Source organism: Acinetobacter sp. LipI_23 (assembly GCF_058243045.1).
Genome location: NZ_JBZAYJ010000001.1, coordinates 1613622 through 1671292, shown reverse-complemented (window position 1 = coordinate 1671292; position 57671 = coordinate 1613622). Strand labels below are relative to the sequence as shown.

The window sequence follows — 57671 nt, the reverse complement described above, 5'->3', positions numbered from 1 at the left end:
TAATGACTTAAGCGATGTCACATACTTAGGAGGAAATCGTAAAGTAAGTTATATAAATATTAGCAACAAAATCCGCTCTTTTTTGAAATTTTATACTTTTCTTATGGATGACTATCTGACTGTAAGGAAACACCCTCATCTAGATAGAAAAGAAATAGAAAAAATTAAATCAAATATTCAAAAACATATCCAGATTAAGAAAAAGATTATTAAGAAATCCACTAAAACCATACATGGTGAAAAAAAGTATCTGTTTAAAAGTATGACAAATGAAATGGTTAAAGTTCTTTATGAAACTATATCACCTAGCAGTTCTAACAATACTAATGCTTTTAATCCATTTAAAAATAGACCAACTCAATTTAGGAATTTCCTAATCATTCACTTAATGCTCAATTATGGACTTCGAGTTGGTGAGCTGATGTTGTTGACCGTAAATTCGATTAAAAAGTCTGTATTGAATGACTCTTATAGTTTAATTATTACCAATACTGATGATGAACATGATGACAGACGTAGAAAACCTAAAATTAAAAATGAATTTTCATATCGAGTAATAACATTACAAGAAAGAGATTATCGATTTATAAATATTTATATAAAAGAAATTCGCAGTGATATTAATTCAGATATCTTGTTTACTTCATTAAAACCACCCTACTCTTCTTTGAGTTATTCTAGTATTAATAAAATTTTTAAAATTATAGATAAAAATATTAAATATAGAATACCGCATCACTTTAATAATAAAGCATTTGACTCAATAAATAGCATTACACCTCATGTTTGTAGGCATACATGGGCGTATTTAATGTTAAATCATTCATATAAAAAATATGAAAACATGGATAAACTAGGGAATTCGATTAATAATATAGGTCAAAATTCTTTGGATAAAGCACAAGATGATTTACGTGTGCTTGGAGGTTGGTCTCCTACGAGTTTAATGCCTTCCTACTACGGCAAGAGATTTATCGTAGAAAGAGCCAACATCTCAAATCTTCAGAGAATTATTGAAACGAGTGAGATATTTGGAAAAAGTTCATAATAAACAAATAGATATTGAACTTAATTCTTTGGGTGATGAACAGCTTTTTAAGCTATTCTCATCTGAGGATTTAAATACTATTGATAAATTAAGGATACCCCCACTAATAAATTTTGATCTTGCATCTACATTTGATACAAAATTTATTAGTACTAAACCTGATATTTGGGAGTTTTTTTATTCTGGAAATAAGATTCATTTAAATTTTGATTGTTTTGACTTATATGAGAAGAAAATTTTGAAATTTTTCTTGGTTTTTTATATACAGGTGAATACTCCTTCAGGTCTTCATTATAAGTTTAACTCATTTAAATATTTTTTAAAATATTTTAAAAATAATAAACTTAAATTCAATTTTAATAGCTTTAAAACATTATTAAATTATTTATCGAAAAATGATAAAAATGGTTTTTATTATCATTTAAAATTTTTGGTTAAATTGCTTTTTTTGGAAAATTTTTCTGGATTTAATATTGATAAAGAGTATGAGCTTGATTTCTTGGAACGCCCTAAATCATTTAACTCAGAATTATATTATCAAGAATACGAGGATCGGATTGACTACCCTCTTAAAACTATGATTCAACAAGGATTTTCTAAGATTAATAGTAATTTGGTTGATCAAGATGAGAGCATCACTAATGAAGAGCTTTTAAATTCAGCAATGCTAGGTTTGGTTTATGTATCAGGACTTAGACCCGTTCAATTGGCTAAGCTATCTGTTAGCGATTTAAAGCAGGATACTATCCGTAAAAGTGATAATTTTTGTCGTTATAGCATCCTTATTCCTTATGCAAAGCAAGCTCGTTATGTTCATGAAAAAATCACTATTAAGTTACCTGAAGAAGTTGCTGAAATTGTTATAGCTTACATCAAAAGATATAACCTCAATGATAATCAAAAGTTATTTGATATGGGCGACAAAGCCTCTCTGTTTTGCCAACAAGCGATTAATAAACAATTATTTGATTTTTCTCCGAAGCAATATAAAGAAGCAGTTCTATCTGGTGAGATGATTCAACAGAAATATTCTTGCTTAGATTTTAGACATCATGTTGGTTACAGCCTCGCAATAAGTGGAGCTACTGCAGAAGAAATTGCTTATATTTTAGGGCACTCATCGGTAGTAACAGCTAGACATTATATTTTTTCTACACCTGAAATGGCACAAATTAGAGCTAAGGCATTAGGAAGAAACTCTTTATATCAACAAATGATTGCCATGCTATTAACTGGTCGACTGGTCTATACCAAAGATTGGTCCCGCAAAAAAGTTTTAGGCAACATAGGGGCAGAAATTTACTACGATATTGGTGGTTGCTCCTATAAAGATAATTGTCTATTTCAACCTGTGAGGAATTGCTATGGCTGCATGTATTTCCACCCTTTTATCGATGCTGATCATGGAAAAGTTCTTCATAGTATCCAAAACGAAATCAATTCGTTGATTAAATTATCTGATGGGATTGGTCTATCTAGGAATCCAGTCATTAAGATTCATGAAACTACAAAGTTTGAAATTGAATCAGTGATATTACGCTGTAATGCTTTTAAGGAGTCAGATCGTGATTTCTAAAAATTATCTTGAGTTTATAAGTGAACAAAAAGAATATTTCTTAGAAAATATTCAACCGACGTTTAAAAATACTTGGAATGAATCAATATGGGTTGGAGGCTCTAATGGATCTGGATGGTTAATATCAAGATCAGGAAAAACATATCTAAATTTTGGGGTAATAAAAAGACTAAAAGGAATTGATGATGTTGAGATAGATGAAGAATTTCAAATCTTTATGAAATCTGTAATTGTTTTAAGTTATCGTCAATCCAATAAGAGGGCTTCGCCACAAAAATTGTATGCAGAAATGTTAGTTCTTAAACGTTGGTATAGCGCATTAGTTCAACATACTCAAAATCACCATGCATGTTCATTAACAACCAAGATTTTAAATATCGCTTTTGATTGCTTATTTGAAAACTCAAGTAAAACAAATCTTCCAGACCATGCGGGAAGTTTCATACGTATACAAAAGATGATCAATCATTATGGTTTTACAGAGTCACAGCTTGAATTTGTACATGATTTAAAGTACATCAATAAGAAAAATAGGACCCCAAATGCAAAAAAAACGAAAGCTTTAATTGAACAACTAGAGCTAGATGAAGATGATGTTGAAAGTGATAAATTGGTCTCAGTTCAAACTTTTATTAATATTGTTGCTCTTAGTCGTTTATGCCAAACAACCAGTGAAAAAATAGCACTTAATTTTCTATTATTATTGATCATTACGGGCTTTCGTTCAACTGAAGCTATATTATTAAAAAGAAATGCGCTAATAAAAAAGAAAATTATAGATCCCATTACACAAGAACACTTGAGTTTAGATGGTGTTCAGCAATATTCCATAGGAATTCGATATCATGGTGCTAAAGGTGCTGGAGAACGTATTCACTGGCTAGAGCCTACTGCTGGTAAATTAGCAGAAATAATTTTCGAGTCAGTAGAACAACTGACTAAAGAATATCGTGCACAAATTCAATATATAAAATCCAAGAAAATTATTGATTTTCTTCCATTAGAAATAGATGAAATTTCAGGAGATACAGTTGTTTTAGAAGATTTGATCGATACTATATTTAGAATGAGAAATATTAATGAATATAAACATAGAACTAATTATCGATCAATCCTATTGCCCTCAATCAAAAAAATCCAGGTTCACAAAATTGTCAAGCGTGGTAATAAGTTGGAAAATCATTATCTAAAGAAAGATATTAGTGATTACATAAAGTCTTTGACGCCCAATTTTAAATCTGATTTACCATTTATACATATTCTTAATGGAAATGAATTTAACGAGGAAATTTTATACGAGGATTTACTTTTTCTTCATGAATACAAGTCATTGAATCTTAGTAGAAAATTTAGCCATAAATCAAATGTAATTCCATTCACCTGTACTATAATAAATAATTTCTTAGGGGGTGGTCAGAATTTATCAGTCTTTGAGAAGTATTATCTCAAGGAAAATGATACAGAATATTCAAAATTGTCTACACATATTCCAAGGCATAATATTAACACGTTTCTTGCTTTATCCGGACTATCTGAGCATCTACAAGCTTTGCTTATGGGGCGAATAGATATTAAGCAAAATCAATACTATCAACATGTAGCAATTAAACATAGAAAAATTGCAGCTACCTTGTTGGACAAGCATGAATTGATACATTTAGACCACAAAGAAAATTATCTGCATTCTAATCCTGTAGAGTCAATTAAGCATGATGGTTATATGTATTTTTCAAAAGACCTAGATTTAGATAGTAATTTAAAAATGAATTTACAATCTTTTGATAATAAACAAGAGATCTCAGAGCACATTAAAAACTCTTTTTTTGAAGATATATTTTCTGATATTGCTGAAGCTTTTAATGAATTAAGTCATTCAGATCTTTCAAAAGCAGACTCCTTAGTCGAAAGACATGCTTACTTACATCCTTTACCATTTGGAGGCTGTATGCGTGATGTTGCCGTACACGATTGCCCAAAACGTATGGCATGTCAGTCAGGTGATAAATGTGGAAATTTCACTATTACGCATAGAAAAGGAGAACTAGACAACTTAGAATCTATGATTAATAGTTTAATCGTGAATTATCATAAAACTCTTTCCATAGTCCAGCATGATAAGTCATATACCCATATGTTAAGTGAGATAAAAAATAAAATCTCAAATTTAAATGTAATCAAAGAGAGAGCCTTGTCTATACGCAATGACTTAACACCTATTCGTATATTTGATTATATTGATGAAAGTATAAAATTACCTCGTACACTATCTGAATTATTTGCTATCGAACAGCAAAAAATTGAATCAAGTAAGGCTTAGAAAATGTTACGTGGTAAGGAATTGGATCAAGTAATAGAAAATGAACTACAACTTATGTTAGTAGAGGGTTACGATAAATCCCCTATTTCAAATAAATCTGTCCACGATAGACTTGTAGCTAAAAAACATATTTCAGGAGGTTTAAGTACTCTAAGCAACTTGAAACGTAAAAGCTTAATTAGCCGGTATATTGCTGAACAAATTTCGCCCTTAAATCTTAAAACAAAAGATCAACAATTGTTTGTAAACAGAAAAACTAGACAAGCTCTGAGTAATTCAAATAAGGATTTGCAATATCAGGTTGAAACTTTAGAAAAGCAGTTACACAAAAATACAGAATTGCTGATTAAAATCGTCGAAGAAGTAAAAGTAAAGTCTAACGTTGAGATTGAACACATTTTGGCAAGATATTTGTTTAAAAGATAAAATATTGTTTAGGGGAGTAGTTGCTTTACATCCACTTCTAATACCTTAGCTATCATATATAGCTTTTCAACAGTGAGATTCACCTCTCCACGTTCAATGCGTCCCATGTAACTACGATCAATATTACACTGTAAAGCGAGCATCTCTTGCGTTATGTCCTTCTCTACTCTCTTCTTTCGGATAATATTACCTATTTTTGAAGATATTTCTGACATTCTAATTTGTCTGTACAAAAAATAGAAATATCACTATTTGAGGATTATATATCCACGGCTTATAATCCTCTTTTTGATTTAATTTGAATTAATTTATGTTTGATTTCCAGTTACCGCTTGGTGAAGAGTTTTTAGAAATTTTAAATTTTTGCGAAATTGTCGATTGGGAGGCTAAAGACTTTTGGAGTATGCTTGAAACTCCAGGACTTGCTTATCATGAAAGAAAAAAACTGAGAAGTCAGACATATACCAGTCTTCATTTATTAAGAAAGCACGGTTATTTAGCCGTTGAACGTGCAAACTACATGAAGAAATTATTTTTATATAGTCAAACAGAAAAACTCAAAAACATAAAAAAAACATCAGTTAAAGTTGATAAAAAACATATCCTAGTTTCATTAACTGAAGAGTTAGATCTTAAAATAACAGAATTGGCATCACAAATTGAATATGCTGCAGAGCTTCTGGTTTCATTACCTGAACTTGAAAGAGAGATCCTTAATTTTAGAAATTCTTTAGAGCATCAATTGAAAAAACATCAGATTGAAACCAATACTTTACATCAGTTACTTGAGTTCATATAACGATATGATTATTTGTGTGATTCATAGTCATCATTTCAATATAATTGGTATTTACGAACAGAGAAATTCAACAACGACTCGTATGGGTTATTATTTGAAGAGACCAATGGTGCTGGCCTAGTTTGTCGGATATGTGGCAATTTTAGGCCAACGTTACGCAAATGGTTGAAACGATATTCTGAGCAAGGTATTAATAGATTAAGTGGTCATAATAATCATCCAGTAAAATCTCCAAATATTAACACTAGCACAAGTAAGTAATGCAACAGCGACCAAGCACTTGAATGATTATTAAATAAAGGATGTCTTCTTATAAAATTTGAAGGAGCTGGACATAATATCTGTTAATAATAAACTCCTATAATGATTAATAATATGATCACTAATGTATGATTGTAGTAATAATGATAAAATATTTAATCTTTATGGGGTTGAAATCTAATACAATAGAATTCTTGTGCATGAGTTCTATTTTTAAAATTAGAACTTCAGTCTCAAATTTTCGGATACTTCAGCAATTAGTTTTTCAGGAACATTTGAAGCTTTAGCTAGATCCTTCCATCCTGACACAATCTCTATAGTATGATTTAAAACCTCTAGCACATATTTAGGAGTAAATTTTCGGCTTAAAGATTCTACAGAAAGAATATCTTCTAATACATAATCTCTGCGCTTACCATTTAGTGACATCCAATGAGACTCTACCCAGATTGAACCTGGTTTATAACTAAATGCTAAGTCATAAGCAGGTGCCAACTCCCATTTCTGATCTCGAAGGATAAATGAGAAGTTTTTGGCATGATCATCGTGATTACGTGCCACAATATTGAAGATCATTCGCTTTAATAGTTGTTCAGCTTCAACTGCAGTCATTTTAAGCTCGCGAAGTACAAGAAATAGTTCTTCATAAGAAAATGATCCAGGCATCTTATAATCGACATGAGCCATTGCATTTAAAGTTTGCACATGCAGCTTTTCATTCCCGATTCTGTCATATCTTTGAGTTACGAAATGTTGTCTATCACCTTCATGCAGTAGATAACAAGGCATCATATCAATACCACAGGCAGTAGCCATTTGATAATAGACATATTCCATTGCACCATACCCTAAAGGATCACCAAATGTCTCTTTGTTGGTATTCCTCTCGGTTACACCATCAAATTTCATTAAGTAGTGTGTGTAACCCCTTGGAACATTCGCCTGCCCTGATCTGGCTTTTGTAAAATCCTCATTGAATGCTAAAACTGCTTTAGGTCTCGCTCCACCTGCACTCGTTCCTACGCTTAAGAGTGACAACATCGCTTCCTGGTCATCAGAGCCATCTGATCTTAGTTCGGCATCAAATTCGTTACGTGCCGATAAAACTTCCTGTGCAATAGCTACAAGTTCATCTATTTGAACAGATTCATTTGCATTTAATTCTCCACGAGCTTCAGCAGGTAAAAACTCTAATGCCCCCATACCACGCTTCCCTGTATAACGAAGTCGTTCAATTGGGGTAATGCTATTTGCTGCACGTCCTTTTGAAGCTAGCCAAGTATTTAAGATACGATTACCAAAATCATCTGGAAGCGAATCAGCTAGCATTCCAGGTAATCCTTTGAAAGTTTCAGGATTTAAAGCATTAAAGTTATATATGTAATTTTCCCGCAAAGGCATCGTTAAAGGCGATAACTCTATACCAGCACTAACAAATTCTGGCATATATATAAACGCGCTTTGACCTGTCGTGGGATCAAAACTTAAAGCTCCAACATCTAATTCTTTGTATACAACTTTAATTACATCAACTTTATCTACCATCCTAAATCTTCTTCTCTTCTATTTGTCTTGTCAATTTTCTTGTTCGATACTGTTTTGTTGTGTGAACCAGATGCTCTCTTTCTCATCCGACCTCTTAGCTTCAATAATTCTATAGGCGATATCTGTTGCGGTGGCATTAAGTGGTCTAATTGATCAGTGCTTTCCAAAGCAATTAAAACAGCCATCAAATCCTGAATATTACCTCGCCCTTGTTCTAAATTTTTTATAGTGTAGCGACTCACGCCTGCCGATAAGCCGACTTCTTCTTGAGTAAGATCTAAATTAAGTCGTGCTTGTTTTAGTCGATCACCTAATTCACGCCCCATCGCTTCTGGTGTTTTCAATGCTCCAAATTTCATCGCTTCACCATTTCAGAATTTTCCTAATATGAGTTTACTTTATCATTTTTAATATTTAATGTCATTAGGATGATAAAAATTATCATTAGTTCTAAAATTAACTTTATATGATTAAATATTTAGTCATTATGAATGTTATTTATAAACTGATGTTACGCACTCGATTGAAAAAGTCTTATAATTAGTAGCATGAATAAAAATTTATTAGACCTTAATTTATGAGTTTATCAACCCAAAATATTCAAAAAATAGGGTCTTAGTTTATCTATTTAACCCTATTCTTGCTCTCATCTTAATATGCCATTTTTCGACTATTAAAGTCGTGAGCTGTCAACAAAAATTCACTCTCTGCAACACCCACTATGCCACCTTTATATCTAAACTTTTCAGCGATTCGAAGTTTACGCTCTAAATCACCAATTGATTATTTAATCATTTTGAAATTGAGCAGCCAACAATCCCCTTTCGATTTCACGAAAGCTTATGAAATTTTCTTAACGAATAACTTTTTAGTGTAAAATGAACCAACATCAATATAAAAACAATGAATAGCCACCGATTTTGTAGACACCTTTTAGTTAGATAAAATGGCTAATTAACGAGGTGCTTATGAGCAGTAAACGATACCCTGAAGAATTCAAAATTGAAGCAGTAAAACAAGTCACTGAGAAAGGTCATAGTGTGGCTGAAGTTGCTACACGTTTAGGAACCACTACACATAGTCTGTATGCTTGGATCAAACGTTATGATCCACAGCAGCCCAAGACAACAGAATCTAGTGATCCAACTACAGAATTAGCGAAATTAAAAAAAGAGCTGCAAAGGGTCACTGAAGAAAGGGACATATTAAAGTGAAAGCACTGCTTTCACGCCGCTTCGCAAGCCAGTCCAAATGAGTTACGCCTTTATTCGGGACAACCAACATATATGGTCTGTTCGTCGTTTATGTTCAACGTTAGATGTTCATCACAGTGGTTATTACGCCTGGTTAAAGAAACCTACCAGTATAACTGCGAGGAAGCGGCAACAGCTTTCAGGATTAATTAAACAGTTCTGGTTGGAATCTGGCGGAGTCTACGGTTATCGCAAGATTCATTGTGATTTGAAAGACGTTGGCGAAAGTTGCGGTATCAATCGAGTACATCGACTCATGAAGGCGAATGGTCTCAAGTCACAGCGTGGCTATCGCAAACCTAGAGCTAATGTTAGTACTCCATCGATTGTGGCTCGAAATACTTTAGACAGACAGTTTAACCCCACCCAGCCCAACCAGTTGTGGGTGACTGACATCACTTACCCTTTTCGACAATCAGCTCAATCAGGCCAATATCTTCAAAATCCATCAGCACTTCGCTGTCATCGGCACGGATATACATATCCAACAAATGCCGCATTGCAGGCTCAAAACGCTTCAGCTCAACCAAATCACCACTGGCCAATTTCACCTCATCCCGAACCTTCTCATAATGAGCAACCTCATCACGGACTTTTTCAATATCTTCCACGGAATAGCCAGCATCTGGCATTTCATTGGCAATATTGGCAAAAGCACGTAGCAATTTGGCGACATTTTGATAAAGAGTCAGACGTAGTGATTCTTTTTCACTAAGCTCATCCTGATTACTACCCGATTCGCCACAGAAGTAATGAATATAATCTTGGCTGTTACGTGGAAATTTCACAGGTTCACATAATGCTCTGACCATTTCTAATGCATTGTCTAAATCCAGTCTCGCCTGTTCTAAGCGATCCTTCAGTAACCCAGCAACGTCTTCCTTATCATAGCCATCAAAAGCCCCCTGAGTGTAATCAGAGATTGCTTTATCGATGGATCTGAATAAATCTTTATAGTCGACAATATAGCCATACTCTTTATCATCGCCATCAAGGCGATTTACACGACAAATCGCCTGAAACAGGTTATGGTCGGCCATCTGCTTATCAATATACAAATAGGTAGCCGATGGTGCGTCAAACCCTGTTAAAAGTTTATCCACCACAATCAACAAACGCATTTGTCCTGGCTCTTTGATAAAGCAGTTTTTAACTTCTTTTTCAAACTCTTCGACCCGACTCGCTGCCTGCTCTTCAGGTTGCTCGAAGTAGTCTGCTAGCATCCTACGGTAAATGTCGTACTTAAACAGCTTCTCTGTCAGTCCCTCGCCCGTTTCTTCGCCTTTGATACTCGCTGCTGTTGGCTGAAAACTGGTAACAATCGCGACTTTGCCTGCCAGATCAGTCTGACTAAACATTTCATAGGCCTTACATGCTTGATAGACGCTAGAGCACACCAACATAGCATTACCATAACCATCCATCAAACGTGGCTTGGTATCCATATCGAGTAAAATGTCGTTCACGATCTGCTGTAACCGGGATTTGCTGGAAAGCACCTTTTGCATGGTGCCCCACTTCTGTTTAAGCTGGATCTTGGCAAGCCGTGATAGCCCCCTTGTCTTTGCTTCAAACCACTCATCTACTTTTTTCTGTGAAGTAATATTCTGGTCAATATCCCTTGCTTCATAGCGCAGATCCAAGACCACGCCATCAGCAACGGCTTCATCAAATTTATAGGTATGAATATAAGAGCCAAACACCTCAATAGATTTCTTCTTATCCTTTTTCATCAAAGGCGTACCAGTAAAACCAACAAACATGGCTTCTTGAACCGTACCGGGTTTGTCGGAGATTTTTTTATTTAAGTTAGGCCACCTGACCTAACGGGTTAATCTTATCATAGTACATTGCTTCAAACTCAAAAGGCGATACATAACCCAGTGCACTGTGTACACGCTTTTTATTGAACCAATATACCCAGTTTAGTGTCGCAAGTTGTACATCTGCTAAACCTTGCCAATCTGCTTTTAAATATTCAATCACCTCTGTTTTGTATAAGCCATTCACCGTTTCAGCCAGAGCATTATCGTATGAATCACCAGTTGTACCGACTGATGCTCGTAAATTTGCAGCTTCTAAACGATTGGTATAGCGAATAGAAAGATATTGAACACCTCTATCTGAATGATGAATCACATTCTTAGGCATACCTCGATCGTGCAATGCTTGCTCCAATGCATCGAGCACCATATCTGTATTCATCCGTGTAGATACTTTCCATCCAACAATTGCTCGTGAGAACACATCAATAACAAATGCGGTATATACCCAGCCTGAATGAGTTTGAATATACGTAAAGTCACCCACCCATAGTTGGTTTGGATGATCAGCATTAAAATTACGTTTCACTAAATCATCTGCCCGTTTTTGGTCATCTCGGTTACGAGTAGTTTGTTTATTCTTACCACGCCAAACACCTTGTATACCTAGCTTTTGCATCAATCGAGCAACTGTACAGCGTGCAATAATATAGCCTTCACGTTTTAATTTTTGCCAGACTTTACGTACACCATATCGACCTGAACTTTCCTTCCAAATTCGTTTAATTTGTTCAGCATGATGCAAGTCATGTAAATCTCGTTTCGCTCGATGTTCTGGATTGTCCGCGAGATCTAAAGTCCGGTAATAGGTTGAAGGTGCGATAGGTAAAATTCTACAAATCGCTTCAACACCATATCGATCTTTATTGTTATGGATAAAATCCACCATTATTTGTGTGGGCGGTCGAGCTCCGCCTGGGCGAAAAAAGCGGCTGCTTTGCGTAGAATTTCATTGGCACGTTTTAATTCTTTAATTTCACGTTCCATTTGCTTCATTTTTTCTTGGTCAGATATCTGTTGTACTTTGGCAGGATTTAGTTGATCCAGATGCTTTAAATACCAAACACGCAATGTTTCAGGAGTACAACCGATTTTAGGAGCAATAGCTGTGATTGCTGCCCAAGTAGAAGGATAATCTTTTTCAGATTCAATTAGTAATTGAACCGCTCTTTCTCTGATTTCAGGGGTATATTTTAATTTTGTCATCGGGATAGTTTCTCAGAATATTGACTCTCCGACAAACCCGGTACGGTTCATCTGGTAAAATCGACTTCATTGCCTCATGTAGTTTTCCAGATTGTGTACGGTGACATTCATCAACAAACACAAACAAATCGCCCTTTGCTTTAAAATCTTTAGGCAATGACTGCTTTAACTCTTCAATAAACTCATCAGTTGCAGCATCATTTTCCGAATCAGACTGGCGACCAAATTTATGCACCAAAGAGCAAATCAACCACGGATTGGACATGTTTAAGGTTGAGACTAAATCCGCACCACTTTTCGTCCGGTAGATCTCTTCTTCTACGCCAGTGAAGACCTTTTCAATCTGTTCATCCAATTCAGTACGATCTGTCACAATCAGAACACGACTGTCTCTTACATTCTCACGTATCCATTTGGCTAACCACACCATCGTCAGGCTTTTGCCTGATCCCTGCGTATGCCAAATGATTCCACCTTCGCGTTTCGCCACATGACGTTTTGCAGCTTCAATGCCAAAGAACTGGTTATGACGGCAGGTTTTCTTAATACCCGCATCAAACACAATAAAGTCATGGATAATTTGTAAAAAACGCTGCTTGTTACAAATACGACTTAAATGAAAATCTAGTCGATGACTATAAGGATTACTAACCTCTTCTTTCCACTCTAAAAAATATTTTTCAGCAGTTTCTATCATGCCATAGCGAAGTCCCTGGGTATCATTCCCAGCCATTACTAACTGCATAGTCGTAAAGAAATTACGGATGAAATCTTTCTTCTGATTATCCAGATTCTGACGGATACCTTCAGACACTGAAACAGAGGAACGCTTCAGCTCAAGTACTCCTAAAGCGATGCCATTCACGTAGAGCACGATATCGGGACGTTTCTTATTCTCCCCCTTAATCGATACCTCTTCAGCAATCGCAAAATCATTTTCTTCTGGATTGTTCCAATCAATCAGCCATACGGTTTGATTAAGTTCACCTGCACCCTCTTTATCTTTCACACCATAGCGCAGTAAACGATAAACATCTTTGTTGGCATAATAGAGTTTCTTCCCTTCACCTAATGCGGCAGCTGCATCTAACTGACGAATCGCACGGTTGATGAGTGCATCACTCACTCCACGTTTTTTTAGCCAAGTGGTCAGGATATCAATCTCAATATTTTTATTGTTCTCTCGATCCTGCCAGTCCCCTAAATAGCGATAGCCAAGTTCTTTCTGAAAAAACTGCACAATACGATTTTGTGTAATGCGCTCGCGCTGACCTACATTACTCATTGTTATTTCCTTTTTCACTGTCCATTATTAATAAGGTCAGCATTTCTTCTTCATGTTGCTCTATTTGAGCTCCCCCCCAGGTACCATCTTTCTCAAGTAACCGGATCATGCGATACAGCTTAAGGGTATCAATCTTTTTGTCTGCAATCGAAACCGTAAAGTGTTCACGCTTGGCATTTGGCTGGTAATTACTTAACCGTGAATTTTTACTATGACTAATCAAACATAAATTACCAAAGCGATCTAAATATTCTCTCGGAAGGTAGATATGACCATCCATAGGGTGCTGAGGATAAAAATGCTCAACAGAACTACGGAACGTAAATTCAAACTGTTTAATCACTTCATCTGGTTGTTCTGAGCGCAACTGATCGCACCAGATTAAATAATCCAGGTAGTTGAATACAAAATTGTTTTCAATATTTCCGAAACTTAATTTTGAAGAATCAATTTCGCTAGGAATCACTACTTCATTATGATCAGCATATATCATCTTAAAGTAGTCTGCCCCGTCTCCTGATTTCAAGAAACGAGAGAATACAAACTGTCTGGCCAGTTTCTCCAATGCTGCTAAATACTCATTCGCATTCACATGATCTTGCCGATATAGATAGTACAAAGCCCCATTGGCACTGTTGCAAATAGAGATTTGAGTCGATGATGTTCCCTTTAAAAAGTACTTAGAGACCGAAAACCCTGTTGATTAGACACACTTCACCCTGAGGCTGACCATAATAAAATGACGATGCTTGTCCTTTACGTAGTGCACGCATGACTTCAATACCTTTAATTGTGGCATAAGCCGTCTTCATAGATTTGAATCCTAATGTGGCCCTGATGATCCGCTTTAGCTTGCCATGATCACATTCAATCACGTTATTTTTATACTTAATCTGCCTGTGCTCAAGGTCTGGTGGACATTTACCTTCCCGTTTTAACCGTGATAAAGCACGTCCATATGTGGGTGCTTTATCCGTGTTGATCACTTGTGGAATTTGCCACTTCTTCACATTATTTAAAATTTTTCCAAGAAAACAATATGCTGATTTGGTATTACGTCTAGAAGAAAGATAAAAATCAATGGTATCGCCACGTTGATCGACTGCACGATACAGATAAGACCATCGTCCATTCACTTTTACATAGGTTTCATCAATATGCCACGAGCTCAGATCTGTAGGATTACGCCAATACCAGCGTAAACGTTTTTCTATTTCAGGAGCATAACGTTGAACCCAACGGTAAATAGTCGTGTGATCAACATTCACACCCCGTTCGGCCAGCATTTCCTGCAGTTCACGATAGCTAATGCCATATTTAAAATACCAGCGCACAGCCCAAAGAATGATTTCGCCCTGAAAATGCCGACCATGGAAAGGATTCATATGCTGCACCTTTAGCTAAAACAGTCTTCAGCTTACCATTCGTGGTTATTTACAACAGTGCCGATTTTTTGAAAAAAGCATAGGTCTAGATAATCAAGCTAGATTTTTTAGAACTCCACATTGGTCAATTGTACATAAACCATCACAAGTACCTCTTAAATCAGATAATTGTTCAATAAGCTTTTGTTGCTTGTTTAAATTTTCTCTGATAGCACTGACATGTAAGTCAATTAATTCATTCACATCTGAACAATTTTTCTTGGGATTATCTTTATAGGTGAGTAATTGACGAATTTCATTCAAACTCATATTTAAAGTTCGGCAATTCAAAATAAACTTAATTCGCTCAACATAGCCTATATCGTAAAGGCGGTAATTTCCTTCCGTTCTTTCCGGTTCCGGAATTAAACCTTCCTTTTCATAAAACCTAATTGTTAATACTGAACATGAGGTTTTTTTAGAGAGTTCACCAATTTTTAAATGCATTGAGTTGTTATTTCCAAAAAATCTTGACTCTATAGTAACTATAGGGATTCTAATATTCAAAGTTTATAAATTTTTTTAATGGGTATAACTATGAGTGGCTGTGGATGTAGTAAAGAAACACCATGCGAAGATAAGAAATCTCAACAAGAAAATCATCCATCAATTGCAGAAGCAAGCAATTCAAAGAATTGTGATAATACGCCTAGCTGTTGTGGTGAAGAGGAAGAAGAAAAATCTTCATCTCCTTGCTGTAACACTTCAAACAGTTGTGAAGATACCGCTCAATCCTGTTGTGGTTCTGATCCCAAAGAAAATTTAAGCACTGAAAACGTTTTAAAAGATTCGCACTACATGAGTGAATACTTAGTTCCCAAAATGGATTGTTCTGCGGAAGAACAGATGGTTCGTATGGCGCTATCTTCAATTGATGGTGTTCAAAAACTCATCTTTGATTTACCTAACCGGTCTTTAAAGGTTCTACATAATCAAAAAGATGAAAATATAACTACCAAACTTGAAGCTTTGGGTTTTGGTGCAAAGCTTGTGAAGACTGAAACTTATATAAGCAATCAACAGGCTAAGCAAACAAGTACCTATACCATTCCTAAAATGGATTGCTCTGCTGAAGAGCAAATGGTCCGTATGGCTCTTGCAGATATTGAAGCAGTTAAAGGTCTTACTTTTGATCTTCCCAATCGAAAACTGAAAGTCTTCCATAATGAAGGGAGTCAGCAAATTACGGCCAAACTTGAAGGACTGGGTTTTGGGGCGAAACTTGATGAAACACAGCTTTCTTCAGGCGGTATACCTAATGAACCTGATCCTGTGAGACAAGCTAAAGTACTTAAACTGTTATTAGGCATTAATGCTCTACTTTTCTTTATAGAATTCATCAGCGGAATTATTGCTGCGTCTACAGGATTGATTGCTGATTCTCTAGATATGTTTGCCGATGCAGCCGTTTATGGTATTGCGCTATATGCCGTCGGAAAAGCTGCGAAATATCAAGTGAAAGCAGCCCATTTCGCAGGTTGGATTCAGTTATTACTTGCTGTCATCGTGATTATTGATGTCATTAGACGATTCATGTTTGGAAGCGAGCCAGAATCAACGCTCATGATTGTTATTGGCCTGCTCGCACTTATAGCTAACGTGACATGCTTATATCTTATTTCTGGTCATCGAGAAGATGGCGCACATATGAAAGCCAGTTGGATTTTCTCGGCGAATGACGTTGTGGTAAATATGGGCGTTATATTTGCCGGTGTACTCGTGGCGTGGACGGGATCAGCTTACCCAGACTTAATCATTGGCATCCTGGTTTCTTTATTCGTGCTTAATGGTGCTCGAAAGATTTTGGCTTTGAAGTAAGAGTATCGAAAATGAATCTATTTCAAGTTAAACAAAATCAGATCGTCAAAATTAGAGATCTCAAAAAAGGTAATCAATACAGTCATACCACTGATCCCGTATTGGAACGGCTCCAACTATTAGGTTTTAGAGAGGGTGAAACTCTACAAGTACTCGCTAAAGGTGTTTTTGGCGGAGATCCTGTTTTAGTTCAGATTGAAACTTCAAGATTCGCATTAAGAAAGAATGAAGCTGAAAGAATTTTTGTAGAGTTAGTATCCAATGAAGATTAAGAATATTGCATTAGTCGGTAATCCAAATTGCGGAAAAACCTCTTTATTTAATACACTTACTGGTACGCGACAAAAAGTTGCCAACTATGCTGGGGTTACCGTAGAAAGAAAAGAAGGTTCTTTTAACTTACCTTCTGGTGATGCAATACGAGTATTGGACTTACCCGGAACTTATAGTTTAAAACCTAGTAGTTTAGATGAAGAAGTCACCAGGGCAGTTTGTTTGGGCGAGCTAAAAGGTGAAATTCTACCCGACATTTTTATATGCGTCGTAGATGCCACAAATTTAAGCTTACATTTGAGCTTGGTTCTCGAAGTTCGTGCTTTAAATCGCCCTATGATTCTTGTATTAAATATGATGGATGAGGTCAAAAAGCGTGGTATTTCCATTGATAAGGATAAACTGTCTCAACTGTTAGGTATCCCTGTAGTTGAAGCTGTCGCAGTTAAAACAAAAGGAATTCAAGATTTAATTAATCAATTATAGGACTTACGCATTGACGGATTCAAAAAAGTATTAAAATACTTTATAAAGTATCTGTGATCAGACGAATTAAACATGCTTCTACAGCAACTTGTACATTACCCATTTATATGGGCTTTCTCATGACAGAACCGAACTCTATTAGCTGCACACAACTTGCCGAGACTTATAACATCTCGCATGATAGTGTAAATCGCTTTCTAGAACGTGAAGACTACACACCTCACGACCTATATCAAGAAGCAATTCAACATATTGATAATAATAAACTTATAGTCAGTATTGATGATACTGTTTTAGATAAACCCTATAGTCAACATATGGACTTGGTTAGCTATTTTTGGTCAGGCAAACACCACCGATCCGTCAAGGGTATTAATCTCATTACCTTGTATGCGACAGATCAGAATGGTCAAAATATTCCAATTAATTTCCGAATTTATGACAAATCTGAAAGTAAAACCAAGAATGATTACTTTATGGATATGTTAAGTGAAGTACTCAGTTGGGGTGCAAAGATTCAATTTATTACAGGTGATAGTTGGTATTCATCGACTGGAAATCTAAAAACCATAAGAAAATATGGTATTCGATTTATGTTTGGTATCGACTGTAACCGTAAGGTTTCCCCAGAAAAAGGACAATGGTTTCAACTGCGTTTATTGCCAAATTTCCATCAGGGTCAAGTGGTCTGGCTCAAAGATTTTGGCTTTGTACAATTATTTAAGACTCAGTTAAAAGAACAGCAGAGGTTTTATATTGTGCATCAAGATGAAGATGATTTATTGTCCTTTGAGGGTTTTCATGAATTACATTCAAGTCATTGGAAAATAGAGCAATATCACCGGGTGATTAAACAGGTTTGTCATATTGAAAAGTTTCAAGTAAGACGATCTAAACTGATTTTGAATCATATTTTTTCAGCCTTGATGGCCTACGTCGAGATACAAAAGAACCAGTTTGAGCGGATCTTTGAAAATGTATATCGTTGGCAGAAGAAATTATTTAGACCAGTTATCAAAAACTTCATTGATGACTTTATTCTCGATAAAAATCATCTGCTACCACAGAGAATCTATAAATAATAGTGCGTAAGTCCTAAATTAGATCAAAAAAATCTTTTTATTACTCCTTATCATTCTGAATTAAGTCATTTTGAACAGGTCAAACAAATCACCAAACAAGTTATTTTAAATAATGACAATGGTGATAAAAGAACCGCATTTCTAGATAAAATTTTTCTACATCCTGTATTGGGTTTAGTAATCTTAACTTTAACCATGTTTGTGATGTTCCAGGCGGTATTTATATGGGCAACGCCTTTTATTGAATTCATTGAAAATTTTGTCGCATGGTTCAGTGATTTTATTGGACCACTAATCCAACATCCTCTATTAAAAAGCTTGGTTGTGGATGGGGTAATTGCTGGTGCAGGTAGCGTGCTTGCATATATGCCTCAGATTTTGATTTTATTCTTCTTCATTTTAATGCTTGAAGAGTCAGGCTATTTACCCCGGGCAGCATTTCTTTTAGATAAATTAATGTCTAAAGCCGGGCTTAGCGGCCGTTCATTTATTCCTCTGCTATCCAGTTTTGCTTGTGCCATTCCCGGAATTATGGCAACCAGAAGTATCAGCTCTGAACGGGACCGATTAGCAACAATTATGATTGCACCCTTGATGACCTGTTCAGCAAGATTGCCAGTATATGCTTTATTGATCGCGGCATTTATTCCGAACCAATTAATCTACGGCTGGTTAAGTCTGCAAGGATTAGTCCTTTTTGGTCTTTATATGTCGGGAATAGTCTCAGCGTTATTAGTTTCAGTGTTTCTGAAATTGGTTCGAAAAGATAAAACTGAAAGTATTTTTATTTTTGAACTTCCCACATACCGAATTCCAGATATTAGAAATATTGCATTAGGCTTATATGATAGGGCAACTATTTTCTTAAAACGAGTTGGTGGCATTATCGTCGCACTGTCTATCTTGTTATGGGTGCTAGTCACGTTCCCTCAACCACCAGATAATGCAAGCATGCCGGCCATTAACTATAGTTTAGCTGGTCAGTTAGGACATTTAATTCATCCTATATTTGCGCCTATTGGGTTTACATGGGAAATATGTATTGCACTCATTCCTGCTATGGCAGCAAGGGAAGTTGTAATTGCTGCTCTTGGGGTGATTTATGCGATGTCAGGTGATGAAGATACAGTAACTCAAAGTCTGTTAAGTCAAATTTCAGGCCCGGATGGATGGGGGTTAGCCACAGGTTTATCATTATTGGTATGGTTTATTTTTGCTCCCCATTGTCTTGCTACGTTAGCAACAATTAGACGAGAAACTGGCAGCTGGAAACAGCCCATCATTATGGCAACTTATTTGTTTGCATTAGCCTACATCTTTTCATTCATCACATATCAAGTTGCGAGTAATTTTTAATTAGCAAATGAATAAAAGAGGGGAGCTAGCTCCCTTATTTTATTGAAATACTCACTATAAATGAAGTGCTTTTACAAGGAAAACTGCATAGATATCAATAATATTAAACAGCTTCCTAAGAAAACTTCTAATTTAATTATAAATTATGAAAGAGTTCCCTCTTTTTAGTGCAATTCATGAAATTAGGTTTAAATATCAAAAATTATGGCTTAATGAATAGCATGATCTTGTAGACACTTTTAGTGAAATAATAATCAAAATATTGGAATGCTCCCAGTAGCCTAGACACAAAACCGATTCTAAAATTCTTATACTCGATATGGATAATTATTCTGAAAATTTTTTAGTATTAATTTCTTGTAGATAAGTGAAGATCTCATCTACTGTAGCTCTCGCTGTTCTAGAAACGCCAATTAATGTTGCAGATGCCATACCTGTCCAATCTCCATATCCAACTAACCACAAGTTAGGTAACTTAATAGACCTTCCATTTTGAACTTCTACAAAGTTATCTCGCTCTACTATATCTATACTTTTTAGATGATTTAATGAAGCCTTAAATCCAGTACACCAAATAATCACATCAATTTTCTCTTTTTTTCCATCTGGCCAAATAACTGCATCTGTAGCTAAAGATTGAAAAGGTGGACGGCTATGTAAGACTCCTCTATTCCTTGCCTCTTTGACACTATCGATCATCACAATATCACCTAGGCCACCTATTGGCTGGTCAACTTTTCTTCCTTCTTGTTGTACTTTTAAACGCTCAGTTGCTCTTAAAAACAGTACTCGACCATCGACATCATCAGGTAAAAATTGAGGCGGAGTTTTTGTGACCCAAATGGTTTCAGCAACTTGTGAAACCTCAGCGAGTATTTGCGCGCCCGAATTCCCCCCACCCACCACGATGACTTTCTTATCTTTAAATGGATCTGCATTCAGGTAATGGGCTGAATGTAACTGCGTGCCTTGAAAGTTTTCCTGTCCCGGATAATCAGGAATAAACGGCTGGCGCCATGTCCCTGTTGCACTGACCACCACCTTGGCTCGCCAAAACTTTTCTCCAGCATATACGTCTAAATACTTTCCCTTCGATTCCACACGATCGACATGTACTGGACGAACAATCGAAAATTGATATCTCTGTTCATAAGCCGATAAATACTGGATCACCTCATTTCGTGTTGGATAGGTCTGTTCAGTGATGGGCATCATCCAACCGGATAGAGAACTCCAGGTATTAGGAGAAAAAAGACGCAATGACTCCCAGGTATGCAGCCAGGCACCCCCCGCTTGATTTTGCTCATCCAATATAATGAATGGGATTTTCTTGCGCTTTAAAAAATAAGCGGTAGATAAAGCGGCCTGCCCACCACCGATAATGATCACATCAGTTTCAGTCTGTTTCTGGTTCAAAGCCTTCACCTTTTCCTTATTTATCTCTGACTTCTTTAATGTAAAAACCCAATCATGAAGACTGGGTTTTTACAATATTCATTGTACCTTTAACAGCACTTCATCGGTACAGCATAAAAGTGTTACTGACCTGGCAATGAGGCGCAGTATTTAATACCATCCAGCATTTATAAACTGCGCTGATTTACACGCTTGGACAACTCTTCAGCCGATTCCTTGCGTTCAGAATAACGATCAGTCAGGTATTTGCTTTGACCACGAGTCAGTAGAGTGAACTTAAATAACTCTTCCATGACATCCACAATCCGGTCATAGAAAGCTGAAGGCTTCATTCGTCCATCTTCTTCGAATTCCAAGAAAGCTTTCGGAATTGAAGACTGATTTGGAATGGTGATCATCCGCATCCACCGCCCCAAAATACGCATCTGGTTCAGGCTGTTAAATGACTGTGATCCACCACTGACTTGCATCAAGGCAAGGGTTTTACCTTGGGTAGCACGGATTGCTCCTCCTGCAAGTGGAATCCAGTCTATTTGTGATTTAAAAATGGAACTCATAGAACCATGACGTTCAGGTGAACACCAGACCATACCTTCAGACCATGCAAGAAGCTCATGCAGTTCTTTTACTTTTGGATGCTCAGTATCCGCATCTTCTGGCAAAGGAAGGCCCCACAAGTGATAGATACAGATAATGAACCGTACCGGGTTTGTCGGAGACTTTTTTATTTAAGTTAAGCCACCTGACCTAACGGGTTAATCTTATCATAGTACATTGCTTCAAACTCAAAAGGCGACACATAACCCAGTGCACTGTGTACACGCTTTTTATTGAACCAATCTACCCAGTTTAGTGTCGCAAGTTGTACATCTGCTAAACCTTGCCAATCTGCTTTTAAATATTCAATCACCTCTGTTTTGTATAAGCCATTCACCGTTTCAGCCAAAGCATTATCGTATGAATCACCAGTTGTACCGACTGATGCTCGTAAATTTGCTGCTTCTAAACGATTGGTATAGCGAATCGAAAGATATTGCACACCCACCCCTGTCGGAATGATGAATCACATTCTTTGGCATGCCTCGATCGTGCAATGCTTGCTCAAGTGCATCGAGCACCATATCTGTATTCCTCCGTGTAGATACTTTCCATCCAACAATTGCTCGTGAGAACACATCAATAATAAAGGCGGTATAGACCCAGCCTGAATGAGTTTGAATATACGTAAAGTCACTGACCCATAATTGGTCAGGTCGATCAGCACTAAAATTACGTTTCACTAAATCATCTGCTCGTTTTTGATCATCTCGGTTGCGGGTAGTTTGTTTGTTCTTACCACGCCAAACACCTTGTATATCTAGCTTCTGCATCAATCGAGCAACTGTACAACGTGCAATAACATAGCCTTCACGTTTCAATTTTTGCCAAACTTTACGTACACCATATCGACCTGAACTTTCCTTCCAAATTCGTTTAATTTGTTCAGCATGATGCTCATCATGTAGATCTCGTTTCGCTCGATGTTCTGGATTGTCAGCGAGATCTAAAGTTCGGTAATAGGTTGAAGCTGCGATCGGTAAAATCCTACAAATCGCATCAACACCATATAAGTCTTATTGTTATGGATGAAATCCACCATTATTTGTGTGGGCGGTCGAGCTCCGCCTGGGCGAAAAAAGCGGCTGCTTTACGTAGAATTTCATTGGCACGCTTTAATTCTTTAATTTCACGTTCCATTTGCTTCATTTTTTCTTGATCAGATATCTGTTGTACTTTAATAGGATTTTGCTGATCTAAATGCTTTTGATGCCAGGCACGAAGTGTTTCAGGAGTACAACCAATCTTAGGCGCAATTGCTGTGATTGCAGCCCAAGTAGAAGGATAATCTTTTTCAGATTCAATTAGTAATTGAACCGCTCTTTCTCTAATTTCGGGGGTATAGGTTGGTTTTTTCATCGGAATAGTCTCTCAGAATATTGAGTCTCCGACAAACCCGGTACGGTTCATAAAGCACACATATGGAGGTGCTTTGTCACGGTTAAAATGGGAAAGAAAATGTCCACCAGATCTTGAGCACAGGCAGGTTAAGTATAAAAATAACGTGATCGAATGTAATCATGGCAAGCTAAAGCGGATCATTAGGGCCACTTTAGGATTCAAATCGATGAAGACGGCTATGCCACATGCATCTATTCAGATGGCATTAAACACCGATGATGTACAGACGAAGTAGTAGCAGCCGATCCTACTAAAAGAATAGCAAACGATAAAAACAGCGATAAGCATGTTTTTAACCACTGCATAAAAATAGACCAAAAATTAAGCTTTTTTAGTTTTACAGATTCGAAAATAAATAGTAATAATTCATGAATAGTAGCCGAAGCTACCATTCATGAATCCAAATCATACTATTTTAAAAAACTAATTCGATGCCTGCACCATATTTCCAGCCTTTTTCAGAATCCGTAGCCTCTTGCATAGAAGTGGCTTTCTGTCCTTTTTCATATTGGTAAGCAACGTCAATAAAAGGTTTAATTCGCTTAGTAATTTCATATCGGGTTTTGATCCCCGTTTTTAGTTCTGATAAACCTGATTTTGCAGCATAGTTAGAATCATCGCTAAATATTACATCTGCTTCGATATAAGGTTGAGTAATAAGTTTCTGAGTTAAAAGCAAATCACGTTCTAATTCAAAACTTGCTCCCCAAAAATTATTCTCACCGCCATAAAGATATGCTTGTGTTTCAAAGAAATAAGGAGCTAGACCTAATATACCAATAACCCCATCCACTCGATCGCTGCTGCTGTTATTTTTATCTTCACTATATCTTACCCCAGCTTGTACATCCCAAAATGGGGCTACGTTACGGCTATAAAGTGCTGATACAGCATATTTTGGATCATTACTTTCTGACTTTTCCGAATTGGCTTCAATAAATAGACGATTTTCATCTGTCCCAATCAAAGTTTCAAACTTTGTTCCTAGGTTGCCCTTACCGTCTTCATCAACCATCCATTCATTTTCAAATTTTGTCGTTTGATAAATTTGTCCGCCATGTTCTTTAAGATGATCATCATGAGATGGGGCTGATCTCTTTCTTGCGGTCAGAATAATATTATCTCCCCCATTTGCATTTTCCATTGAATAATATTCTGGATACAATTCTTGGGGGCTATATCTTAAGCCACCAGACTCCTGTAATAAGACTCTCATACCATTTGTAATATTACTTTCTTGTTCCGAAGTGCTGCTATTAGCAAAAGTTAAGTTTGATATACTTACTAATGCAATTGATAAGACTGTTTTTGAGAAGAAATTCTTAGTGATTTGCATGTGGATTTACTCCCTTCTCACTTATTGGGGGCTGAGCAACAATATTTTTTGAAACACTATCTTTGTCTACTTGGGCGACAATTAGTTTATTCATCATTCCTGCACTCATATGGTAAAGCAGGTGACAATGAATAGCCCACTCACCTAACTCATCAGCTGTGAGTAGAGTGGTTATCGTTTTCCCAGGTGGAACAATTACCGTATGTTTGTTTGGCATATTGCTTGGATCCTGACCATTCTCAAGCTGCATAAACATGCCATGTAAGTGCATTGGGTGAGCCATCATACTGTCATTGACAAATTTTAAGCGAATACGTTCACCATACTTCACCACTAGTGGGTCGGCTTCATTAAATTTTTTACCATTTATTGTCCAAATATAACGCTCCATGTTTCCACCAAGACGGATCTCTATTTCACGTTCAGCTGCACGAGTGTCTTTTTGAGGATCTAACGATTGCAAATCACTATATTGCAATGCTTTATTACCTTCAGGTGTTGAAGCATTTGCCCATCCAAATACGGTATTATCATTCTTGTCTGAAGCCGCCTTAACAGTAGCGCTATTCATCGGCATATCATGATTCATACCTTTCATAGAAGACATATCATGATCCATACCTTTCATAGAAGACATATCGTGATTCATGCCTTTCATAGAAGACATATCATGATTCATATCTTTCATTGAAGACATATCATGATCCATACCTTTCATAGAAGACATATCGTGATTCATGCCTTTCATAGAAGACATATCATGATTCATTCCCATATCTTCCATAGTCAATAAAGAACGAGGACGAGGCTTAGGCATCTCAATTTGTTTGACTGCTGGGCTGCTTTCTTCATGTAATGTTCCCACTGAAAAACCGGTACGATCAATAGATTCAGCTTCAATTTGGTAATGTGCTTGTTTTGGTTCCACAATTACGTCATAAGTTTCAGCAGTACCAATACGGAACTCATCTACAGGAACGGGCTTTACAGGTTGACCATCAGCACTGACTACAGTCATTTTTAGGTTTGGAATGCGTACATCAAAGAATGACATAGCGGAAGCATTAATAAAACGAAGGCGAACTTTTTCACCAGCTTTGAAGTTACCCGTCCAATTTTGCTGAGGTGTCTTGCCATTCATTAAAAATGTATAACCAGTCACATCGGACATATCTGTTTTCAGCATTCGCATCTGATTCCACATAGAACGGTCTTGCCAAGTCGCTTTTAGCCCATCACGTTTAACTTGTTTTAATACATCGAATACTGTTTCGCGGCGGTTCTGATAGTAGTCTGCTTCTTTTTTAATATTTTTCATAATTTGATCACTTGTCGAATTATGAAAATCAGAAAGCAAAACAACGTAATCTTTATCGGTTTTTTCAGCAGCTGTTAGTGGAGTTTTATCTTTAGGATAAATAACAAAAGCACCATATAAACCGTCTTGTTCTTGTCCTTTACTATGTGAATGATACCAATAAGTACCATTTTGGCGGACTTTAAACTTATATTCATAAGTTTTATTAGGGGCAATGCCATTAAATTTGTTAAATCCAGGTACACCATCCATAATTCCAGGTAATAATAAGCCATGCCAATGGATTGAAGAGTCCTGATTTTTTAACTTATTCTGAACACGGATAACGGCCTCATCACCTTCTTCAAATTCAAGAAGTGGTGCAACGAATTTACCATTTACAGTAATTCTCTCAACTGGTTTTCCTGTGATATTTACAGTTTGTTCAGCGATTGTTAAATCATATTCTTTAACTGCCGCCATTACCCAAGTTGATGAAAATAAACCAACTCCAATTAAGAGTATATGACTTAACTTTTTTGACATTCTATCTCACCTTTAGAAAGATCAAGATTGAAGTAATAAAGCAAATATTTAGTATAAACTTTAATACTTCTTTCTCGCTATTTATAAAATTATTTATTGCTACTAGGCATATTCATCTTTGAATGATCCATTTTAGAATGGTCCATATTCATCATAGAATGATCCATTTTTGACATGTCAGATGAGTTAGGAGACTGATGTTGACTATGATCTTGCTGAGTCTTGTCATCTTTTTCCATTTTACAAGGTTTTGTACAAGGTTCCTGTGCTTTTACCGTTTTAGTGGCACTTGAGGTTGATACATCTTTTGCCCAAGATTGAGTACCAGCAATTAAAGTTCCAGCACACATTAAAATTGTTAGACTACGACGCACTACAGTTTTCATAAGTTTCTCTAAAAGTTAATTTCTTGCTACTACAATAAAGTGAAGCATTGAACATCTAAGTGACTTGAAAATGACATTTTTGTAATCTATCTCGATCAGATGTTTTATAACGTTATTATAGTTTTAATGAATGACTTAGGATTCGGAAATGAGAATACTATTAGTTGAAGATGAACAAAAAACTGGTGATTATCTCAAGCAAGGTTTATCCGAAGCTGGCTATATTACGGACTGGGTTACAGATGGGTTAACGGGTAAACATCAAGCTCTTTCTGAAGAGTATGACTTAATTATTTTAGACGTGATGTTACCTGGACTAAATGGTTGGAATATTATCAATGATATTCGTAGCAGCGGTAAAACAATGCCCATTCTTTTTCTTACCGCCCGAGATCAAATCGAAGATCGAGTAAAAGGTTTAGAGTTAGGCGCTGATGATTATTTAGTAAAGCCTTTTGCTTTTGCAGAGCTTCTTGCTCGAATCAAAACTCTCCTTAGACGAGGGCAACAAAGAGAAGATAATAATATTATTAAGATTGCTGATTTAGAACTCGATTTGAGAAAACGTCGGGTAACACGAGCAGGTCAACGCATTGATCTGACGGCAAAAGAATTCGCGCTTATGGAGCTTTTCATGCGTAGACGAGGTGAAATTTTACCAAGAGCGCTGATTGCTTCTCAAATTTGGGATATGAATTTTGATAGTGATACGAATGTCGTTGAAGTCGCTATTAAAAGATTAAGAAGTAAAGTTGATAGTAACTTTACCCCCAAATTAATTCAGAATATTCGAGGAATGGGGTATGTACTAGAGGTAGAGGATGAATAATAACTTATTCAAAGCGATCAGTTTTCGGATCGGTATTATTTTCTCATTATCTACTATTTTCATTCTAATTATTATGGGCTTATTCATAAATAAATTGGTAATACATCATTTTGAGACTCAAGACCGTACCCAATTAGAAGGTAAAATCCAGCTGATTCAGAATCTTATCCAACAGAATCCTAAAAACTCTCCAGAACTTAATCTGTATTTGAGAGACGCTTTAGTTGGACACCATGATCTTATGGTTCAAATAGAACGACCGACAGGTAAAGTTTTATTTAGTTCAGCACCTTCAACAATTAATACTCAACACTTAACCAAGTCTGCAAATAACTCTTGGATTAAATGGCAAGTTCAAAATAAGACCTATCGTGGCATGATCTACACTACAGGTATAAATAGAAATTCTGAAATACAATCTGTACGAATTATTGTTGGGATCGATACATCAGAACATCTACATTTTCTAAAAGATTTTAAGCGTCAACTTTTGTATATTGGTTTGGCTGGTACAATTTGTTTAATGTTTTTAGGTTGGTTTGCAACCTGGAGAGGTTTAAGACCAGTGCAAAAAATGGCTAAGGTCGCAGAAGGAATTTCTGCTCAACATCTTTCAGAACGTTTAGAAGTTGAGCATACACCAACCGAACTAAAATCATTGGCAATCGCCTTCAATGCTATGCTGGACAGACTAGAGTCAGCTTTAGAAAAACTTTCCGATTTTTCATCTGATTTAGCACATGAAATTAGAACACCGATTAATAATTTAATGACCCAAACTCAAGTATGTCTCGCCCGTAACCGAGATATTGGTACTTATCAAGAAATACTATTTTCTAATTTAGAAGAATTTGAACGTTTGGCTCGAATGGTGTCCGATATGCTTTTCTTGGCAAAAGCAGAACATGGCTTAAATTTACAGAACTTACAGAATATTGACCTCATTAAAGAAGTTACCGCTTTATTTGATTTCTATGACGCTCTAGCTGCCGAAAAAAATATGACACTTCAACAAACAGGATCTGGCAATGTAAAAGGTGATCCTGCTATGTTACGTCGCGCACTCAGCAACCTATTGTCTAATGCAGTTAAATATGGAAACAAGAATTCTACAATACAGATAAAACTTCAACAGAATTTAGATAACACAATATTTTCAATTGAAAATGAAGGCCCTGAACTCTCTCCTGAACAACTATCCAGATTATTTGATCGTTTTTATCGAACAGATGCGTCTAGACAAAGAACAGAAGAAGGAACCGGCTTAGGGCTTGCCATAACAAAATCTATTCTTGATATGCTTGGGGCGACCATCCAGGCTGAATCCCTCAATGGTCGAATCATTTTTACCATTGTTTTTCAAAGTGAATCCATGCAAGGGGAATCATTTTAACTCATTTTTTGAACATCTTCCATTTACCCGAGTTGACCTTACATAAAGCTCAAACTGAGAGCCAGAGCTACGCCAGCACCTATCATGGCAATTGTGTAGCCAAATATGATAGCTCGGCCAAACTGTGCCCCCCCTGTCATCCATGCAATTGTCGCTTTGCTTAACATGTTGCTCAGTGTGGCCAGCCCTAGCGCGACAGCAGCCACATTTGTTGTTAAGCCTTCAGTACTATGCAGGCGGGCAAGTGAGATAAAATAGCATCTACGTCTGCTAGCCCAGAAATAGTCGATAATACGAAGATGCCGCTGGTGCCCAACCATTGTTTTGCTGCCGGGACCAACACTGCCATGACAGCCAGGAAAGCAGCGAAGCTGAATGCTGTCCCAAGATCAAAAGGAGCCATTGCTTCTATTGTTCGATCGTTGTTTTCAGCGCTGGTAATTTGGCGTTGTCTCCACAATGCCATACCCAGCAGAAGGATTCCCGCAATCATCATTGCACCACCAAAAGTGCTTAGCAATGCTGGCTCAATGACGCCTATCAGCACAACCATACGAAAAAACATGATGCCACAGGCAGCCAATGTTCCAGAAATAGCAGCACTGACCATGACGGGGTGCTGGCGTGTATAGCGTGCCAGTGCGACAGTTGCAGCTGTAGAAGATGCCAAACCACCCAATAGACCTGTCCAGAGTATGCCTCTTTCTGAACCGGTGAGCCGCATGGCAAAATGACCTGCCAGAGAGAGTCCGGCAATCAGGATCACTGCCCACCATAACTGGTAAGGATTTAATGCAGCAAAAGGTCCCATACCCGTATTGGGTAAGTAAGGTAATATAACGACAGAAAGTACCAGTAACTGTAGAGATGCGGTTAATTCACGATGTTCGATCAAGCGTAACCAACCATGTAAGGTTGGCTTGAGATCCAAAAATACAGCCACGATGACAGCCGCTGTTAATGCTAAAGTAACATTACCATGGGATGCATATGCACCTAAAACTAATGTCAACAGCATCGCGATCGTCGTGGTAGCGCTTAGATTACCGGAAAGTTTTGCGGTACGCGCGTAGGACACTGTTAATAATAAGGAAAGCCCTAATACGGCCGCGACCAGCGGCCAAGGCCCGAAGTTTGGTTGTAAATGACCGAGCACTCCTCCGAGCAATCCTGTCAATGTGAAGGTAGGTAGGCCTGCTACTCGGCTGCCCTCGGGCAATTCACGATCGTGCCATCCTCGTTCTAAACCAATGAGCAGGCCGATGGCAAGTGCTGCAATAAGACCTGGTACATCTGGTGGAAGAAAAGAACTCTCTATCATAACTTTTTATTTCGCAGGCGAAGGGCATTCGTGATGACTGAAGCTGAACTAAAACTCATCGCCAAGGCCGCAATCATGGGTGACAATAACCAACCGGTAAATGGATAGAGTACGCCAGCTGCGATTGGGATACCCAAGGCATTGTAAAGGAAAGCAAACATGAGGTTCTGTTTCATGTTGCCAACAGTAGCTTCCGAAAGTGAACGGGCAACCGCGATACCGCGTAAATCTCCCTTGACCAAGGTAACTTGAGCACTATTCATTGCGACATCAGTTCCGGTCCCCATAGCGATACCGACATCAGCCTTGGCTAGTGCTGGTGCATCATTGATTCCATCGCCAGCCATTGCCACGATGCGACCTTGCTTCTGCAATTTGCTGACAAGTTCGAGTTTATCTGCGGGTTTAACTTCACCATGTACCTCATCAATACCCAGACGTGATGCGACTGAACGGGCAGTGGTGAGACCATCTCCTGTTGCCATCACGATACGTAGTCCAGCTTCCTTCAGGGTGGCAAGTGCTTCAGGGGTACTTTTTTTGATGGGATCGGATACTGCAAGCAGGCCGGCCAATTCACCATTGATGGCTAGATGCATCACACTTGCACCTTCTGAACGCAGCTCTTCGGCTTGCGGAATCAGAGATTGTACCGAGATACCTAATTGCTCCATCAGTGCTGTGTTGCCCAAAGCTAACTGACGATCGCCCACTTGACCTCGAACACCAATCCCTGAGCCTGATTCAAAATTATCTGGTGTTTCAAGAGGCAGGCCACGTTCGTGTGCTGCATTTACAATCGCTTCGGCTAGCGGGTGTTCACTGCCTTGATCAAGACTGGCGGCTAAACGTAATACTTCAGATTCATCGAAACCTGATGCGGCAACCACACGATCGAATACAGGGCGTCCTTCGGTCAACGTACCTGTTTTATCGATGATTAGTGTGTCAATCTTGCGCAGATTCTCAATGGCTGCTGCATCGCGGAACAACACACCATGAGTAGCACCTTGACCCGTTGCAACCATGATAGACATTGGAGTTGCCAAGCCTAGTGCACAAGGACAGGCAATAATGAGTACTGCCACAGCATTGATTAATGCATAAACCCAGCTCGACTCTTCTGGGCCGAATAGTCCCCATCCAAAGAAGGTAAGCAAGGCAATGGTCACTACAGCCATGACGAACCAACCTGCTACCTGATCAGCCATACGTTGCATTGGTGCTCTCGATCGTTGAGCTTGCGCCACCATCTGTACGATCTGGGATAACATGGTACTTGAACCAATTTTCTCTGAACGCATGATCAATGAACCATTGGTATTCAGGGTAGCTCCAATGACTTTATCGCCGATACGTTTAGTGATAGGTAAAGGTTCACCTGTCAGCATCGATTCATCCACTGAACTACTTCCTTCAGTGATTACACCATCCACAGGCACTTTTTCACCTGGGCGAATTCTGAGTAAATCTCCTACATGGACATGCGTTAGAGGAACATCTTCTTCAGTTCCATCAGGCAGGATTCGGCGAGCTGTTTTAGGAGCGAGCCCAAGGAGTGACTTAATTGCAGCAGAAGTTTGCGAACGTGCTTTTAACTCCAATATTTGTCCCAGTAGGGTCAATGAAATGATGACCGCTGAAGCTTCAAAGTAAACAGCGACACGACCCATGGAGATAAATGAGTCTGGAAAGATTTGTGGTGCAATGGTCGCAACCACACTGTAAATAAAAGCAGCCCCTGTACCTAGACCGATCAGGGTCCACATGTTTGGGCTGCGATTCACAACCGATTGCCAACCACGGGAAAAAAATGGCCAACCTGCCCACAGTACAATCGGGAGTGACAACACTAATTCAATCCAGCTCTGAACTGCCATGTCGAATAGGTTCAGTTGATGGCCAAACATTGCCAAAAAAGTCACGACTATGGTGAGTGGCAGTGTCCACCAGAAGCGTCGACGGAAATCACGTAACTCAGGATTCTCATCTTCCTCTAACTCGGGAATGAGTGGTTCCAGTGTCATTCCGCATTTAGGACAGTTTCCAGGATGATCCTGTCTAATTTCTGGATGCATTGGGCAAGTATAGATGGTCGTGCCTGTTGTGCTTGCATCATTAACGGGTTGAACAGCCTGATGATGCTGTGTGTGTGCATCGGCATTCATAGTTCCAGATTTAGTGATGTATTGCACAGGGTTAGTATGAAACTTGGATTGACATTTATCACTGCAAAAAAAGTAAGTTTTCCCCTTGAATTCCTCATGGTATTTCGATTCTTCAGTAACTGTCATACCACAGACTGGGTCTTTCAATACGTCTGTTGTAGCCTGTGTCATATGATCCTGATTATGATTTTTTTGATCTAACATGAATAATTCTCTTATGGCAAAGTAGTTTTATGGCCGAATTTCGGAATAAATCTCGGAGTCTGTTGGGCATAGCTGTCATAGACAGCGCCAAATTGTTTACTCATTTCAGCCTCTTCCTTAATTGCCAAGCGGCTGTACATTAAGAGTAAGATTGGAAACATAATCAGTGTCAGTAAAGTTGGCCATTGCAATAAAAACCCCAGCAAGATCATTACAAAAGCTACGTATTGCGGGTGGCGTATGCGTGCATAGGGTCCGCTTACTGCCAATTGGTGATGACGTTGTGCGTGGTACAACACCTGCCATGCTTTTGATAGTAAATAGAAACCATAGCCCAAAAAAATATAACTCGCGATGTGCAGAATGCCAAAATGTGGATCACCCTTTTCGCCTAGTAGCGTTGACCATAAGTGACCTGAGTTATGCGACAGCAAGTCAAGTTCAGGAAAGCGAGTTTGTAGCCAGCCTGACAACAGATAAATTGTTAAAGGGAAACCATACATCTCGACAAACAATGCAATGATGAAAGCAGAGAAAGCGCCAAAAGTACGCCAATCTCGCGCTGTGGCGGGTTTAAAAAAACTGAAGGCAAACATAATGAAAATTGCCGAATTTATGATGACGAGCCACCACAGACCATAGGCTGATTCCGCATGATTCATGAGGGGTCTCCTGGTTCGCGTGATTTTTTATTATCTGATGTGTCTGGATTTTTCTGTTGATGATGGTGATGTCCATGACCACCATGCATAAAAATATGCATGAGTGGGCATGCTAAAAGGAGTAAAAAGGGTAAAACACCAACGACATGGGCCAAATGCTCGGTTAAGAGAAAATAGGCTGCCACACCACCAATCACGAATAGGCCGATGGCATAACGTGTAGACCAAAAGTTAGGTACTGAATTATGTTCTTGAGGTTGATGGTTCATGGTGCTTCCCTCTCTAATTCATGGGTAGTTGTGGAGGGAGGCATACAGTCCATCATCATCTGCATCATGGATTGCATCATGTCCATACGTTTTTCCATCATCTGCTGACGGTCAGCCATATTTGCATTCATGCTTTGGCCGCTCATCTGTTTCATCATGCTCATACCTCCTTGCATGAGTTTCATGTGCTCAGCCATAAGTTTTTGACGTTCTTGAGGGTTTTTTGCAGCCATCATCTTTGCATGCATGGCTTGCATTGCTTTCATGTGCTGGTCCATTGCAGCCATTTTATCTGTAGCAGTGGTGCTGGTAACTGTTTGCTTAATTGTTACTGCAGATGGTGCTGTTTTTTCAGGGTGGTGATCTTTGTGTTCATCGGATTGCTGTGCAAATGTATTCAATGACGCGGCTGCGATACATAAGCCCAAAAAAATGTTTTTGAATTTCATCATAATTTTTTCCTTTAAATAATTTGGAAGTAAAAGCTATGTTTTAGTACTGAACAGAGTCTAGGAATTTGACTACTAAACTGATGAAATTTTTGGTTATTCTCTGTCTCTCTTAAAAATTTTAGCACTATTAATTAATTATTTTTAAAAATGACAAAAATGTAATTTTGAGATCTTCTCGAAATATATAGTCTATGCTGAGATGACAAAAATTTTATTTAATATTAATCTTTTAAAACTATTAAAGTTGTTATGATTTTATGTGCTTAAAAAAATAAAAATGAAATGATTAGATGACTCCAAGGCTAGTTAGAGACACATTCTTAATGTAATTTACACTGTTATTCCTTTAAAGAAAAAATACAGTTGATCAAAATAGTTTTTTATAGAAAAAGGGTGGATAATTTAATTATTAAACTTATTGGTATATTTATTAGATAGATGGTAAAGAAGATTATTTTTAATATTAGGGTTTATAATCCAAATTTCAGAGTAAGGAATCTACTACTTATATAATAGAGATTCCATCTCCAAAACAATACTACTGTATGAATGAGTTGTATTCAATGCAGGGAAGAATGTAGATCCTTAATACTAACGGAAAATTATTTTACTGAATTTTCATGTAAAGACTCATTTAATTGATCAATCACTGTCGTCCATTCACCATCAGAGTGTAGTTTTTCTTCTAAAAAATGACGTTGAGCATCAGTCCAAAAAATTGCTTGTGTTAAAAAAACATCTCCAGCTAGCTGATGGCTCTCTATGAATTTTGCAATTGCTTCTTCAGTAGAAGCTAAACCAAGCTGTTCAAATAATTTGGTCATTCTTGGACGTGTTTGAGTCATGTGCTTAGCCCACAAATTTATATTAGATCAAATTAAACATAACATGTTTATATTTAAACTAAAATATAAAAAATTAAATAGCTACTATTTTCTTAGACAAAATGATTACTACATTTCATAAATCAACCACCTACATAATTTGTTTGTTATGACATGGTTCCGTTAATTAGACCACTCAATTCAGTTTTATAAATGATAAATCCGCTCTAAATATTTAAATTATGCTGCCATTACTTTTAGTAAATGTTGATCATAAAATTCATCCGGTGTTGCCTTATTCAAACTTGAATGAGGACGTATCATGTTATAAAAATCCAAATATTCAGCAATTGATTGTTTCGCTTGTTTAACCGTATCGTAAGCCTTCAAATAGACTTCCTCATGCTTCACGCTGCGCCATAAACGCTCAATCATCACATTATCCATCCATCGTCCTTTCCCATCCATACTGATACGGATATTTCGCAATTTTAACTCATTCAAAAATGCCTCGCTTGTGAATTGACTGCCTTGGTCTGTATTAAACACCTCAGGACAACCATATTTCACAATTGCTTCTTGCAACGCATCTATGCAAAAGTCTGTTTCCATACTGATCGATACTCGATGAGCCAGTACTTTACGACTATGCCAATCTATAATTGCACACAGATAGACAAAGCCTTTAGCCATAGGAATGTACGTGATATCTGTACACCAGACTTGATTAGAGTGATCGATGACCATGTTTTTCAACAGATATGGGAAAATACGGTGTGCAAGATTAGGCTTACTGGTATTGGGTTTTGGATACAAGGCATGTATTCCCATCAAGCGCATTAAACGTCGGACTTTACGCCGACCTATTTGATGTCCTTGACGCTGTAGCATATCTCGTATCATTCGACTGCCCATAAAGGGGTAGTCGAGATGAATTTCATCGATTAGACGCATCCAACTCAAATCAGTTGATGAAATCTCTTTGGGCTTGTAATACAACGTACTGCGATTGATTTGAATCAATTGCGATTGTTGTCGTACCGAAAGTTGATGGGTCTTATCGATCATTTTTTGCCGCTCAGCTGCCCTATTTTTCTGAGCGCACCTTCTAAAAAATCAATTTGCAATGCCTGATGTCCTATCTTGGCATGTAGAGCTTTGAGGTCAATCTCTGGTTCTTGTTGTGCTGTTGGTCGTGAAAAAATATTGACTGATTGCTCAAGCAGTTGATTTTTCCAATCGATGATTTGGTTTTGATGTAAATCGAATTGAGTAGAAAGTTCAGCGAGTGTGTGGTCGCCTTTAATTGCTGCGAGAGCAACTTTAACTTTAAACTCTGCTGAATGATTACGACGTTTTCTTCGTGTCATGGTTGACTCCAAAAACAAGCATTTCCCATGCTTATTGGGGAGTAGATTATCACTTATAGGCGTGGTCTAAAATCCTAGAACCACATCAGTTAAATGATCATTATTTTTCAATAAGATTACCATAGTTAAAGATTTTAAAATTTAAAAATGACAAAAATGTAATTTTGAAGTCATCGCTATGTTTCTGTCTCTCACTAATAATTGAAATATAAGAGGAGATGATGTGGTCTCATTAAATATAGATTTTATAAAGTCATCTCTAATGAACTAACGAATCAAGAGGAAACGTAAATGAAATTATTTCAAAATAAAATGACTGCTCTACGTAATGTTGTAGTAGCTGCAACGATGATTGTGGCTACTACAACTACGTTCGCTCATGTGAGTTTAGTGAGTGCGATTCCTGCGGAAAATGCATCTATCCTTAGTCAACCAAAGAACTTGACCCTTAACTTTGGTGCAGAGGTTATGTTGATGAATATTAAGTTACTGGATGCTCAGCGAAGAGATGTTCCTTTAAAATATAAAGTTACTCATGACTTAAAGAAATCCTTTGATGTCGCTCTTCCGAAACTGAAAAAAGGTAAATATACCGTTGTCTGGACAACAATGGGGAAAGATGGTCACAACATGAATGGTGAATATAGTTTCACTATCAAATCAACTAAATAAGAATTGATTACCTTTCAACATGTCAGTGAGGTGCTGGCATGTTGTTCTAGAATGGACAAAAATAATGATTTCTGAATATTGGATGTGGGCCACTTGGTTAACTAAGGTTATTTTATATTTAAGTGTAGCTTTTGTCGTTGGTGGAGCCTTTTGCTATTTTTTACTTAGACAATATCTTGAACTAAAAGAATCGATTCTTAAATATATTACAATTGGCGCTGGATTAGGCCTAATTTCCAGTACCTTGGGATTTTTTATTCTGATTGGTAGTTTTGCCAATACTGGTATTACAGGTATGGTGGACCCCACGTATATTAATATATTGGTTAATACTCCGACGGGGTATATATACGTTCTTCGTTCTATTAGTTTTGCTCTTTTACTTCTTCTCATGGTGGTTAAACTTAACAGGAACAAAGGTCATTTTTCTATAATTGAAAGTTCAATATTTTGTATTTTACTTATCCCGATTATTTTTAGTTTTTCCCAGCTCGGACATGTCGCTAATTTAACCTTACTTGCTCAAATTTTATTATCAATCCATATTCTAGTTATGTCGTTATGGATGGGGTCTTTATATCCGTTATGGAAAACCAGCCGGGAAATAAGTGGTTTACCTTTAAAAGATCGCATGCATGTATTTGGACGTATTGCTGCTTTCATTGTTGGGATATTAATCGCCTGTGGCGCTAGTGTAGCTCTTCTTTTAATTAAAGATTTTAATACCTTAATCAATACTGCATATGGCTATGGTTTCATGGTTAAAATGTTTTTTGTTATAAGTATTCTACTTTTAGCTGCCTTCAACAAATGGTATTTCACCCCGCGTCTTCAACATCCTAAATTCGCTAAACACCTTAGTCATGCCATTTTATTTGAGATGTTATTAGGTCTATCAATTCTATTAACAACAGGCTATATAACCACTGTCGTGGGTATTGAATAAGAGAATTTCAAAATAAGGGAATTGAGGAAATTTAACATTACTGCATTTATCTTTTGTAGCTGAGCAATAAAGTTTCTACTGGACTGTCAACTTACGACAATCAGAACAGTAAAATCGCATCATGAGGCATTATACATAAAGGTAGTCACCGGTTTTTAGCTTATCTTCAACCCATAACGGTCTCATCTATTCAGTTCACTACCATTGATTGAAATAACTAATCTTATAAATTTCAGAGTGATCGTAGATGACAAAAATGTCATTTTAAAGTCACATTAATGTTGGTTAAGTACTTTTACTGTAGTCAGTAGAACACTCTTCTTTGGAATACTCTGAAGAAAACTGTAAGGTTGTAAACAGACCAAGTTACAGCGAGTAACTGATTCAGAAAAAGGCTGGTTGTATGGTGAAAGTTTAGAGTTACTGTTCTAATGTTTTAAACAAATGTTTTGTTAAAAAGGAGCAACATATGAAATTTCACATCGCTAATATGACTTGTGGTGGTTGTGCACGCGGCATTACTACCGCAATTAAAGAGCTCGACTCGAATGCTTCACTCGATATTGATTTACAAAACCGTATCGTTGAAATCAACACAACAGTGAGTCAGGATAAAGTCATTGCAACTCTCAGTGAGCGTGGATTTACAGCTGATCCTGCTTAATCTCTGTTAGAGTAACAGTGGGAATTCCTTACCACTTTTACTCTCTCTTATTTTCCTCATCGTACAGATAAAATCTGTACTTGCTTGCAATAAAAGTAGCCCCTGAATTCCCCATAATCTTGGTTCGAGCTGATCTTCGCATATAGAACTCAGCATATCTAAATGATAGAGATCGTATATGAGTACCGAAATGACTGATACGCCACACTACAGTGAAACATTAGAGATTGAGGGGATGACATGTGCTTCTTGTGTAGGCCGTGTGGAAAAAGCTTTAAAATCTGTTGAGGGTGTTGAATCGGCTCATGTAAATCTGGCTACCGAAAAAGCAGTCATTTATGCGCATCAACCACTTGATCGCGCTACTTTAATTAAAGCCGTAGAAAAAGCAGGCTACGAAGTGGAAGCGCTGCAACCAATAGAGCTTACGATTGAGGGTATGTCATGTGCTTCTTGTGTAGGTCGAGTAGAAAAGGCCTTAAAATCTGTTGAGGGTGTGGAATCAGCTCATGTAAATCTGGCTACTGAAAAAGCGACTATTCAGGCAAGCTCATCTGTCACTCGTGACTCGTTAATTCAGGCCGTCACCAAAGCAGGGTTTGAAGCAAAGTCAGTTCATCAAACTACGGAAAGCTTTCAAGATAAAAAAAATATTGAATTAGAAAAACTTAAAAAAGATTTAATTTTGTCAGTCTTATTGACTCTACCCGTTTTTATTTTAGAAATGGGATCACACCTGATTCCCGCCTTTCATACGTTTATGATGGATAACATTGGCCAACAAAATAGCTGGTTAATGCAATTTTTCTTGACCACAGTAGCATTAATTTTTCCAGGCCGACGCTTCTTTAAAAAGGGCATCCCAAGTTTATTCCGCTTAGCACCAGACATGAATTCCTTGGTGGCTGTAGGAACATTGGCTGCTTATCTTTATTCAGTGGTTGCTACTTTCTTTCCAAGTGTCCTGCCACAAGGCACGGTCAATGTTTATTATGAAGCTGCAGCGGTTATAATCACTTTAATTCTATTAGGTAGATTTTTTGAAGCCAAGGCAAAAGGCCGAACGTCTTTAGCAATTCAACATCTAGTTGGAATGCAGCCTAAAGTTGCCAGAATACAGCTCAATAATCAGGTGATAGAAGTTCCGATTGCCGAAGTTCAAACAGGAACGATTGTAGAGATTAGACCAGGCGAGCGTATCCCTGTCGATGGTGAAGTTATTCACGGCCAAAGTTTTATTGATGAATCCATGATTACTGGCGAGCCTATGTCCGTTGAAAAAACGATAGGCTCTACTGTGGTAGGAGGAACAATTAACCAAAGTGGCAGCTTAAATATCAAAGCCACCTCTGTTGGTAGTTCATCAGTGCTTTCTCAAATCATCCGAATGGTTGAACAGGCACAGGGTTCCAAGCTGCCTATTCAGGCATTGGTTGATAAAATTACCATGTGGTTTGTACCTGTAGTAATGGGTCTCTCTCTTTTAACTTTTATTACTTGGTTTATCTTCGGCCCTGAGCCAGCCCTAACGTTTAGCTTAGTTAATGCAGTTGCGGTACTCATTATTGCATGTCCTTGTGCAATGAGACTTGCAACGCCTACATCAATCATGGTGGGAACTGGGCGTGGTGCTGAAATGGGTGTTTTATTCCGTAAAGGGGAAGCTTTGCAGCTGCTCAAAGAAACTAAAGTGGTTGCTGTTGATAAAACAGGGACCCTGACTGAAGGGAAACCAATTTTAACCGATCTGCATGTCTTAGAAGGGTTTGAATACAATGCCGTACTTTCACTTATGGCAGCCGTTGAATCAAAGTCTGAGCATCCTATTGCTCGAGCAATTGTACAAGCCGCTATAGATAAGGAATTAATCCTGTCTCCTGTTGCTGATTTCAAGTCAGTCACGGGCTATGGAATAGAAGCAACGGTGTCTGAACATTTGGTTCATATTGGTGCAGATCGATATATGGAAAAACTAGGTTTGAATCCTAATGTTTTTTCTCAATTTTCGGATCGTTTGGGAGAAGAAGGAAAAACCCCTCTCTATGTTGCGATTGACCAGAAACTTGCTGCCATTATTGCTGTAGCAGATCCAATTAAAGAATCAACATTTGCTGCAATTGAAGCGTTACATCAGTTAGGTTTAAAGGTTGCCATGATTACAGGTGATAACCGTCATACAGCTCAAGCGATTGCAAAAAAACTAGGTATTGATGAGGTTATTGCAGAAGTCTTACCAGAAGGTAAAATAGAGGCCGTTAAAAAATTAAAAAATCAATATGGTAAACTCGCATATGTTGGAGATGGCATTAATGATGCCCCTGCACTTGCAGAAGCAGATATTGGTTTAGCAATAGGTACAGGTACAGACGTAGCTATTGAAGCTGCTGATGTGGTTTTGATGTCTGGCAACCTGAAAGGAGTGCCAAATGCTATCGCTTTAAGCAAAGCGACTATAACCAATATTCGTGAAAATTTATTTTGGGCATTTGTTTACAATGCAGCTCTGATTCCTATTGCAGCAGGTGTACTTTATCCGCAATTTGGACTGCTACTTTCTCCTGTATTTGCTGCTGGTGCAATGGCTCTCTCGTCAATATTTGTACTAGGAAATGCTTTACGATTAAAACGTTTTAAAGCCCCCCTTGCAATTATTTAAGTTTAAATAAAAAAACCTGCAGATTCGATGCAGGTTTTTTTTAGAGATAATCAATCGCGTCTTATTTGGCTTTACGCTCTTTTTCAATCAGGTAATTCACCACCTGAATTACTTTGGCATCATTGCCCTGCACAATATATTTACCATTCACGGTCACCGCTGGTACACCGCTTAACTGATATTGAGCAGTCAAATTTTTTGCCTGAGCAATTTTTGACGAAATCGGGAATGATTTATAAGTCGTGTTAAATTTCTCTTCAGAAATACCATAACGGGTATAGAACTTGGCCAATTGTGCCTGTTCTAAAATTGGACGCTGCTTGTCATGAATATCATGGAATAACTGTAAATGTGCTTTTTGACGCACACCCAGGGCTTCTGAAACATAATAAGCACGTGCAGCCTGTTCCCAAAGCGGGTTCATTGCAGCAGGTGTACGTACAAAACGGATATCTTTGGGTAATTTTTTCAACCAGTCCTGCATATGCGGTTCCAACGTGAAACAGTGACCACAGCCATACCAGAAGAATTCACGTACCTCAATTTTGCCCGGTTTTTCGACTTTGACTGGTTTTGCGACCACCTGATAGTCCTGACCTGCCACAAAATTGGCCATAGCACTACCTGAAAAGGCCAAAACAGATGCGGCAACAGCTCCTAAAAGGAATTTTTTCATTGGGATTATCGTCCTCTAAATCATTATGCTTAGTGTATGGGTTCACTATAAATCAATTATGCCGGTTCCGTTTTCATGCTGCGAACTTTTGTGCTATCAGAACCGCTACATTAAAGTATGCGACTGATTTTAAGTCAGTTAATATGGCCATTCGACCGCTATGTGTTTTTAGATAATCACAAAAGTTAAACTTTGAGTAATAAAAACGGTTATAATTTCTACGATTAAAACGTAGTGGTCAAACCTACAGTAAATATTAACTTCTTACTATTCTCTTCAGTAACAGCCGCGTGGCTCTGAGAATGATCTTCTGACATACAATAGTTTCCTTATTCTATTTACGATTAGCTGAGAGACTTGAGTAAGCCTCAATATTTCTGCTAAAAATTGCTTACTATAATTGGTCAAGAAGCTTTCTTTTCATTTATCCACCGGGACAATATTGGTAATAAAACCAACATAAGAAGGGTTGATGAGATAATCCCTCCAATAACCACATTTGCTAGTGGGCACTTTACTTTTTTCTCCAATTCCAATGCCTCCCTAACTAATTAGAGAGTTTTAAGCATTATTACATGAATCTTTCCAGTACTATTGTTGCAAATATACTAAGTTGCATATTTATTCCTGCCTATGTATAGGAGCATATGTAACCCTAAAGTTTAAAATAGTCTTTTCGGATTATTTAAAAATGGTAAAGAATAAATTAAAAACAATAAATATATTTATCATTCGATTTAAAAAAATTAATTAATCTTAGTTACACCATACTAAAAATAACTAATTTTTAGTTTTCCTAGTTATATGTGCTTCATTATAATTTTGAATTAATTCTCTTCACACCCTTTGCTTTTTTCATTGTTAATTATTTCTAAATTTTTCTCTAAGAAACGAAGTCCCCCATCAGCAAAACTACTGGTTGAAAAAACTATAGTAAAAATAACTAAAACAATCTTCATATATATATTAGACTTCCTTCATAAATCATTTTTCAATCAATTTAATTGTTTATCTTTCACCCAATCTAAATTGTATATGCCAGCAAGTAAATTAAACCGCAGGTTTAATCTTTTACGACGATTTCTATATACACAAGATAAAATCTTAAAACATTTCATCCTTCCAAATACATGCTCTACTTGAATTCGTCTACGACCAATCTCTCTATTTAACTTTTTTAATTCAGAATCTAGTTTTTCAGTTTTCTTTGCTTTAGATGGCATGAGGCATCCAAAACCCAATTTCTTTATCCCTAAATACCCCTTATCAACGATAAAAAAGGGCTTAAATTTTAATTTCCTCATGCTTTTTTTAAATATTTTAAAATCATGCATGCTTCCATGACTTCCACATACACTCAGTATTTCACCTGTTGTATAGTGCATAGATAGCTGAAATTTAAAGGTATGTCGCTTTTTTTTACCGCTATACCATTTCTTCTGTTTTTTTTGGACGTTGAACTAATATTTCAGTTGCATCAATCACAACAACTTCCCAATCCACTTCATCTCGATTAGGAAGTTGTTTTGGCAAGTTAAATTTTCCAGAACCGATTAAGGTATCTTCAATAACACGTGTGATACGAATTGCACTCGTTTCAGATACACCGTAACTCATACCAAGATGGAAAAATGTTCGATATTCTCTCCAATATTCTATACATAAGAGCAAACGATCTTCCAACGGTAATTTATGCGGTCGTCCTTTACCAATATGACCAGGTAAATGCTTATTTAGCTCGGCCAACATGAGGTTAAATGTAGCCCAACTAACACCGGTAAGCCTACGAAACTTAACGTCTGATAATTTTTGAATATCTTTGAATTTCATCCAAGGATTATCTCTTGAATTAAATAATTTTGCTGATTAATTTAAGATCAAATAAATTGTGCGTTTTTTGATTTATGACGGAAGTCTATTATTGAATCTAATCATATCTTGGACCAAAAAATAATTTCTTCATATACTAATTCCTAGATATATACACCTAAATGACAACCAAATTACAAATTTGTAATTTGGTTAAGGTTTGTCCTAAAAAAAATAAATTAATACTATTTTAACAAAGATAAGTCGTTGCTGAAAAATTTGAATTGTAAGGGATTTAATTATTGCTAAATCAAAAATTTATAGGCCGGAAACTTTGTGATTCTTTGCTTTCTGCACTTATTATTTAATCAATGTTTCACGATTTTCATCGTGAAACTAAGTCTATTCGCAAATTTCAATGAGTTACTCACTGTCTTTTAAATAGCGGTATACCGCCTGGCGACTAATTCCAAATGCCTGGCCTAATGCCATTTTTGAAGGGTACTTCCCCTCCTTCCATGCCTGCCGTAAAGCTTCAGCTTGGTCGGGTTTTAATTTATGTACCCGGCCTTTGTACTTTCCTTGAGTAGAGGCTAGTTTAATTCCTTCCTTTTGCCGTTCTAAAATGATCTCACGTTCGAACTGTGCAAAAGCACCCATCAGTTGCAGCATCAAATTATCCATCGGGGTGGATTGGGCCGTAAAAGTAATATTTTCTTTTACAAACTGGATGGCAATCCCTCGTTTGACCAGTTTATCCACTTCAGTCACCAAATCTTTTAAGCTTCGCGCAAAACGATCCATGGAATGTACTATCACCCGGTCTCCTTCCCGGACATAATTCAACATTTCCTGAAATTTCGGTCGGTCGGTATTTTTACCTGAAGCACGGTCAACAAAAATCCGGTCGACTTCAATTCCCTCAAGTTGACGTCCCGTATTTTGCTCGACCGAACTCACTCGCACATAGCCTACTTTTTGGCCTTTCACTTTTTACGCCCCAATTGGATAAAAATGAACAATTTCGTAAATTATAAATCTTTAATACCAAAGTTACATGTTACTTATGATTAAAAAACATTTAAATGGTACATATTTTTAAGAACTTTTAAAATGTAATTTTAGGGTATAGTCTAAAGTAACAGAATGAATATTCTGCCCCCGATAGAAACAGCCGTACTCAGGGGGGAGATTTTTTTGATGTGCAGGTGCCGACCCTTACCAGAAGGCACTGTTGAAAATAACCACGAATCGTAAGCTGAATACTCTTTTAGCTAAAGGAGCAGCATATGAATTCTTTCCATAAAATTTAGGCTTGTATACCCAGAAAAATGTGGAACTTCTTAGGTTTCATACATGAGGATTTTGATAGGCTCACTGACTATTTTAAATTGTGTGCCTTAACTCTCTGTTCTAAAAGGCTATTCAGAATTTTTAGACTGTTTATTTTGAACATTCTTTTTACTCTGTGGTGGCGATGCCGTAATTGGACCTTGCAAGATGCATGGTCGTGTATGGGCGATGTCCAGAAAGAATTTGACTCAAAACTATTTTAGTTGGGAAGGAATGCTAAAAATTGGAGATTGATACATCTCATCGTTTGTTTAAATATTTTTTGATTAAATTTTCCCTTTAAAAATTCCATTTTTTTTAATGTCTTAACTTGTATTTAATATAGAAGATCCCCATAACAACAAAAGCACTACAGGAATACAACAATATGGCGAATCCACAAAAACACTATGCTAAGTTCCACACAAATATTCGATTAGGTCGTTATGACGAAGAAAGTACATTACGTGAAAAACGTGACCTTTTGATTAGCACCTTAAAAGATGAACTCAAAAAGGATCCAAATGGTCCTCAATTTGTTGAATACTTTAATCAAGGTAGTTATGCCTTGGGCACAGGGATTAAGCCTAAGAATGGAGATTATGATATTGATGTAGGAGTTTTATTAGATTGTGACAAAGAGGAATATGGCTCAGTAGAAATTAAAAAAATTGTTAGAGATGCTTTAACTCATTCAAATAGAACTGTAACGATCAAACGACCTTGCGTAACTGTCACTTATCTCAAAAATGGTAGTCCCGATTATCATGTAGATCTGCCCATCTACGCTGAAGACGACAAAGGCAATATGTATCTAGCTCGAGGTAAGGAATTCTCCTCTGAAGACCTTAAGACTTGGGATATTTCAAATCCTACTGAACTTACCGATACAATTTTGGGAAAATTTGAAGATGATTCAGATTTACGTCATCAGTTTAGACGATGTACTCGCTACTTGAAACAATGGCGAAATGAGAAAGGTCTAGATTTTTTTAAGAGTATTGCTATCACTACAGCTGTATATGAGCATATAACAGCTGAAGATTATGAGAATGATAATAAGGTATTACTTTCTATAGTAAATAATGTATTAGATCAATTCACTACCTTTGGCATTGATCCAGAAAATAACGAGTATTACTTCAGACTCGTAATTAATTTACCTGCACATCAAGGTGTAGACTTACTCGAAAAATTGACCCGAAAACAAATGGAGCACTTAAAATCAAAACTTGAAGATTTAAAATCATCTTTAGAAGCTGTAAATGAGGAAACTGATACAGTAGAAGCTTGCAAAATTTTAAATAAAACTTTTGGAAGTCAATTCCCTATCCCTGAAATACAAGAAGTGTCCGAACCAGTAGTACAAACTTATTACACTCAAGAAGGAAAATCTGCTTAGGAAAACTCAATGTTTTTTGATAACCCAAAGTTAGACAATATTGAAAAGCTATTAAGTGAACATGGAGCTCAAAATATCCATGTCACTTCTATTACTAAGGATTGGGTTAATCTAAAATTTGATTTTCTCATTAATACACAACAGGTTTGCCTTGGTCTAATTTTTCAAAATAGAGCTAATTGGACGATACCTCCCATTTTTAGAATATTGACACGACCAATGTCTGCCTTAGATCATGTGAGTCAAAGTGGGGAAATTTGTACTACGGATCATCAAGGTGAAAACTTTGAAGGCTATAGACATAAAGAACTTATTACTGAATTCTTTGAAAGGGCTATAGATATACTCAAGCAATCTTTTATTAATTTTCAATTAAACAACCGAGTAAGCTTGTATAACGAACTAGAAGGATATTTAGGCAGCACTCAAAATATAAATGAGGATGTAATATTACATTGCGACCCTACTTCTACATTTAATTTATATGGTTGGTTAAGAAAATCATCAAAAGGGAATCATCAAATATTAGAGCATATTGATGATGGCGATAGTTCTTACATAAACCACAACCAGCTCACAAAAGTAAAAATTCATAAGATATTATTAGAAGATGCTTCTGTTTTCCCCATACCAGATATAGGAGATTATTTTAATGAGGACTATTTTCTAAAAATTGTTAATACCCTCTCTAATGAGAACAAACGATCTTTGTTAAAACAAGGCAATCATTATGCCCTAGTGGGAATTCCAAATGAACATGGATTTGCTTATGTGATTTTTTATTATGCCATTTGGTATTCTTTCAAAGAAAAAGTATCCTTCAAAGGCTTTAAAGTCTCTTTAACACAAAGAGCGTGGATAGATTATTTATTAAATAGAACGGGGCAAGAGAAAAAAACAAGACATATAGCGATTATCGGATGTGGGGCTTTAGGCTCAAAGATTGCAGAGATATTAGCTCAAACAGGCGTAAATAAATTTTCTTTCATAGATCCAGAGCTTTTAAAAACAGATAATATTTATCGTCATTCTTTAGGTTTGCAGTATGTTAATACCTATAAATCTACTTCTTTAGCTAATAAGTTTTTAATAGAAAGGCCCGGATTAACTATTTTTCCATTCGTAAGCCATGGTGAAAGCTGGATAAAATCAAAAATTACTGAAGATATTGATACTATCATCATAGCAATTGGCCATACTCCTACTGAGATTTCTCTCGTAAAAACTATTTATGAAATAAGTGCAAACATTCAAGTAATAATAGGCTGGTTAGAACCTTATGATTTAGGTGGACATTTTATTTCTTTCAATAATAAATATGTAGGATGTTTAAACTGCTTATATTTTGATGAAAAATCAAATAAAAGTCTTACCCCTATGTATAAATATGTACAATCTGGACAGCTAATTGCTAAAAATATTACAGGGTGTGCTGGTGCATTTACCCCCTTCTCTTCTTTAAATTGCATGAAGCTAGCAAGCTATATTTCTGAATATGTCCTGAATCAACAATTAGGATTTGTTTCTATTTCTGGCGACAATCAGAATGCAAATAAAAATGGAATAATTACTACCCCTTTTTATAATTCAGTAAATAATTCAAATGGAATTAATATATTGAATTTAAAAGAAATTTATAAAGAAGTATGCCCATGTTGCAATACATAACTCAATGGAGGATTAAATGTGACACACCTACAGGCCAAGTCTTTATTATTCAAGCAAATGTTTTAAAGAGTTTAAAGCAATTTATACAATTAGAATCAGATTCTCCAGAATCGGGTGGCATTCTAATTGGAAGAACAGACATAGAAACTAAAGCTAAAATCATTGAAAGCTTTACCTCTCCTATGGAAGGAGACTGTCAAACACGTATGTCTTTCTTTAGGTCAAAGTCCCACCAATATGCTTTAATACAAGCTTGGAACGAATCTAAAAAATTCTATAATTTTCAAGGCCTATGGCATACACATCCTGAAGATGTACCAACACCCTCTCCAACCGATTTAAGGGATATAGATACTGTTCTAAATGGCATTACCAATCTTAATGACCCAGTTTTATATTTAATAATCGGAAGAGTAAAAACTGGAATCTGGATTGGTAGAAAAAATTTTAAAATCAAACTGTTAGGTTATATTGAGTTAAATTGAAAATGCAACTAGACCCATCCCTAAGTTTACAGACTTCTTTATCAGCAATAGATGATTTATCAAATGCAAATAAATATATAGAAGAAATTTTAAAGCATATTTGTATAGATTCATTAGGTGTATTAGTTGATGAAGAACGTAAAAATATAATTTTTGTCTTATTGAAAAATAAAAGCCCTGAAAGTTTTTTCCGTATAATTCTCAATTATGATGATACTTTAACTTTTGTCCGAAGATTGCTTGCCAAAAAAATTTCCATTTATGCACGCTTTCTTCAAGGTCACATAATTGATGCCCACACTCTACATGATTTTGAAAAGTTAAAAGAAACATGGAATTTAACCTCCTCTCAAGAGAGCGAAGTTAAAGATGTAGATTTTGTTCCTAGAAAGATTCCTAAACAAAAACCAAACCCTGTAAACCAATTAGAATATTTCATAAAAAGAATTTTTGATTTTGAGCATCTTACAGGTAGGGGTAACGATTTATCTGAAAAAGATAAAAACCAGATTTATCTCTCAAGTCATGGCCGATGTATGTTTAAAGGATGTGGTGCAAAATTAAACATAGATGAAATAACTGGATTTGAAGGTACATATGGCGTTTTAGCTCATAATGTTGCAGCATCAGAAAATTCTACTCGCGGTATCCCCTTCTTCTCATATCAACTATCAGATGATCCAACGAATATTTTATTATTATGTGAAAAACATCATAGGTTAATTGATAAAGTTGCTGGCGCAGAATATACAGCTTCAAGACTCTCGCAAATGAGAAGTAATTTCATAGCACAATGCGAAGATTTATTAGATTCTTTAAGCTTTACTCCTATGCCAGTGTATTTATTTTTCTGGCCCGTGAATCGCAATATTCCTCAGTCTCCTTCACGACGTGATATTGCAAGCTGCCTTCTCCCATTAAAATCTATTTTGCATAAAGATAAGACACTAATTCATGAACCATTACCAGCTCATTTAAGAGCTTCAGCTGATGAGTTCTATAAAAAGTATTTTTTAGAAGAATTTGAAGTTCAAACAGAACAATTACTTAGGGAAACTAAATTTGATGATAAGAGAGTAGCTATTTTTGGCTTCGGCCCTATGCCATGCCTAATAGCATTAGGAAGTAAATTAGGAAATAAAGGGAAATTTATACCTATGCTTATGTATAGGGATGGAAGTTGTTGGATGTGGCCTGATCTTATATGTACAACCAAAGCGTATGAAATTAATAATTTCAGTGAAATAGAAGATTGTACTGAAATTACTATTAGATTGAATCTCACTGCTGATCCAGAAACCTCTAAAAATAAGGCTGTTGAATTAGGACATCCGGTAATTAATATTACTGCTAAACCAGAATATATGGGGAATGGAGCAATAAGAAATCCTGAACGAGGACTAAGTTTCATGCAAGATATTCATGCGTTATTTCATAGTCTAACAGATAAAGGAATTACCAAAATTCATGTCTTACCATGTGCATCCAATGCTGCTTGTATATGGTTTGGACAAGCATTTGATCTGCATCATCCTGAAATGGTTATTTATGATTACTTAAATAATTCAATGGTTCCAAGACTTCAAATTCGAAATAATGGAAGCAAGAATGAAATCGCTGTAATTTAAACAGTATATTTGATAGTACTTTCATACCATTAGATTTAAATATGACATTAGTAAATGGAGTTTAGCTCTAATGGGGCTTTGTTGCATAAATATCTAAGACTATGATTTTGTTTAATTTATTTTTGGATTAAAATTTAAACAAATCCTTAAAAATCAGTATCTTGAAGAATGTTTATACAACAAAGCCACTTATCATCGGAAGAATATGCAGGCTATTCAACTCTGTGCATCAGATGAATATCACCTAAGACAACGCAATAAAATAGAAACATTATTCAGCTTATTGAAGGGGCAATACAATTTAGTGACGAGTAAAGCACGTAGTCTTCATGGATTTCTGAGTGGAATTTACGCCTCACTATGTGCATATCAATTAACCCATCGAAATAAGCCAACAATTCAAATTAAGGAATCATCGGCTTAAGCAGGATTCGGGTTACTTAAATACTTGTTCTTATATTGCTCATATGGTTAGTGAGAATGAAATCAAGACAATTTATAAGAGCTTATTAGTACTACAATTATCAAAATGATTAAGTCCATCCCTAAAATTTATAGAACAACTATTTATTATCCTCACATCTAGCCCTGATCAATCGAAGAAATATCACGATTTAGTGCTGATACCCATTCGCTGGCTTTCTACAAAGTCTAATCGAACTATGTGAATTTTGAGGAAGCACTTCTACTCGTTATTTTGCAAAAATTGAAATTTTCCAATAGGTTCATGAACCTATTTTTCAATGAAAATTAAAATGTTTTATAAATTATTAAATTTTATAGATATATCTTGTGTTTTATTTATGAACTAGACTTTTGGTGAACATAAGTTAAATGGAGTACCTAAGACTGTAGCCTACGCAACCTCAGTTGGTGCTACAGCTCGACATCGTGAATCCCAGTAAAATTATATTCACGATGCCGAGTACGCTAATGAACATAATATACGTTATGCCGAAATCTACGCGCGCAGCCTATCGATGTGATGATCTAACTTTATAAAAAACTGTTTGAGCTGATCTATTTCTTTATCGTTGTCTAATTCTGAATTTTGTAGTTGTTCTAGCACGGTCTCCAGTAGATCGCGCATGTACACATAGTCCGCCTTGGTTAAAACACCCTTTGATCTGTCATAGCTTCCAGTTTTGTGCAAATGTGGGTTTACACGCATAAATCTTTACTAGCATCTTATTTATGCCTGATCTTTAGAATACCAACTTCGGTACTTATCTAAGAAGAAATAAGTTGTTCAGGTGATTTAAAACTAAAATAAACCTTTGGATTTTCAATAGCTAATGTTTCTAAAGTCTCAGCAAACGAAGCGTAGAAATGCACTTTTATGAATGTCTCCTGCTATTTCAGCACACATCAATATTAATTACGCTTAAATTCCAACCCTCTCATTTTTCAACCAACTCAGGTTATAATGATAGCCTCCCAAAATATGGTTAATCTATTATGAACGCCTCCAATGACCCTCTACACGGCAAAAAACTTATTGACATTTTAGATGAATTATTAGATTACTACGGTGGCTTTGAAGGCTTAAGTCGTAAAATTGAAATTAGATGTTTTTGCATAGATCCAAGTGTTAAGTCATCATTACGATTTTTACGTTCAACACCATGGGCACGTGAAAAAGTAGAAAGCTTATATTTGTATGTCTTACGCCAAAAAGCCAAACAGAAATCGTAACTTTCAAAACCCCAACCTCAGCCTATATTTTATACCAAACAGTAAACTAAAATTATTGAATAGACACTGATTTTGTAGACATTTTTTAATTAGTGGTGGACTACCAAGACTCTCCTAGAAAAATCTAGTCTATACCGCTATGGTTTATTTAAAAACTTATTTTCTATCTTTACTAGGCTGTATGATCAAAATCATACTGGCACTCAACACTGTAAATTTAAGAATGAATCTGTACGTACAGACTCACTCCCTATCGCTAAAGATATTAGAAATAGCTACATAGAATTTATTTCTAGCTTATTCAAATTTGTCGTTCAAATTAGACTTTACTACGGATGAACAATAATTTTTACTGCAGACTCATTATTATGAATCAGCGTTTCAAAGCCTTTAGAAACCAGATCATCTAATGCAATACGTTGGGTAATAAAAGGTTCTAGATTAATCTTACCTTGCTCTACTAAACGGATAGTTTCCTGATGATCATTTACATAAGCAATCGTGCCACGAATATCTAGCTCTTTCATCACCACACTATGTACATTAATTGTGGCAGGATGGCTCCAAATAGAAACGATAACGACTACACCAGTTGGTTTCATTGCTGCAACGAGTGTATCCATGACTTTATTGACACTACTACATTCAAAAGCGACATCTACACCGCGGTCTTCTGTAATTTTCATTACCTCAGCAACTACATCAACCTGAGATGGGTCTAGTACATAATCGGCAACACCCGCTTCTATCGCTTTTTCTTTACGTTTTGCACTCAGTTCAGTAATGATGACCGTGAGACCTTTAGCCTTTAAAATAGCAGATAAAAGTAAGCCTATTGGGCCTGCTCCACCAACCAGTGCGATATCGCCAGCTTTTGCGCCACTTCTGACATAGGCATGATGACCGACAGATAAAGGTTCTATCAATGCTGCTTGGTCTAAAGGAATATCATTTGAAATAGGATGTACCCAACGCCGCTGAACTGCAATTTTTTCAGAAAGACCACCACCGCGTCCGCCTAAACCAATAAAGTTCATATTTTTTGATAAATGATACTTATCATTCGGGCCAGTCGGTACATCATCTGCAATAATGTAGGGTTCAACGACGACATGTTGTCCAATTTGGATATCGTCTACCCCCTCACCAACTGCATAAACTACGCCTGAAAATTCATGTCCCATTGTTACAGGTGCAGATTCTCCCGAAATTGGATGTGGATGACCACAAGGTGGAATAAAAATAGGGCCTTCCATGAATTCATGTAAATCTGTACCGCAAATACCGCACCATGCAACTTGAATTCCAACTGTGCCTGGAAGTACTTTCGGTTCAGGGATATCTTCAATTCGAATATCCCCTCGATCATAAAAACGAGCTGCTTTCATTGTGTATTCCTTATGTTGATATTAACGGTAAACCATTCCACCATCTGTCAAAATAGACTGACCTGTAATATAGTTTGCATCCTCGCTGGCTAAAAATGCAACTAATGCAGCCACGTCATCTGGTGTTTCAGCACGTCCTAAAGCAATACCATCTACATATTTTTTATACGTTTGACCAATTGGTGCACCTGTAATTTCAGAGAACCGCTGATCTATTTCGACCCACATGTCTGTCCCAACAACACCCGGACAATAGCTATTTACAGTAATTTTAGCACTGGCATATTCTTTAGCCGCAGCTTGCGTCAATGCACGAACTGCAAATTTAGTTGCCGAATAAACACCGAGTAAAGCAAAACCTTCATGACCTGCGATTGAGCATGCATTAATAATTTTTCCAGCCTGTTGGCGTTGTTTAAATTTATTTGCTGCGGCTTGAATCCCCCAAAGTACACCACCGACATTGATGTTCATAATTTGGTTAAATTCACTCGGCGTTACTTCTGCCAAAGCTTTGACTTGTGCAATACCTGCATTATTAATCATGATATCAAAACCATTAAGTGTCGATTCTGCATGATTAATAGCGTCACTGATTTGTATTGGATCTGAAATATCCGCAATAAATGTGGTGGCTTTTACGCCAAAGGCTTCAACCTCTTGTTGAACAGTATTTAACTTTTCTTGGTGAAGATCGACCAATCCAATATGAACACCTTCTTGTGCTAAACGTAAGGCAATACCGCGTCCAATACCTTGTGCCGCACCCGTAATTAATGCAACTTTATTGTTTAAACCTCTAGGCATGTTGCGACTCCTTAAATATGGATTGCACGTTGCATCGCCGACAAGACCGACTCATGCATCGCCTCAGATAAAGTAGGATGAGGGAAAATGACCTGTGCTAAGCTTTCATCGGTTGCTTCTAGATATTTTGCGATCGCAAAACCTTGGATGTGTTCGGTGACTTCATGCCCAACCATGTGAGCACCCAACAATTCACCTGTTTCCTGACTAAAAATGGTTTTAACAAATCCTGCGCTATCGCCCAAAGCCAATGCCTTACCATTGGCTTGCAAAGGAAACTTACCCACATTGATATTCAAGCCCGCAGCTTTCGCTTTCTGTTCTGTCAAACCAATACTGGCTACTTGCGGATGGGTAAAGATACAGCCCGGAATTTGTGTACGATCTAAAGCATGTACATGACTTAGGCCTGCAATTTTCTCCACACAAAGAATGGCTTCATGACTGGCTTTGTGTGCCAAACACGGTGCGCCTGCGACATCACCAATTGCATAAATGCCCACTACATTGGTTTTACACCATGAGTCGACTTTAATAAAACCATCCTCAAATTCAATTCCCAAAGCTTCTAGGCCAAGATTTTCAGCATTCGGTTTCACGCCAATAGCTGAAAGCACCTTTTCAACAGTAATGATTTGTACACCTGTGGCAGTTTCAATATGACAATGTACTTGAGCCTGATCAGTTTCTATTTTTTTTACAGTCGCTTCAGTTAAAACCTGCATACCCTGCTGTTCAAATTGCTTTTGTACATACTTCGCAACTTCAATGTCTTCGCTAGGAAGAATCTGCTTTGCAATATCAACCAAGGTGACTTGGCAGCCTAAGTCTTGGTATAGGCTTGCAAACTCACTGCCTATAGCACCCGAACCAATGACCAGTAAAGATTTTGGTAATTGTTCTGGAACTAAAGCCTCTTTATAACTCCAGACCTGATGGCCATCTACAGGAATATGAGGCAAATTGGCCGCACGTGCACCTGTTGCGACAATAATATGCGGTGCAGAAATCTGCTGTTTTTGACCATTCGCATCTGTAAGCTCTAATTGCTCTTTGGCAATAAACTGGGCTGTTGCGTTAAAAACAGTGATTTGATTTTTTTTCAATAATTGACCGATACCTTGCACCAGTTGCTCAGAAACCTGTCTGCTATGATGGACCAGTTTTTGAATGTCAAAATCAATCGCGTTAAGCGTAAAGCCAAACTGCCCTGCATGTTTGAACTGCTGCGCAAGCGCAGCCCCGCTCAATAATGCCTTGGTTGGAATGCATCCCCAATTAAGACATACTCCGCCTAAGTGTTGTTTCTCAACGATTGCAGTTTTTAATCCCAGTTGCGCTGCGCGAATCGCAGCGACATATCCTCCAGGACCAGCACCAATAACCACAAGATCAAATTGTGTATCTGACATGACTATTCCTCCTACACCAAAATTAATGCAGGATTTTCGACAAACTGCTTAAATGCCGATAAGAATTGAGCACCCAACGCACCATCAATGACACGATGATCACAAGACAATGTTGCGGTCACCATTTCACGAACAACAATCTCATCATTTTCAACGACAGCACGTTTCTCTGCTGCACCTAAGGCTAGAATTGCACCTTGAGGCGGGTTAATAATGGCATCAAACTGTTGAATACCAAGCATGCCCAAATTGGAAATACTGAAACTGCCCCCTTGAAACTCATCAGGTGCCAATTTTCCAGTTTTGGCACGTGTTGCCAGATCACGCATATCATTGGAAATTTGCGCCAAAGATTTACGGTTCGCTGCTTTAATAATTGGCGTGATCAGTCCATTTTCGATGGCTACAGCAACCGAAATATCAGCCTGTTCAAACTGTAAAATCTGCTGATTATCTTCATCAAACTGAACATTAACTTGTGGAACTTTAATCAGTGCAGCAGCAGCAGCTTTAATCAGCATATCGTTAATGGACAGTTTGACTTGCGGTACAGTACTGTTAATATGCTGACGCAAAGCCTGAACCGACTCAACATTTAAGTCTATCGTTAAGCGAAAATGTGGTGCATTGCGTTTTGCCGCTTGTAGCCGTGCAGCGATTGCTTTACGCATACCATTCATAGCTACGGTGGTGAATTTTGCTGACTCTGTTGGATGCGCATACTCAGTATGTTGAGCTTGTACAGGATTTTCCCGTTGATATACAGCTTCAACATCTTCCTTACAGACTCGTCCACGTGAACCTGATGCACGACAATCATGCAAATTAATGCCCCATTGTTTTGCCAAACGGCGGGCAACAGGTGTCGCTAGAACATCACTGTCATCTGCTTTAGATTTCGCGGCTTTCGTGCTGGCTTGATGGCGTACATCTGGCCAAGAACCACCAGCAGCTTGAACTGCGGCCTGAATATCTTGAACACTGATACGGCCTTCACATCCAGAACCCGTAATCTGAGCCAAGTTTACATTATGCTTTTCAGCCAATTTCAAGGCATGTGGCGTTGCAAAAATATCATCGCTTTGTTGGTAGCCTTGTAATTCATCAGGAATAGAATATCCGCCTTGAGTCACCGCTTTTGATCCATTACCAACACTATTCTGTTTAGGAGCAGCTTGTACTTTGGTTTCAACTTGAGCCACATCGACTTTTTCAGGAACCGCTGCTACCGCTTTATTTTCAGTTACAGCAGGTGTTCCACCTAAAGACTGTGCAAATGCTTCAACTTCTGCATCGGAAACTTGAGCGTCTGCACAAATTGCAATGATTCCACCTACGACCAGTGTGTCACCATCGTTAGCAATAATTTTTCGTAGCAGGCCATCAAAAGGTGCCTCCAATACATTGACGATTTTTGTGGTTTCAATTTCACAAATTTCCTGTCCTTTACTAAATTGGGTACCTTCCTGAATCAGCCATTGGGCAATCGTACCCTCTTCCATGGACAAACCCCATTTTGGGATTTCTAAAGTTTTAATTTCGCTCATCCTAAGCCTCCAACGTCTTGCGTACAGCCTGTTCGATGCGATCTACACTAGGTAGCCATTCTTTTTCTAGTACTGGTGAAAATGGTACGGGTGAGTGTGGTGGAGTGAACCGTACCAGGTTTGTCGGAGACTTTTTTATTTAAGTTAGGCCACCTGACCTAACGGGTTAATCTTATCATAGTACATTGCTTCAAACTCAAAAGGCGATACATAACCCAGTGCACTGTGTACACGCTTTTTATTGAACCAATCTACCCAGTTTAGTGTCGCAAGTTGTACATCTGCTAAACCTTGCCAATCTGCTTTTAAATATTCAATCACCTCTGTTTTGTATAAGCCATTCACCGTTTCAGCCAGAGCATTATCGTATGAATCACCAGTTGTACCGACTGATGCTCGTAAATTTGCAGCTTCTAAACGATTGGTATAGCGAAT

At 37.2% G+C, this 57671-nt stretch carries 47 protein-coding genes, 13 pseudogenes and 2 other annotated features (2 of these 62 cut by a window edge); of the genes and pseudogenes, 24 read left to right on the top strand and 36 right to left on the bottom strand.

Translation table 11 applies throughout. The features are described 5' to 3' along the window. The 4 genes in view from AC4CVD_RS08215 to AC4CVD_RS08200 are tightly spaced (at most 7 nt apart) and all read left to right on the top strand, a layout consistent with a single transcriptional unit that may run on beyond the window. Window positions 1-1048, top strand: partial view of a site-specific integrase gene (locus AC4CVD_RS08215; RefSeq protein ID WP_490752806.1) — the 3' portion only. Its footprint begins 299 nt before the window's first position; 1048 of the gene's 1347 nt are visible here — the last part of the coding sequence; the start codon falls outside the window, past its left edge; its stop codon occupies window positions 1046-1048. A gap of 7 nt (window positions 1049-1055) precedes the next feature. Continuing rightward, entirely contained in the window at window positions 1056-2624 is a 1569-nt protein-coding gene (locus AC4CVD_RS08210) for a site-specific integrase (RefSeq protein WP_420938259.1), read from the top strand. After that, complete coding sequence (locus AC4CVD_RS08205; protein WP_490752804.1) at window positions 2614-4941, top strand: hypothetical protein; 2328 nt, start codon at window positions 2614-2616, stop codon at window positions 4939-4941. Before AC4CVD_RS08210 ends, AC4CVD_RS08205 begins: the two co-directional genes overlap by 11 nt. A gap of 3 nt (window positions 4942-4944) precedes the next feature. After that, a complete protein-coding gene (locus AC4CVD_RS08200; protein WP_490752802.1) occupies window positions 4945-5367 on the top strand; it encodes a hypothetical protein in 423 nt (140 codons plus the stop codon). An 8-nt stretch (window positions 5368-5375) separates the two neighbouring features. On the opposite strand, the gene AC4CVD_RS08195 is transcribed toward AC4CVD_RS08200, so the two are convergent. Beyond that, window positions 5376-5582, bottom strand: coding sequence for a helix-turn-helix domain-containing protein (locus AC4CVD_RS08195; RefSeq protein WP_062035458.1), 207 nt, complete (start codon window positions 5580-5582; stop codon window positions 5376-5378). Between the two features lie 95 nt (window positions 5583-5677). Here AC4CVD_RS08195 and AC4CVD_RS08190 point away from each other — a divergent pair, with 95 nt between their 5' ends. Next, window positions 5678-6166, top strand: a complete 489-nt coding sequence (locus AC4CVD_RS08190; protein WP_062035456.1) for a hypothetical protein — start codon at window positions 5678-5680, stop codon at window positions 6164-6166. 480 nt (window positions 6167-6646) lie between these two features. Here the strand turns inward: AC4CVD_RS08190 and AC4CVD_RS08185 are convergent, their stop codons facing one another. Both AC4CVD_RS08185 and AC4CVD_RS08180 read right to left on the bottom strand, forming a co-directional pair. Then, window positions 6647-7972 carry a type II toxin-antitoxin system HipA family toxin gene (locus tag AC4CVD_RS08185; protein WP_062035455.1) on the bottom strand — a complete coding sequence of 442 codons (1326 nt, stop codon included), beginning with the start codon at window positions 7970-7972 and terminating at the stop codon, window positions 6647-6649. Beyond that, window positions 7966-8331: a helix-turn-helix transcriptional regulator gene (locus tag AC4CVD_RS08180; protein WP_062035453.1), complete on the bottom strand. Its 366-nt coding sequence runs from the start codon at window positions 8329-8331 to the stop codon at window positions 7966-7968. Before AC4CVD_RS08180 ends, AC4CVD_RS08185 begins: the two co-directional genes overlap by 7 nt. A 609-nt stretch (window positions 8332-8940) precedes the next feature. Between AC4CVD_RS08180 and AC4CVD_RS08175 the strand changes: the two are divergent. Then, a pseudogene (locus AC4CVD_RS08175) lies at window positions 8941-9628 on the top strand (IS3 family transposase); the annotation flags it as partial. On the opposite strand, the gene AC4CVD_RS08170 reads toward AC4CVD_RS08175, so the two are convergent. From AC4CVD_RS08170 to cadR, 6 genes are all read right to left on the bottom strand, one after another. Further along, window positions 9621-10988, bottom strand: a complete 1368-nt coding sequence (locus AC4CVD_RS08170; RefSeq protein WP_490752799.1) for a type I restriction enzyme subunit R domain-containing protein — start codon at window positions 10986-10988, stop codon at window positions 9621-9623. The pseudogene AC4CVD_RS08175 and the gene AC4CVD_RS08170 overlap by 8 nt on opposite strands. 46 nt (window positions 10989-11034) lie before the next feature. Then, a protein-coding gene (locus tag AC4CVD_RS08165; protein ID WP_490752243.1) for an IS3-like element ISAba19 family transposase occupies window positions 11035-12254 on the bottom strand; the annotation gives its coding sequence in 2 pieces (ribosomal slippage) (window positions 11035-11978 and window positions 11978-12254; 1221 coding nt in all). Next, window positions 11863-11979 (bottom strand) — a sequence feature (AL1L pseudoknot). (Overlaps the previous gene by 117 nt.) Beyond that, window positions 12229-13539, bottom strand: a complete 1311-nt coding sequence (locus AC4CVD_RS08160; protein WP_490752797.1) for an HsdR family type I site-specific deoxyribonuclease — start codon at window positions 13537-13539, stop codon at window positions 12229-12231. Before AC4CVD_RS08160 ends, AC4CVD_RS08165 begins: the two co-directional genes overlap by 26 nt. After that, window positions 13532-14131: an HNH endonuclease family protein gene (locus tag AC4CVD_RS08155; RefSeq protein WP_062035445.1), complete on the bottom strand. Its 600-nt coding sequence runs from the start codon at window positions 14129-14131 to the stop codon at window positions 13532-13534. Before AC4CVD_RS08155 ends, AC4CVD_RS08160 begins: the two co-directional genes overlap by 8 nt. Before the next feature lie 88 nt (window positions 14132-14219). Continuing rightward, window positions 14220-14924, bottom strand: a complete 705-nt coding sequence (locus AC4CVD_RS08150) for an IS6-like element IS1006 family transposase (RefSeq protein WP_317112876.1) — start codon at window positions 14922-14924, stop codon at window positions 14220-14222. Between the two features lie 93 nt (window positions 14925-15017). Continuing rightward, window positions 15018-15410: a Cd(II)/Pb(II)-responsive transcriptional regulator gene (gene cadR, locus AC4CVD_RS08145; RefSeq protein WP_062032139.1), complete on the bottom strand. Its 393-nt coding sequence runs from the start codon at window positions 15408-15410 to the stop codon at window positions 15018-15020. A 90-nt stretch (window positions 15411-15500) separates the two neighbouring features. Between cadR and AC4CVD_RS08140 the strand changes: the two genes are divergently transcribed. The 5 genes and pseudogenes from AC4CVD_RS08140 to feoB form a co-directional block, all read left to right on the top strand. Next, the gene (locus AC4CVD_RS08140) at window positions 15501-16781 is read left to right on the top strand and encodes a cation efflux transmembrane domain-containing protein (protein ID WP_062032141.1); all 1281 of its coding nucleotides are present in this window, start codon (window positions 15501-15503) and stop codon (window positions 16779-16781) included. Between the two features lie 11 nt (window positions 16782-16792). Continuing rightward, window positions 16793-17053 (top strand): FeoA family protein, encoded by a 261-nt coding sequence (locus tag AC4CVD_RS08135; RefSeq protein ID WP_004665962.1) that lies wholly within the window; start codon window positions 16793-16795, stop codon window positions 17051-17053. Continuing rightward, window positions 17043-17537: pseudogene (locus tag AC4CVD_RS08130) on the top strand (FeoB small GTPase domain-containing protein); the annotation flags it as partial. The gene AC4CVD_RS08135 and the pseudogene AC4CVD_RS08130, both read left to right, overlap by 11 nt. A 56-nt stretch (window positions 17538-17593) precedes the next feature. Continuing rightward, a complete protein-coding gene (locus tag AC4CVD_RS08125) occupies window positions 17594-18622 on the top strand; it encodes an IS701 family transposase (RefSeq protein WP_007116247.1) in 1029 nt (342 codons plus the stop codon). 15 nt (window positions 18623-18637) lie between these two features. Further along, window positions 18638-19978, top strand: a pseudogene (gene feoB, locus AC4CVD_RS08120) (ferrous iron transporter B); the annotation flags it as partial. A gap of 327 nt (window positions 19979-20305) precedes the next feature. On the opposite strand, the gene AC4CVD_RS08115 reads toward feoB, so the two are convergent. The 3 genes and pseudogenes from AC4CVD_RS08115 to AC4CVD_RS08105 all read right to left on the bottom strand — a co-directional run bounded on the left by AC4CVD_RS08115 (window position 20306) and on the right by AC4CVD_RS08105 (window position 23350). Further along, the gene (locus AC4CVD_RS08115; RefSeq protein ID WP_062032166.1) at window positions 20306-21394 is read right to left on the bottom strand and encodes an ArsO family NAD(P)H-dependent flavin-containing monooxygenase; all 1089 of its coding nucleotides are present in this window, start codon (window positions 21392-21394) and stop codon (window positions 20306-20308) included. A 167-nt stretch (window positions 21395-21561) separates the two neighbouring features. Then, window positions 21562-22086 (bottom strand): annotated as a pseudogene (gene arsH, locus AC4CVD_RS08110) (arsenical resistance protein ArsH); the annotation flags it as partial. 41 nt (window positions 22087-22127) lie between these two features. Beyond that, window positions 22128-23350, bottom strand: a pseudogene (locus AC4CVD_RS08105) (IS3 family transposase). After that, window positions 22960-23075 (bottom strand) — a sequence feature (AL1L pseudoknot). It overlaps the preceding pseudogene by 116 nt. A 58-nt stretch (window positions 23351-23408) precedes the next feature. On the opposite strand from AC4CVD_RS08105, the pseudogene AC4CVD_RS08100 reads away from it, so the two are divergent. Further along, a pseudogene (locus tag AC4CVD_RS08100) lies at window positions 23409-23570 on the top strand (DDE-type integrase/transposase/recombinase); the annotation flags it as partial. A 16-nt stretch (window positions 23571-23586) separates the two neighbouring features. Here the strand turns inward: AC4CVD_RS08100 and AC4CVD_RS08095 are convergent. From AC4CVD_RS08095 to AC4CVD_RS08080, 4 genes and pseudogenes are all read right to left on the bottom strand, one after another. After that, window positions 23587-23784: pseudogene (locus AC4CVD_RS08095) on the bottom strand (hypothetical protein); the annotation flags it as partial. Between the two features lie 23 nt (window positions 23785-23807). Then, window positions 23808-24728: a copper resistance protein B gene (locus AC4CVD_RS08090; protein WP_062032146.1), complete on the bottom strand. Its 921-nt coding sequence runs from the start codon at window positions 24726-24728 to the stop codon at window positions 23808-23810. Beyond that, window positions 24715-26571 carry a copper resistance system multicopper oxidase gene (locus AC4CVD_RS08085; protein ID WP_490752792.1) on the bottom strand — a complete coding sequence of 619 codons (1857 nt, stop codon included), beginning with the start codon at window positions 26569-26571 and terminating at the stop codon, window positions 24715-24717. Before AC4CVD_RS08085 ends, AC4CVD_RS08090 begins: the two co-directional genes overlap by 14 nt. An 89-nt stretch (window positions 26572-26660) precedes the next feature. Continuing rightward, window positions 26661-26957 (bottom strand): hypothetical protein, encoded by a 297-nt coding sequence (locus AC4CVD_RS08080; RefSeq protein WP_004281865.1) that lies wholly within the window; start codon window positions 26955-26957, stop codon window positions 26661-26663. A gap of 148 nt (window positions 26958-27105) precedes the next feature. Between AC4CVD_RS08080 and AC4CVD_RS08075 the strand changes: the two genes are divergently transcribed. Beyond that, entirely contained in the window at window positions 27106-27786 is a 681-nt protein-coding gene (locus AC4CVD_RS08075; RefSeq protein WP_004663993.1) for a heavy metal response regulator transcription factor, read from the top strand. Beyond that, window positions 27779-29179 (top strand): heavy metal sensor histidine kinase, encoded by a 1401-nt coding sequence (locus tag AC4CVD_RS08070; protein ID WP_183173320.1) that lies wholly within the window; start codon window positions 27779-27781, stop codon window positions 29177-29179. Before AC4CVD_RS08075 ends, AC4CVD_RS08070 begins: the two co-directional genes overlap by 8 nt. 38 nt (window positions 29180-29217) lie before the next feature. On the opposite strand, the pseudogene AC4CVD_RS08065 reads toward AC4CVD_RS08070, so the two are convergent. From AC4CVD_RS08065 to AC4CVD_RS08035, 7 genes and pseudogenes are all read right to left on the bottom strand, one after another. Next, a pseudogene (locus AC4CVD_RS08065) lies at window positions 29218-30500 on the bottom strand (MgtC/SapB family protein). After that, the gene (locus AC4CVD_RS08060; protein WP_062032157.1) at window positions 30497-32872 is read right to left on the bottom strand and encodes a heavy metal translocating P-type ATPase; all 2376 of its coding nucleotides are present in this window, start codon (window positions 32870-32872) and stop codon (window positions 30497-30499) included. Before AC4CVD_RS08060 ends, AC4CVD_RS08065 begins: the two are co-directional and overlap by 4 nt. A gap of 11 nt (window positions 32873-32883) precedes the next feature. Further along, window positions 32884-33534, bottom strand: coding sequence for a methyltransferase family protein (locus tag AC4CVD_RS08055; RefSeq protein ID WP_062032161.1), 651 nt, complete (start codon window positions 33532-33534; stop codon window positions 32884-32886). After that, entirely contained in the window at window positions 33531-33803 is a 273-nt protein-coding gene (locus tag AC4CVD_RS08050) for a DUF2933 domain-containing protein (RefSeq protein WP_004755892.1), read from the bottom strand. The genes AC4CVD_RS08055 and AC4CVD_RS08050 overlap by 4 nt, the downstream gene beginning before the upstream one ends. Further along, window positions 33800-34255, bottom strand: coding sequence for an EMC3/TMCO1 family protein (locus AC4CVD_RS08045; RefSeq protein ID WP_062032164.1), 456 nt, complete (start codon window positions 34253-34255; stop codon window positions 33800-33802). The genes AC4CVD_RS08050 and AC4CVD_RS08045 overlap by 4 nt, the downstream gene beginning before the upstream one ends. 602 nt (window positions 34256-34857) lie before the next feature. Next, window positions 34858-35100 carry a DUF2789 family protein gene (locus AC4CVD_RS08040; protein WP_004281876.1) on the bottom strand — a complete coding sequence of 81 codons (243 nt, stop codon included), beginning with the start codon at window positions 35098-35100 and terminating at the stop codon, window positions 34858-34860. Window positions 35101-35319: 219 nt separating this feature from the next. After that, a protein-coding gene (locus tag AC4CVD_RS08035) for an IS3-like element ISAcsp5 family transposase (protein WP_100607972.1) occupies window positions 35320-36449 on the bottom strand; the annotation gives its coding sequence in 2 pieces (ribosomal slippage) (window positions 35320-36197 and window positions 36197-36449; 1131 coding nt in all). A gap of 291 nt (window positions 36450-36740) precedes the next feature. On the opposite strand from AC4CVD_RS08035, the gene AC4CVD_RS08030 reads away from it, so the two are divergent. From AC4CVD_RS08030 to AC4CVD_RS08015, 4 genes are all read left to right on the top strand, one after another. Continuing rightward, window positions 36741-37121 (top strand): copper resistance CopC family protein, encoded by a 381-nt coding sequence (locus AC4CVD_RS08030; RefSeq protein WP_004681441.1) that lies wholly within the window; start codon window positions 36741-36743, stop codon window positions 37119-37121. 64 nt (window positions 37122-37185) lie between these two features. Further along, on the top strand, window positions 37186-38067 hold the full coding sequence (locus AC4CVD_RS08025; protein WP_004733231.1) for a copper resistance D family protein: 882 nt from the start codon (window positions 37186-37188) through the stop codon (window positions 38065-38067). Window positions 38068-38536: 469 nt separating this feature from the next. Beyond that, window positions 38537-38731 carry a heavy-metal-associated domain-containing protein gene (locus AC4CVD_RS08020; RefSeq protein ID WP_004733233.1) on the top strand — a complete coding sequence of 65 codons (195 nt, stop codon included), beginning with the start codon at window positions 38537-38539 and terminating at the stop codon, window positions 38729-38731. A 178-nt stretch (window positions 38732-38909) separates the two neighbouring features. Then, entirely contained in the window at window positions 38910-41387 is a 2478-nt protein-coding gene (locus AC4CVD_RS08015) for a heavy metal translocating P-type ATPase (protein WP_490752786.1), read from the top strand. 61 nt (window positions 41388-41448) lie between these two features. Here the strand turns inward: AC4CVD_RS08015 and AC4CVD_RS08010 are convergent, their stop codons facing one another. The 7 genes and pseudogenes from AC4CVD_RS08010 to AC4CVD_RS07980 form a co-directional block, all read right to left on the bottom strand. Further along, window positions 41449-42063: a thiol:disulfide interchange protein DsbA/DsbL gene (locus tag AC4CVD_RS08010; protein WP_004668326.1), complete on the bottom strand. Its 615-nt coding sequence runs from the start codon at window positions 42061-42063 to the stop codon at window positions 41449-41451. A 177-nt stretch (window positions 42064-42240) separates the two neighbouring features. Beyond that, window positions 42241-42380: pseudogene (locus tag AC4CVD_RS08005) on the bottom strand (cation diffusion facilitator family transporter); the annotation flags it as partial. Between the two features lie 87 nt (window positions 42381-42467). After that, window positions 42468-42584: pseudogene (locus tag AC4CVD_RS08000) on the bottom strand (hypothetical protein); the annotation flags it as partial. Between the two features lie 306 nt (window positions 42585-42890). After that, window positions 42891-43022, bottom strand: a complete 132-nt coding sequence (locus tag AC4CVD_RS07995) for a hypothetical protein (protein WP_265088282.1) — start codon at window positions 43020-43022, stop codon at window positions 42891-42893. Window positions 43023-43058: 36 nt separating this feature from the next. Beyond that, window positions 43059-43451 (bottom strand): annotated as a pseudogene (locus AC4CVD_RS07990) (transposase family protein); the annotation flags it as partial. 37 nt (window positions 43452-43488) lie between these two features. Next, window positions 43489-43812, bottom strand: a complete 324-nt coding sequence (locus AC4CVD_RS07985; protein ID WP_326942925.1) for a helix-turn-helix domain-containing protein — start codon at window positions 43810-43812, stop codon at window positions 43489-43491. A gap of 483 nt (window positions 43813-44295) precedes the next feature. Further along, window positions 44296-44862 (bottom strand): recombinase family protein, encoded by a 567-nt coding sequence (locus AC4CVD_RS07980; RefSeq protein ID WP_183173324.1) that lies wholly within the window; start codon window positions 44860-44862, stop codon window positions 44296-44298. A 730-nt stretch (window positions 44863-45592) separates the two neighbouring features. On the opposite strand from AC4CVD_RS07980, the gene AC4CVD_RS07975 reads away from it, so the two are divergent. The 6 genes and pseudogenes from AC4CVD_RS07975 to AC4CVD_RS07950 all read left to right on the top strand — a co-directional run bounded on the left by AC4CVD_RS07975 (window position 45593) and on the right by AC4CVD_RS07950 (window position 52082). Further along, window positions 45593-46606: a cyclic GMP-AMP synthase DncV-like nucleotidyltransferase gene (locus tag AC4CVD_RS07975; RefSeq protein WP_490752783.1), complete on the top strand. Its 1014-nt coding sequence runs from the start codon at window positions 45593-45595 to the stop codon at window positions 46604-46606. 9 nt (window positions 46607-46615) lie between these two features. Further along, entirely contained in the window at window positions 46616-48274 is a 1659-nt protein-coding gene (locus tag AC4CVD_RS07970; protein ID WP_183173325.1) for a ThiF family adenylyltransferase, read from the top strand. Beyond that, window positions 48259-48759 (top strand): Mov34/MPN/PAD-1 family protein, encoded by a 501-nt coding sequence (locus AC4CVD_RS07965; protein WP_035270585.1) that lies wholly within the window; start codon window positions 48259-48261, stop codon window positions 48757-48759. Before AC4CVD_RS07970 ends, AC4CVD_RS07965 begins: the two co-directional genes overlap by 16 nt. Before the next feature lie 2 nt (window positions 48760-48761). Further along, entirely contained in the window at window positions 48762-50387 is a 1626-nt protein-coding gene (locus tag AC4CVD_RS07960; protein ID WP_035270587.1) for an SAVED domain-containing protein, read from the top strand. 187 nt (window positions 50388-50574) lie between these two features. Further along, window positions 50575-50811 (top strand): annotated as a pseudogene (locus tag AC4CVD_RS07955) (IS982 family transposase); the annotation flags it as partial. Between the two features lie 1034 nt (window positions 50812-51845). Then, window positions 51846-52082 carry a VF530 family protein gene (locus AC4CVD_RS07950; protein WP_078389303.1) on the top strand — a complete coding sequence of 79 codons (237 nt, stop codon included), beginning with the start codon at window positions 51846-51848 and terminating at the stop codon, window positions 52080-52082. 329 nt (window positions 52083-52411) lie between these two features. Here the strand turns inward: AC4CVD_RS07950 and AC4CVD_RS07945 are convergent, their stop codons facing one another. The 6 genes and pseudogenes from AC4CVD_RS07945 to AC4CVD_RS07920 all read right to left on the bottom strand — a co-directional run. Further along, window positions 52412-53470: a 2,3-butanediol dehydrogenase gene (locus AC4CVD_RS07945; protein ID WP_078389304.1), complete on the bottom strand. Its 1059-nt coding sequence runs from the start codon at window positions 53468-53470 to the stop codon at window positions 52412-52414. A gap of 21 nt (window positions 53471-53491) precedes the next feature. After that, on the bottom strand, window positions 53492-54277 hold the full coding sequence (locus AC4CVD_RS07940) for an acetoin reductase (protein ID WP_075166716.1): 786 nt from the start codon (window positions 54275-54277) through the stop codon (window positions 53492-53494). An 11-nt stretch (window positions 54278-54288) separates the two neighbouring features. After that, a complete protein-coding gene (gene lpdA / locus AC4CVD_RS07935) occupies window positions 54289-55689 on the bottom strand; it encodes a dihydrolipoyl dehydrogenase (RefSeq protein WP_078389305.1) in 1401 nt (466 codons plus the stop codon). Window positions 55690-55700: 11 nt separating this feature from the next. Further along, complete coding sequence (locus AC4CVD_RS07930; RefSeq protein WP_490752779.1) at window positions 55701-57236, bottom strand: dihydrolipoamide acetyltransferase family protein; 1536 nt, start codon at window positions 57234-57236, stop codon at window positions 55701-55703. 1 nt (window position 57237) lies between these two features. Further along, a pseudogene (locus tag AC4CVD_RS07925) lies at window positions 57238-57369 on the bottom strand (alpha-ketoacid dehydrogenase subunit beta); the annotation flags it as partial. Between the two features lie 11 nt (window positions 57370-57380). After that, window positions 57381-57671, bottom strand: a protein-coding gene (locus AC4CVD_RS07920) for an IS3 family transposase (protein WP_490752047.1) (it continues 929 nt past the right edge of the window). Within the gene, window positions 57381-57671 belong to an annotated coding region that runs on past the window's edge; the region does not span the whole gene.

Excerpts from the sequence above, each read along its gene's own strand:
- AC4CVD_RS08200 (WP_490752802.1), top strand. The coding sequence starts at position 4,945 with ATGTTACGTGGTAAGGAATTGGATCAAGTAATAGAAAATGAACTACAA.
- AC4CVD_RS08195 (WP_062035458.1), bottom strand. The coding sequence starts at position 5,582 with ATGTCAGAAATATCTTCAAAAATAGGTAATATTATCCGAAAGAAGAGA.
- AC4CVD_RS08190 (WP_062035456.1), top strand. The coding sequence starts at position 5,678 with ATGTTTGATTTCCAGTTACCGCTTGGTGAAGAGTTTTTAGAAATTTTA.
- AC4CVD_RS08185 (WP_062035455.1), bottom strand. The coding sequence starts at position 7,972 with ATGGTAGATAAAGTTGATGTAATTAAAGTTGTATACAAAGAATTAGAT.
- AC4CVD_RS08180 (WP_062035453.1), bottom strand. The coding sequence starts at position 8,331 with ATGAAATTTGGAGCATTGAAAACACCAGAAGCGATGGGGCGTGAATTA.
- AC4CVD_RS08170 (WP_490752799.1), bottom strand. The coding sequence starts at position 10,988 with ATGTTTGTTGGTTTTACTGGTACGCCTTTGATGAAAAAGGATAAGAAG.
- AC4CVD_RS08160 (WP_490752797.1), bottom strand. The coding sequence starts at position 13,539 with ATGAGTAATGTAGGTCAGCGCGAGCGCATTACACAAAATCGTATTGTG.
- AC4CVD_RS08150 (WP_317112876.1), bottom strand. The coding sequence starts at position 14,924 with ATGAATCCTTTCCATGGTCGGCATTTTCAGGGCGAAATCATTCTTTGG.
- cadR (WP_062032139.1), bottom strand. The coding sequence starts at position 15,410 with ATGCATTTAAAAATTGGTGAACTCTCTAAAAAAACCTCATGTTCAGTA.
- AC4CVD_RS08140 (WP_062032141.1), top strand. The coding sequence starts at position 15,501 with ATGAGTGGCTGTGGATGTAGTAAAGAAACACCATGCGAAGATAAGAAA.
- AC4CVD_RS08135 (WP_004665962.1), top strand. The coding sequence starts at position 16,793 with ATGAATCTATTTCAAGTTAAACAAAATCAGATCGTCAAAATTAGAGAT.
- AC4CVD_RS08090 (WP_062032146.1), bottom strand. The coding sequence starts at position 24,728 with ATGCAAATCACTAAGAATTTCTTCTCAAAAACAGTCTTATCAATTGCA.
- AC4CVD_RS08085 (WP_490752792.1), bottom strand. The coding sequence starts at position 26,571 with ATGTCAAAAAAGTTAAGTCATATACTCTTAATTGGAGTTGGTTTATTT.
- AC4CVD_RS08080 (WP_004281865.1), bottom strand. The coding sequence starts at position 26,957 with ATGAAAACTGTAGTGCGTCGTAGTCTAACAATTTTAATGTGTGCTGGA.
- AC4CVD_RS08075 (WP_004663993.1), top strand. The coding sequence starts at position 27,106 with ATGAGAATACTATTAGTTGAAGATGAACAAAAAACTGGTGATTATCTC.
- AC4CVD_RS08070 (WP_183173320.1), top strand. The coding sequence starts at position 27,779 with ATGAATAATAACTTATTCAAAGCGATCAGTTTTCGGATCGGTATTATT.
- AC4CVD_RS08060 (WP_062032157.1), bottom strand. The coding sequence starts at position 32,872 with ATGTTAGATCAAAAAAATCATAATCAGGATCATATGACACAGGCTACA.
- AC4CVD_RS08055 (WP_062032161.1), bottom strand. The coding sequence starts at position 33,534 with ATGAATCATGCGGAATCAGCCTATGGTCTGTGGTGGCTCGTCATCATA.
- AC4CVD_RS08050 (WP_004755892.1), bottom strand. The coding sequence starts at position 33,803 with ATGAACCATCAACCTCAAGAACATAATTCAGTACCTAACTTTTGGTCT.
- AC4CVD_RS08045 (WP_062032164.1), bottom strand. The coding sequence starts at position 34,255 with ATGATGAAATTCAAAAACATTTTTTTGGGCTTATGTATCGCAGCCGCG.
- AC4CVD_RS08040 (WP_004281876.1), bottom strand. The coding sequence starts at position 35,100 with ATGACTCAAACACGTCCAAGAATGACCAAATTATTTGAACAGCTTGGT.
- AC4CVD_RS08030 (WP_004681441.1), top strand. The coding sequence starts at position 36,741 with ATGAAATTATTTCAAAATAAAATGACTGCTCTACGTAATGTTGTAGTA.
- AC4CVD_RS08025 (WP_004733231.1), top strand. The coding sequence starts at position 37,186 with ATGATTTCTGAATATTGGATGTGGGCCACTTGGTTAACTAAGGTTATT.
- AC4CVD_RS08020 (WP_004733233.1), top strand. The coding sequence starts at position 38,537 with ATGAAATTTCACATCGCTAATATGACTTGTGGTGGTTGTGCACGCGGC.
- AC4CVD_RS08015 (WP_490752786.1), top strand. The coding sequence starts at position 38,910 with ATGAGTACCGAAATGACTGATACGCCACACTACAGTGAAACATTAGAG.
- AC4CVD_RS08010 (WP_004668326.1), bottom strand. The coding sequence starts at position 42,063 with ATGAAAAAATTCCTTTTAGGAGCTGTTGCCGCATCTGTTTTGGCCTTT.
- AC4CVD_RS07995 (WP_265088282.1), bottom strand. The coding sequence starts at position 43,022 with ATGAAGATTGTTTTAGTTATTTTTACTATAGTTTTTTCAACCAGTAGT.
- AC4CVD_RS07985 (WP_326942925.1), bottom strand. The coding sequence starts at position 43,812 with ATGTTGGCCGAGCTAAATAAGCATTTACCTGGTCATATTGGTAAAGGA.
- AC4CVD_RS07975 (WP_490752783.1), top strand. The coding sequence starts at position 45,593 with ATGGCGAATCCACAAAAACACTATGCTAAGTTCCACACAAATATTCGA.
- AC4CVD_RS07970 (WP_183173325.1), top strand. The coding sequence starts at position 46,616 with ATGTTTTTTGATAACCCAAAGTTAGACAATATTGAAAAGCTATTAAGT.
- AC4CVD_RS07965 (WP_035270585.1), top strand. The coding sequence starts at position 48,259 with ATGTTGCAATACATAACTCAATGGAGGATTAAATGTGACACACCTACA.
- AC4CVD_RS07960 (WP_035270587.1), top strand. The coding sequence starts at position 48,762 with ATGCAACTAGACCCATCCCTAAGTTTACAGACTTCTTTATCAGCAATA.
- AC4CVD_RS07950 (WP_078389303.1), top strand. The coding sequence starts at position 51,846 with ATGAACGCCTCCAATGACCCTCTACACGGCAAAAAACTTATTGACATT.
- AC4CVD_RS07945 (WP_078389304.1), bottom strand. The coding sequence starts at position 53,470 with ATGAAAGCAGCTCGTTTTTATGATCGAGGGGATATTCGAATTGAAGAT.
- AC4CVD_RS07940 (WP_075166716.1), bottom strand. The coding sequence starts at position 54,277 with ATGCCTAGAGGTTTAAACAATAAAGTTGCATTAATTACGGGTGCGGCA.
- lpdA (WP_078389305.1), bottom strand. The coding sequence starts at position 55,689 with ATGTCAGATACACAATTTGATCTTGTGGTTATTGGTGCTGGTCCTGGA.
- AC4CVD_RS07930 (WP_490752779.1), bottom strand. The coding sequence starts at position 57,236 with ATGAGCGAAATTAAAACTTTAGAAATCCCAAAATGGGGTTTGTCCATG.